The sequence below is a fragment of the Ruegeria sp. Ofav3-42 genome (genome assembly GCF_022347725.1).
Taxonomy (GTDB): domain Bacteria; phylum Pseudomonadota; class Alphaproteobacteria; order Rhodobacterales; family Rhodobacteraceae; genus Ruegeria.
The window spans coordinates 57672-115342 of sequence record NZ_JAKRGB010000015.1 but is presented as its reverse complement, the minus strand read 5'-3'; the positions used below and the strand labels follow the sequence as shown (position 1 = coordinate 115342).

43 protein-coding genes (2 of these 43 cut by a window edge) are annotated in these 57671 nt (G+C 56.6%); 22 read left to right on the top strand and 21 right to left on the bottom strand.

Annotated features, from left to right (window positions below; genetic code table 11):
* The 4 genes from xrtT to MHN28_RS19485 form a co-directional block, all read left to right on the top strand.
* Nucleotides 1-92 carry the 3' portion of an exosortase T gene (xrtT, locus tag MHN28_RS19500; RefSeq protein ID WP_239344245.1) on the top strand. 1357 nt of this gene lie to the left of the window's left edge, so only the last 92 of its 1449 coding nucleotides appear in the window; its start codon lies beyond the left edge, outside the window; it ends in the stop codon at nt 90-92.
* A complete protein-coding gene (locus tag MHN28_RS19495; RefSeq protein ID WP_239344244.1) occupies nt 89-2188 on the top strand; it encodes a VIT and VWA domain-containing protein in 2100 nt (699 codons plus the stop codon). Before xrtT ends, MHN28_RS19495 begins: the two co-directional genes overlap by 4 nt.
* A gap of 162 nt (nt 2189-2350) precedes the next feature.
* Nucleotides 2351-3037 (top strand): response regulator transcription factor, encoded by a 687-nt coding sequence (locus MHN28_RS19490; protein WP_239344243.1) that lies wholly within the window; start codon nt 2351-2353, stop codon nt 3035-3037.
* Nucleotides 3031-4608, top strand: a complete 1578-nt coding sequence (locus MHN28_RS19485; protein WP_239344242.1) for an ATP-binding protein — start codon at nt 3031-3033, stop codon at nt 4606-4608. The genes MHN28_RS19490 and MHN28_RS19485 overlap by 7 nt, the downstream gene beginning before the upstream one ends.
* A gap of 33 nt (nt 4609-4641) precedes the next feature.
* Here MHN28_RS19485 and MHN28_RS19480 read toward each other — a convergent pair whose 3' ends face one another.
* Nucleotides 4642-5616, bottom strand: coding sequence for a DMT family transporter (locus MHN28_RS19480; RefSeq protein ID WP_239344241.1), 975 nt, complete (start codon nt 5614-5616; stop codon nt 4642-4644).
* Between the two features lie 9 nt (nt 5617-5625).
* Nucleotides 5626-6243: a nitroreductase family protein gene (locus MHN28_RS19475; RefSeq protein WP_239344240.1), complete on the bottom strand. Its 618-nt coding sequence runs from the start codon at nt 6241-6243 to the stop codon at nt 5626-5628.
* 161 nt (nt 6244-6404) lie between these two features.
* Between MHN28_RS19475 and MHN28_RS19470 the strand changes: the two genes are divergently transcribed.
* Nucleotides 6405-7283: a LysR family transcriptional regulator gene (locus MHN28_RS19470; protein ID WP_239344239.1), complete on the top strand. Its 879-nt coding sequence runs from the start codon at nt 6405-6407 to the stop codon at nt 7281-7283.
* 125 nt (nt 7284-7408) lie between these two features.
* Here MHN28_RS19470 and MHN28_RS19465 read toward each other — a convergent pair whose 3' ends face one another.
* Nucleotides 7409-8326: a tyrosine-protein phosphatase gene (locus tag MHN28_RS19465; protein ID WP_239344238.1), complete on the bottom strand. Its 918-nt coding sequence runs from the start codon at nt 8324-8326 to the stop codon at nt 7409-7411.
* 99 nt (nt 8327-8425) lie between these two features.
* On the opposite strand from MHN28_RS19465, the gene MHN28_RS19460 reads away from it, so the two are divergent.
* Nucleotides 8426-9316, top strand: a complete 891-nt coding sequence (locus MHN28_RS19460) for a LysR family transcriptional regulator (RefSeq protein ID WP_239344237.1) — start codon at nt 8426-8428, stop codon at nt 9314-9316.
* A 52-nt stretch (nt 9317-9368) separates the two neighbouring features.
* Here the strand turns inward: MHN28_RS19460 and MHN28_RS19455 are convergent, their stop codons facing one another.
* Genes MHN28_RS19455 through cyoA form a run of 5 tightly spaced genes read right to left on the bottom strand, consistent with a single transcriptional unit; the run spans nt 9369 to nt 14204 of the window.
* Complete coding sequence (locus tag MHN28_RS19455; protein WP_239344236.1) at nt 9369-10088, bottom strand: SURF1 family protein; 720 nt, start codon at nt 10086-10088, stop codon at nt 9369-9371.
* Nucleotides 10085-10441: a cytochrome o ubiquinol oxidase subunit IV gene (cyoD, locus tag MHN28_RS19450; protein WP_239344235.1), complete on the bottom strand. Its 357-nt coding sequence runs from the start codon at nt 10439-10441 to the stop codon at nt 10085-10087. Before cyoD ends, MHN28_RS19455 begins: the two co-directional genes overlap by 4 nt.
* Nucleotides 10438-11076 carry a cytochrome o ubiquinol oxidase subunit III gene (gene cyoC, locus MHN28_RS19445; protein ID WP_239344234.1) on the bottom strand — a complete coding sequence of 213 codons (639 nt, stop codon included), beginning with the start codon at nt 11074-11076 and terminating at the stop codon, nt 10438-10440. Before cyoC ends, cyoD begins: the two co-directional genes overlap by 4 nt.
* On the bottom strand, nt 11076-13109 hold the full coding sequence (gene cyoB / locus MHN28_RS19440) for a cytochrome o ubiquinol oxidase subunit I (protein ID WP_239344233.1): 2034 nt from the start codon (nt 13107-13109) through the stop codon (nt 11076-11078). Before cyoB ends, cyoC begins: the two co-directional genes overlap by 1 nt.
* Nucleotides 13110-13142: 33 nt before the next feature.
* On the bottom strand, nt 13143-14204 hold the full coding sequence (gene cyoA / locus MHN28_RS19435; RefSeq protein WP_239344232.1) for a ubiquinol oxidase subunit II: 1062 nt from the start codon (nt 14202-14204) through the stop codon (nt 13143-13145).
* A 199-nt stretch (nt 14205-14403) separates the two neighbouring features.
* Between cyoA and MHN28_RS19430 the strand changes: the two genes are divergently transcribed.
* On the top strand, nt 14404-15675 hold the full coding sequence (locus MHN28_RS19430; RefSeq protein ID WP_239344231.1) for an MFS transporter: 1272 nt from the start codon (nt 14404-14406) through the stop codon (nt 15673-15675).
* A gap of 137 nt (nt 15676-15812) precedes the next feature.
* On the opposite strand, the gene MHN28_RS19425 is transcribed toward MHN28_RS19430, so the two are convergent.
* Nucleotides 15813-18605: a bifunctional aconitate hydratase 2/2-methylisocitrate dehydratase gene (locus MHN28_RS19425; RefSeq protein ID WP_239344230.1), complete on the bottom strand. Its 2793-nt coding sequence runs from the start codon at nt 18603-18605 to the stop codon at nt 15813-15815.
* A gap of 466 nt (nt 18606-19071) precedes the next feature.
* Nucleotides 19072-19269, bottom strand: coding sequence for a hypothetical protein (locus MHN28_RS19420; protein WP_239344229.1), 198 nt, complete (start codon nt 19267-19269; stop codon nt 19072-19074).
* A 242-nt stretch (nt 19270-19511) separates the two neighbouring features.
* Between MHN28_RS19420 and MHN28_RS19415 the strand changes: the two genes are divergently transcribed.
* Nucleotides 19512-20756: a radical SAM protein gene (locus tag MHN28_RS19415; protein WP_239344228.1), complete on the top strand. Its 1245-nt coding sequence runs from the start codon at nt 19512-19514 to the stop codon at nt 20754-20756.
* A gap of 91 nt (nt 20757-20847) precedes the next feature.
* Here MHN28_RS19415 and MHN28_RS19410 read toward each other — a convergent pair whose 3' ends face one another.
* The 3 genes from MHN28_RS19410 to MHN28_RS19400 form a co-directional block, all read right to left on the bottom strand.
* Nucleotides 20848-21213 carry a glycine zipper domain-containing protein gene (locus MHN28_RS19410; protein ID WP_239344227.1) on the bottom strand — a complete coding sequence of 122 codons (366 nt, stop codon included), beginning with the start codon at nt 21211-21213 and terminating at the stop codon, nt 20848-20850.
* 308 nt (nt 21214-21521) lie between these two features.
* A complete protein-coding gene (locus MHN28_RS19405; RefSeq protein WP_239344226.1) occupies nt 21522-23663 on the bottom strand; it encodes a 3-hydroxyacyl-CoA dehydrogenase NAD-binding domain-containing protein in 2142 nt (713 codons plus the stop codon).
* Nucleotides 23664-23678: 15 nt separating this feature from the next.
* Nucleotides 23679-24887 (bottom strand): acetyl-CoA C-acetyltransferase, encoded by a 1209-nt coding sequence (locus MHN28_RS19400; protein ID WP_239344225.1) that lies wholly within the window; start codon nt 24885-24887, stop codon nt 23679-23681.
* 98 nt (nt 24888-24985) lie between these two features.
* On the opposite strand from MHN28_RS19400, the gene MHN28_RS19395 reads away from it, so the two are divergent.
* Nucleotides 24986-25981: an AraC family transcriptional regulator gene (locus MHN28_RS19395; RefSeq protein ID WP_239344224.1), complete on the top strand. Its 996-nt coding sequence runs from the start codon at nt 24986-24988 to the stop codon at nt 25979-25981.
* 9 nt (nt 25982-25990) lie between these two features.
* Here the strand turns inward: MHN28_RS19395 and MHN28_RS19390 are convergent, their stop codons facing one another.
* Together MHN28_RS19390 and MHN28_RS19385 are read right to left on the bottom strand one after the other, a co-directional pair.
* Nucleotides 25991-27148: an acyl-CoA dehydrogenase family protein gene (locus MHN28_RS19390; protein WP_239344223.1), complete on the bottom strand. Its 1158-nt coding sequence runs from the start codon at nt 27146-27148 to the stop codon at nt 25991-25993.
* Entirely contained in the window at nt 27124-27729 is a 606-nt protein-coding gene (locus MHN28_RS19385; RefSeq protein ID WP_239344222.1) for a TetR/AcrR family transcriptional regulator, read from the bottom strand. Before MHN28_RS19385 ends, MHN28_RS19390 begins: the two co-directional genes overlap by 25 nt.
* Before the next feature lie 170 nt (nt 27730-27899).
* Here MHN28_RS19385 and MHN28_RS19380 point away from each other — a divergent pair, with 170 nt between their 5' ends.
* Genes MHN28_RS19380 through MHN28_RS19350 form a run of 7 tightly spaced genes read left to right on the top strand, consistent with a single transcriptional unit; the run spans nt 27900 to nt 37129 of the window.
* Entirely contained in the window at nt 27900-29681 is a 1782-nt protein-coding gene (locus MHN28_RS19380) for an acyclic terpene utilization AtuA family protein (protein ID WP_239344262.1), read from the top strand.
* Nucleotides 29681-31300 (top strand): acyl-CoA carboxylase subunit beta, encoded by a 1620-nt coding sequence (locus tag MHN28_RS19375; protein ID WP_239344221.1) that lies wholly within the window; start codon nt 29681-29683, stop codon nt 31298-31300. The genes MHN28_RS19380 and MHN28_RS19375 overlap by 1 nt, the downstream gene beginning before the upstream one ends.
* 2 nt (nt 31301-31302) lie before the next feature.
* Nucleotides 31303-32097: an enoyl-CoA hydratase/isomerase family protein gene (locus MHN28_RS19370; protein WP_239344220.1), complete on the top strand. Its 795-nt coding sequence runs from the start codon at nt 31303-31305 to the stop codon at nt 32095-32097.
* Between the two features lie 3 nt (nt 32098-32100).
* Nucleotides 32101-34074 carry an acetyl-CoA carboxylase biotin carboxylase subunit gene (locus MHN28_RS19365; RefSeq protein WP_239344219.1) on the top strand — a complete coding sequence of 658 codons (1974 nt, stop codon included), beginning with the start codon at nt 32101-32103 and terminating at the stop codon, nt 34072-34074.
* Nucleotides 34075-35205, top strand: coding sequence for a nitronate monooxygenase (locus tag MHN28_RS19360; RefSeq protein WP_239344218.1), 1131 nt, complete (start codon nt 34075-34077; stop codon nt 35203-35205).
* Nucleotides 35206-35208: 3 nt separating this feature from the next.
* Nucleotides 35209-36012, top strand: coding sequence for a TIGR03084 family metal-binding protein (locus MHN28_RS19355; RefSeq protein WP_239344217.1), 804 nt, complete (start codon nt 35209-35211; stop codon nt 36010-36012).
* Between the two features lie 13 nt (nt 36013-36025).
* The gene (locus tag MHN28_RS19350) at nt 36026-37129 is read left to right on the top strand and encodes an AI-2E family transporter (protein ID WP_239344216.1); all 1104 of its coding nucleotides are present in this window, start codon (nt 36026-36028) and stop codon (nt 37127-37129) included.
* Nucleotides 37130-37178: 49 nt separating this feature from the next.
* Here MHN28_RS19350 and MHN28_RS19345 read toward each other — a convergent pair whose 3' ends face one another.
* A complete protein-coding gene (locus MHN28_RS19345; RefSeq protein WP_239344261.1) occupies nt 37179-38096 on the bottom strand; it encodes a LysR family transcriptional regulator in 918 nt (305 codons plus the stop codon).
* Between the two features lie 114 nt (nt 38097-38210).
* Here MHN28_RS19345 and MHN28_RS19340 point away from each other — a divergent pair, with 114 nt between their 5' ends.
* From MHN28_RS19340 to MHN28_RS19325, 4 genes are all read left to right on the top strand, one after another.
* On the top strand, nt 38211-38987 hold the full coding sequence (locus tag MHN28_RS19340; protein WP_239344215.1) for a CmcJ/NvfI family oxidoreductase: 777 nt from the start codon (nt 38211-38213) through the stop codon (nt 38985-38987).
* 12 nt (nt 38988-38999) lie between these two features.
* Nucleotides 39000-39965: a TIGR03571 family LLM class oxidoreductase gene (locus MHN28_RS19335; protein WP_239344214.1), complete on the top strand. Its 966-nt coding sequence runs from the start codon at nt 39000-39002 to the stop codon at nt 39963-39965.
* Nucleotides 39966-39977: 12 nt separating this feature from the next.
* Nucleotides 39978-40766 carry an SDR family NAD(P)-dependent oxidoreductase gene (locus MHN28_RS19330; RefSeq protein ID WP_239344213.1) on the top strand — a complete coding sequence of 263 codons (789 nt, stop codon included), beginning with the start codon at nt 39978-39980 and terminating at the stop codon, nt 40764-40766.
* A 74-nt stretch (nt 40767-40840) separates the two neighbouring features.
* Nucleotides 40841-41689 carry an enoyl-CoA hydratase/isomerase family protein gene (locus tag MHN28_RS19325; RefSeq protein ID WP_239344212.1) on the top strand — a complete coding sequence of 283 codons (849 nt, stop codon included), beginning with the start codon at nt 40841-40843 and terminating at the stop codon, nt 41687-41689.
* A gap of 189 nt (nt 41690-41878) precedes the next feature.
* Here MHN28_RS19325 and MHN28_RS19320 read toward each other — a convergent pair whose 3' ends face one another.
* Nucleotides 41879-42502 carry a TetR family transcriptional regulator gene (locus tag MHN28_RS19320; protein WP_370645760.1) on the bottom strand — a complete coding sequence of 208 codons (624 nt, stop codon included), beginning with the start codon at nt 42500-42502 and terminating at the stop codon, nt 41879-41881.
* A gap of 202 nt (nt 42503-42704) precedes the next feature.
* Entirely contained in the window at nt 42705-43568 is an 864-nt protein-coding gene (locus tag MHN28_RS19315; RefSeq protein ID WP_239344210.1) for an MBL fold metallo-hydrolase, read from the bottom strand.
* Nucleotides 43569-43699: 131 nt separating this feature from the next.
* On the opposite strand from MHN28_RS19315, the gene MHN28_RS19310 reads away from it, so the two are divergent.
* Nucleotides 43700-44602 carry a LysR family transcriptional regulator gene (locus MHN28_RS19310; protein ID WP_239344209.1) on the top strand — a complete coding sequence of 301 codons (903 nt, stop codon included), beginning with the start codon at nt 43700-43702 and terminating at the stop codon, nt 44600-44602.
* A gap of 383 nt (nt 44603-44985) precedes the next feature.
* A complete protein-coding gene (gene aspT, locus MHN28_RS19305) occupies nt 44986-46695 on the top strand; it encodes an aspartate-alanine antiporter (RefSeq protein WP_255733410.1) in 1710 nt (569 codons plus the stop codon).
* Nucleotides 46696-46834: 139 nt separating this feature from the next.
* Here aspT and MHN28_RS19300 read toward each other — a convergent pair whose 3' ends face one another.
* From MHN28_RS19300 to MHN28_RS19290, 3 genes are all read right to left on the bottom strand, one after another.
* On the bottom strand, nt 46835-48466 hold the full coding sequence (locus MHN28_RS19300) for a bifunctional aspartate transaminase/aspartate 4-decarboxylase (protein WP_239344208.1): 1632 nt from the start codon (nt 48464-48466) through the stop codon (nt 46835-46837).
* A 266-nt stretch (nt 48467-48732) separates the two neighbouring features.
* Nucleotides 48733-49212: an invasion associated locus B family protein gene (locus tag MHN28_RS19295; RefSeq protein ID WP_255733407.1), complete on the bottom strand. Its 480-nt coding sequence runs from the start codon at nt 49210-49212 to the stop codon at nt 48733-48735.
* Between the two features lie 18 nt (nt 49213-49230).
* A protein-coding gene (locus MHN28_RS19290; protein WP_304622135.1) for an autotransporter outer membrane beta-barrel domain-containing protein crosses the window boundary here: on the bottom strand, nt 49231-57671 show its 3' portion. 4762 nt of this gene lie beyond the right edge of the window; the window shows 8441 of its 13203 coding nt (coding positions 4763-13203); its start codon lies off the right edge, out of view; the stop codon is at nt 49231-49233.

Genomic DNA, 57671 nt, shown 5'->3' with positions numbered 1-57671 from the left:
CCTGGACGTTGGATCCCCGGCTCGGCGCAGAACTGGACGCGGCGGCGCTTGCATCACTCGACATTCAATTCATCAAAGGAACGGACATATGATACGACAGATTGCTTCTTTGACATTTATTCTGATGCCCGGATTTTGGGTATCCGATCTATACGCCCAGACCGTGGATGATGTTGCCGGTCGCGTAGTCGGCTCTACCGCGGCGGGCGAGGTCGACATGCCGTTGCTAAAATCGGACCTCAAGGTGGATATTCAGGGGGATATGGCAACGGTTCAGGTCCGTCAGGTATTCGCCAACCCCACAGATTCCCCCATGTCTGCTGAGTACCTTTTCCCGCTAAATCAGAACGCGGCTGTCTTTTCCATGCAGATGCAGGTCGGCGACGAAGTGGTTCGGGCGCAGATTCAACGTAAAGCCGAAGCGGAACAGACGTTCAAAAAAGCCGAGCAAGAGGGCAAGGCGGCTGCCCTGCTGACCCAGCATAGACCCAACATGTTCACACAGAGCGTTGCGAACCTGATGCCGGGTCAGCCCGTTACCGTCACTCTCAGTTATGTGCAGCCGGTTCCAAAGATAGACGGTGCGTACGAGTTGGTTTTACCACTGGTTGTTGGCCCCCGTTACGAGGGGGCTGCCAACAGTGATGAGAACCTGGGCGATCCTGTTTTGGCAGAGTATGTGGTTGACGAAGGCACGCCTGAAGTAACTGTTCCCATTGGTGGCTGGAATGTCTCAAAGCTCCCCGCATATCCGCCTGTTTCCGGCCTGACGATTCCAGAAATTATTGATCCTGCACGGGTATCCCTTGATGTGACCTTGGATGCAGCTGTTCCAATTTCCAAACTGGAGAGCTCGACACATGAATTGGATCTTGCCTGGACTGAGGGCTCGGTCGATGCGTCCTTTTCGAATGGTCGTGTGATCGACAATCGCGACGTAATTCTGCGCTACGAACTTGGGGGCGAGGACACAACGACCGGGGTCCTGTCGCACTACGATACGCGGGGCGGTTTTGTCTCATTGATGATCGAGCCGCCGAAAATGCCCGAAGAGGATGAGATCGCGGCCCGAGAACTGGTGTTTGTGCTGGACACATCCGGCTCTATGAACGGTGAACCTCTGGACGCAAGCAAGCGTTTCATGGAGGCGGCGTTGAAGGGTCTGCGTCCCGTGGACTACTTTCGTGTGATCCGGTTCTCTTCGGCGTCGTCAGAATTCGCAACCGGTGCTATGCCTGCAACACGCGGCAACATCGCAGCGGGCCAGCGTTATGTGCGTAGTTTGCGGGCAGGGGGCGGAACCGAGATCGACAATGCCATCCGCCATGCGTTTGCAACCCGGCAACCCGCCAATACTCTGCGCATCGTCGTTTTCCTGAGTGACGGCTACATTGGCAACGAGGCGCGCGTGCTGAAAACGATCCGCGGCCAGATCGGCGATGCCCGGATCTATGCTTTCGGAGTGGGCACCTCAGTGAACCGCTACCTGCTTGATGCCATGGCAGATGAAGGACGCGGTTATGCCCGCTATGTCGATCCGACGGAACAGGTCTCAGAGGTGGCGGAAACGCTTGCGCGCGACCTGAAGTCTCCTGTGTTGACCGATATCTCCATCGATTGGGGAGGGTTGAATGTCACGGACGTCGTTCCACAGCGGATACCGGATCTGTTCGATGGCGGCTCGGTTCGTGTTTTGGCGCGATACGAAGGCGGCGGGCCGGCCGATGTTCAGATTAAGGGGCTGGTTCAGGGCCGCAAAGCCAATATGCCGCTGTCCCTGAATTTACCCGCGACACCGGACCCAGAGGGTGAGCAGAGCGCAAGCGCTTCGATCCCGCTGACCTGGGCGCGCAGCAAAATCGCTGATCTGGACCGGGCCATTGCCGTTCAGGATGGCGAAGAAGGGCAATTGAAGAAACAAATTGCAGAGCTCGGCATAGGCTTCAATTTGCAGACCCGTTACACCTCGTTTGTGGCGGTTTCGAACGCCATTGTGAACGAAGGCGAAGTCCCTGCCAGAAAGTCTGCCGTTCCATTGCCGCAAGTGGCTGGCGTGAGCGCGCAAGCCTACCCAAACAGTGGCTTCAGCGGGTCTTCCACACCGGAACCCCAAACCCTTTTCGGGATTATCACTCTGCTGGCTTTGGGTGCCCTGCGCCTGTCCCGAACAAAGGGGAAATCGGCATGAGCTTTGTTCCATACAAACTTCGCACGGATGCTTGGTGGCTTGACGGCGAAATCACCTGGCGCGGGCCTCAAGTTCGCAACAGGGCAAATGGCTCACTTGACCGTGCCAACGCCAGTATGATCTGTGATCGGAGCACCTACGCGACGGCGGCGACTGAAGACAATGGCAAACCAAATCCTGATTGCAGATGATGATGCCCGTATTCGGGACGTGGTGCGCTTTGCGCTGGAGGACTCCGGTTTCCAGATTACCGAAGCGGCAACAGGTCTGGAGGCTTTGGACCGGTTTGGCGAAACGCCTGCTGATCTCGTCGTACTGGATATCGGCATGCCGGACATGGATGGGTTGGATGCCTGTCGGGAAATTCGCCAGAAGTCCAACGTGCCGATCCTCTTTCTGACCGCGCGCGATGAAGAGATCGACCGCATTCTGGGCTTTCAACTGGGTGGGGATGACTATGTCACCAAGCCCTTCAGCCCGCGCGAGCTGGTGCTGCGCATCCGCGCCATCCTTGCCCGTTCGGCCTCGCCCGCGCCGGCGGATGATGTAACGGTTGTTCAGGACTTGCGTTTGGACGAAAACGCCCATCGCTGCACCCTTTCTGAGGTCGAACTGCAGCTGACCGGGATCGAGTTTTCGGTTTTGGCGACGCTTGCCAAATCTCCGGACAGGGTGTTTTCCCGGTCTCAGCTGATTGAGCAGGTCTATGGGCAAAACACCTATCTCTCGGGTCGAACGGTGGACAGCCACATTCGAAACATTCGTCAAAAGGCCCGTGCGGCGGGCTACCCGGACCTGATCCAGACTGTCCACGGGATAGGCGTGAAACTGGGTGTTTGTCAGTGCTGAAGGTCACAAGGAAATGGCGGCCTTCTCTTGCACTGGTGATATCGTTGGTCTGTTTCGGGCTCGTGGCCTTGCCGATCATCGGTGTTTTGGGTGCACGCTTGTCCAGCAACCAGTTCGCGCGCGAAACCGAACGCAGCCTGCTGGCCCAGGCCGCCATCTTTGCTGAGGTTTACGCGGCTGCTTTCGCCCAACACCAGCCATTGCCAGAAGTTGGTCAGAGCCTTTCGGAAGCACAGATCGCGCGTCTTGCGCTGGACCATCATCCCATTCCGCCCCGACTTGACTTGTTTCGCGGCTGGATTTCGCCCCCGCGTCCCGATCCGATCGAGACATCTGAAGCGCTCCACCCGCCCTACATAGCGATTTCCCAGTCCCTTTCCCAACTGGCTGCATCGGCCAAGAAGACAACGTTGTCGGGCTATCTCTTCGTGGATCATTCCGGCCAGATCGTTGCCAGCAGTGGATCAATCCGCGGATCGGTGGGTCACGTCCCCGAAGTGGCGCAAGCATTAGAGGGCGAAACGGTCACATTGCTGCGGTTCAGGGATGACCAAACAGACCGGCATCTATTGAATTCTATCAGCCGCGACACGTCTTATCGTGTCTTCGTTGCACATCCCGTCATCGTAAACGACCGGGTTATCGGTGCGGTCTACCTTTCGCGGACACCGATGGACCTGCGCAAGTTTCTGTTTCAAGAGCGTTATACATTGGGGTCGGTCGCCGCTTTTATGGTGTTGTCCGCAGCCCTTGTCGGGTTCCTGATGTGGCGGCTGATCTCCAAACCCATTCGTGATCTCAGCATTCAGAGCCGCGATGTGGCGAGCGGGCTCAAAACTGTGCCTGATCCGGTGCGGCATTACGGCGTGCGTGAATTGGCGGATCTGGGCCATAACGTGGTATCGATGGCCTCGACACTGTCGGATCGGTCGGCCGCGATCGAAACCTATACCAACCATGTCACGCACGAGTTGAAGTCTCCGGTAACGGCGATCCTTGGCGCGGCAGAACTGCTTGCTGATGCAAGCCCTGATGCTTCGGATGTTCGACACCAGAAACTGGTGAGCAACATTCAGGAAGAGGGCTTGCGTATGAATGCGCTGCTGGAACGTTTGCGCGAATTGGCAAGGGCCTCTGTCCAGACCGACCGGACGCGGACACCGCTTGAGGAAATTGTCGCCTGTGCGGCAGCGGAATTCACCGATCTTACGATAAATCTGCATGCTGACGATGGCGTTACCCTTCCTTTGTCCGCAGATCAAAGTCAGATCGTACTGCATCACCTGTTGCAAAACGCGCATCAGCATTCGGCCACGCGAATTGACATCACCTACGACACCGAGTCCCACAGTCTGACGATCAAGGACAACGGGACTGGGATTTCCAGCCGAAATCATGAACGGATTGTTGAGCCGTTCTTTACGACACGTCGGGATGCCGGCGGTACCGGAATGGGATTGGCCATTATAGCTGCGGTGCTGCATCAGGTGGGTGCGCGCATTCGTTCGGAACCTGTCGAACAAGGTGCACTTTTTCGAATAGTATTCGATCAGACCCATGACGCCAGTTAAGACATCAGGGTCGTTTCTCGAAGTGTGACTGGGTTAGTTCGAGGATGCCACTAGGGAAACGTCGCTAGAACGCTTCGTTCGATTTCGGGGCGCAATGTTCCGTTGCAACACAATTGTAGCTACCACTGTTAGGATTGCGCCGGGCCACGTCGCCACGGGCGGCAGGCCTTCTCCAAGCGCGAGGCCGATAAGAAGAACCAGCGCAGGATTCAGGAACGTGTAGGATACAACTTTCGTTGGTCCGATCTGTGTCGTGCTCCATTGAAACGCGAAGAACGTGACGATTGTGGTGAAAACTGCCAGATAAGCGATACCGGCAAATACATTGCCCGGAATGGACGTCCACTGGACGTTGCCCAGGCTGGGGAGCGACAACACGAACAACCAGAACGCGCCAGTGGCCAGAATCCAGAAGGTCATACGTGCCATGGGTTCGCCGCGATGCAGAACCTTTATCAAAGTACTATAGCTGGCCAGCGCAATTGTTCCCGCCAGAAACAAAAGGTCTCCGTTGCCGATCTCAAGCGTAAGCAGTGCCTTTGGATTGCCACGAAAAATGACCCAGATCGCCCCTAATGTGCCGATCGGAAGCGCGATCCGCGCCGAAAAAGTCAACCGCTCGCCGAGCAGGATCGCAGCGAAGACCGCAGTGATAACCGGGCTCAGAGCAAAGATTGCGGCTGTGTTCAGTGGCGTGGTCATCCGAAGCGACGCAAACATGCACCAGAAGAACGTCACCAAAAGGATGCTTAGTATTCCATAGCGTCCGAGATCGCGCAGACTTGGCCGTACAATTCCGTATCGCAAGGCAACGAGCGGGGCGAACAGCGAGGTTGCCAGAGCAAAACGAACGAAGGTCAGCACAACACTGTTGAGATCGTCGGTAATGGCCGCCACGACCGGAAAGGAAGTCGCAACGAGGCAAGTGGCCACCAGCATCAGCCCGTGAACTTGAAACGTGGACCCGGTACCAACGTTTGGGCGCGATGTATTCTGATGCAGGGTCATCGCAGCCTCCTATTCCGCAGCTATTGTGTTGAAACGATCTGGAAACGCGCCTGAGAAGGAAATCTGATCCAGTGGCATCCGGCCACTTGGAGCCTCTCGAACCCGCAACGCGTCCGGCAGGCGGGTAATGTCTGATTGGCGACCGATGGTGATCCCGATCTCCAGCCGAAAGCGATCGGGCAAATTCAACACCTGCGGCGCGGCGCTGAACTCAAGGCCTGCCATTGCATGGGCGGCGTAGCCAAGGGCAGTGGCCTGCAACGCAATCTGCATCCACGCAGCGCCTGCATCGAAACTGTTATAGCCGGACATCGCGTCGGGCCGATCCTGATCGCCGGGCATTACGGTGTCCGAAATCAGAAAAATCAGCGCGGATGCGTCTATTGCCCATTGCTGATTGAACGGATCGAGGAGAGAGCAGAAGTCTGACCAGTGAACGTCGTCGCGACGGGCGTAAAGAAACCGCCACGGCTGAACGTTGTATGCGGAGGGCGCCCAACGTCCTGCCTCCAGAATCGTCAGGAGATCGGACGCTGGCATCGCCGATGCATCATAAGCGCGCGGAGACCAGCGCGACAGAAAAAGCGGTTCAATCGGGTGATCCGGGGTTCTTGCGGTGGGCTGCATTTCGAGCTCTCCAATCCGTAGGTTTCGGTTTTTTTCGGAGCGTGAGCGGCAAAGGGCCGCCACGCTTGTGTCATGGCTTTGAGATACGCTCATGTCTTTGAGTGGAGAATATGGGGATTGGTGAAAAGATAATTCACTGTTAGTAAATAAAGATGAACCAAATGACCGCATTGACCGTTTTCCGTACCGTCGTAGAGCACGGTAGCTTTGCAGCCGCGTCGCGTAAGCTGGGGCTTTCACCGGCTGCGATCAGCAAAAACGTCAGCGAGTTAGAAGCCCATCTGTCCACCCAGCTGATCAATCGCACAACACGCCGCATGAACCTGACCGAAGCAGGTGCGGTTTATTTCGAACGCGTGGTCCGGATTCTTGACGACTTGAAAGACGCCGACGGCTCGATCCAGGCTAATCAAAACAATCCATCAGGGCTGTTACGCGTCAGTGCTCCGATGACCTTGACGCTTGTCGGCCTGTCTGAGGTCATCCCAAGGTTTCTGGACCGCTATCCGGATCTGTCACTGGACCTCAATCTTGACGATCGCAGAGTCAACCTGATCGAAGAAGGGTTCGACATAGCCCTGCGCGGTAGTGACAACCTTGAAGATTCAAACCTGATCGCCCGAAAACTACTCACGATGGAGCATGTACTCTGCGCGTCGCCCTTGTATTTCGAAAGGCATGGGTTTCCACAACAGCCCGGCGATCTGGAGCAACACAATTGCATCCAATTCACCTTGTCTGGGCATGCAAAGAAATGGTCTTTCAGCATAGGAAACCGGACTGTGGCGGTTCCGGTCAGAGGCCGCTATCAGGTTTCCTCTAGCCTGGCAGTTCGTGATGCTTTGCGAGCGGGTTTCGGGCTCAGTCTCATCCCGCGCATGTATGTGGCAGACGATTTGGCTTCGGGGCGGCTTTGTACGGCGCTCGACGACTGGACGCCAAATGAAACGTCCCTTTATGCAGTTTATCCCTCGCGGCGTTATGTCGACTCAAAAGTCCGTGTTTTTCTCGACTTTTTGGTTGAAGAGCTGCGCGGCTAAATCAATTGGTCGCCAAAAGACCTGCCGAGACGCTTGCATGATAAGCGTCCCGGCAGATCGCGGACGAGAGTGGTACTCTGCAATCGGTTTCTTGATTGAGTGTTCAAAAGGCGAGTTTGTAATGCCTAGTTCTGGATCAGCAGGTTTTGCTTGATCGCATCGACCTCGTGATCGCTGATGCCAAGAATATCTCGCCTATAAAATTCAAACGAGCCGTATTTGTCCGTGATGATCTGCAGCGAAGCTTCGATCTGTTCGGGATGCGCTCCAAACGCTGGGCGCAGCGACTGAGGGCCTTGGCCAACAAGTTTTTCGAGTTCTCCGAATGTGTAAACATTCGTTGCAAGGTAGTCCGGCATGACATCTTCTTTCGAATAGCCAAGTGTAAGAAGGGTGACGGCCGCCATAAACCCGGTCCGGTCTTTGCCGCCGGCACAGTGAAAGAGCAGCGGAAAATTGTTGCTGTCGGTCAGCAGATGCAGAAATCGGGACACCTGCGGGTCGAACTTTGTCGCAAAGTCCTGATAGCGGTCGATCCTCGTCTGGCGCAGATCGACACCATGGTCCTCAAGCAGCTGGTTGATTTCTTCGAACTTACCGTCGAACCACATCGGGCGAATTTGCTCAGCAACTTCGAGTGGCATAATCTTTTCGATGTCGGCGGGATCCGAGCCAATCGGCAGGTTGACGTCGAAGTCTACCGAGTCAATGCGCGAATTGGGGTGCGTCTCTAGCTCGTCATGGGATCGGAGGTCAACAATTGTTTCAAGGCCAAGTGCGTTCAGCTCGGCAACCGCAGCCTCGGACAGGTCATAGAGTTGATCCGAACGAAACAAGATGCCGGGCTTGATCCCGCCATCCGGCGTTGTCAGTTGTCTGAAATTTTCCAGACCTTCAATAGGATGCGAAACCGGCAGCTCATCACATTGGCTGGGCAGCTCAATAGCAAGAGACGTGTCGCACGCCGCCGACTGGGCGGTCACAGCACTTGAAGCTATAGGACTCACTACGAAAGCGAGCACTAGAGGGGAAAAGGCTTTCATTCGGGCACTCCGGGATGTGCGGGTTGACTGGACGCCCTTTAATCAGAGGAACAGGTGGTATAGAAAGTTAATCTCTATCAGTTTTTCAGATGGTGTTTTGTGCCGGATATCGATCAGTTGAAAACGTTCGTGGCAGCCGTCGAATGCGGTTCCTTTTCAGCGGCCGCGCGGAAATTGGGTAAGGCGCAGTCAGCGATCAGCACCACGATATCGAACCTGGAAATCGACCTAGATGTGATCCTCTTTGATCGCAGTGCATACCGGCCTGTCCCGACCGAGCAAGCGAAAGCTCTCTTGAAACATGCCAGAACGGTCCTTGAGAGTGAGGCTGCGTTTCGCGCACAGGCCGAAGCATTCAGCGGCTCCGTTGAACCCAGTTTCGCACTGATTGTTGAGGAAGGGCTGCTTGTCGAACGGGTTTGCAAGCTGTTCGTCGATCTGTCCGAGACGTTCTCGGGGCTTGAGCTGACTATCGAACAAACGTCGAAGAAAGCCGCATTGAAGGCGTTGAAGACCGGCGAGGCGGGCGCCGCGTTTGTGGTGCAGGCCGAGGCCTCGGATCCGCACTATCACTGCCGAGGAATTGGGTTTCAAAGGTGTGTGCCTGTTTGCAATTCGACACATCCATTGGCAAATCAGGCTTCACTCAGCCGGATGGATTTGACGCACCATCGTCAAATCGTTGGGCCGAATGACCGTCATTTCAGTCCGAACATCTGGATCTCCGCCAATTCTGCGGCAAGGAAAACACTGGTCCTGAACGGCATGGGATGGGCAGAGTTGCCGGTGGATACCGTTCAAAGTGAGGTGCTGGGGGGTGAGCTTGCGGTGCTGAACTACGAATTTGCGCAAAACTCGATCCTTTATCCTGTCGATTTTCTAACCAGCAATGCGTCCGTCGAAGGTCTGGTGATGAGATGGATGGTCGAGCAGATCAGCGCATGGGATCAGCGGGCGTGGATTGGTGATCGCCGGGTGGGTGCAAGGTAGCCTACTGACGCTGGGCATCTGTTTCGAATGTGACGTCAGGACGCGAACGGAGTCAGGGTACGTCAGGATTTTTGTGCCGGGCGCTGCGTATGACATATACAAGCGCGCCGGCGAACAATGCGGCCATCGCGTACCAGGTCAATGCATAGTACAGGTGCGAGTTGCTAAAGCGGATCACCGTCAGGCCGCCACGCGGCCAGGCTCCTGGAGCGCCTTGATGGTCTGCATCCACGAAAAAGGGCAGGGTGCTGCCGAGGTTCCGGGCACGCGACATCTCGCGGGTGTCTCGTGACACCCAGCGATCAATCGCCGGATCATTGCTCTCGAGCAGCGTTCCGCCTTCGACAGTCGGACGCAGCAATCCGATCACGGGGGGTGCTGGTGTGGCCCAATGTTCTGATGTGCTGAAATCTGGCGGCACATAGCCCCGGTTGACCCAGAGAATGCCCTGATCCGTGTGCAGGGGCATCATGACCCAATAGCCGGGTCCGATTTCCGTGACGGTTTTGACCAGAACAACCGAGGCTTGTTGATACTCAGCTTCCACCGACACGCGCAAATAGGCATGCTCCTCCGCGTCAAAGCTGTCTGGCAGACCAACCGGGTCCTGAAACGCTCGTGCATCAACGGCGGCAATCAGATCCTGCTTCCATGCCAGCCGCCTGATCTGCCAATTGCCCAACAGAAGAAACACGACAATCATCATCACCGACAGCGCCAGCAACAGGGCCGTAACCCATCCGGGCCGCCGGACGGTGGGTTGATCGCTCATGGCAGGTTGCGAACCCGCTCAATCTGTTCGTGGGCGGGCATCATGTTGGCATCCAGGTTGAACATGACCCAGATCGATCCGGCCAGCACAATGACCAGCAGCAGAACGGTCAGACCAAGCGACATTGCCTGCCAGCCTTCTTCGGCCTTCAGCGTTACGTGCAGGAAATAGTGGATGTGAACCAACATTTGCGCCGCACCCATCGTGAAGATGATCGCAACAGCCCAACCCGCACTGTCCATCACGTCACCCAGAACGATCCAGAATGGGATCAGCGTGAGTACGACGGAAAGCAGGAAGCCGATGACATAGGATTTGAAGGTGCCGCCGGCCCCTTTCGCATGATCGCTCATAGCAGGACCCCCGTCAGGTAGACCAAGGAAAAGACACCGATCCAGATCAGATCGAGGAAGTGCCAGAAGAGGGACAGGCACATGACCCTTCGCCTGTTCTCGGGTGTCAGACCGTGCAGCCCGAGCTGCGAGAGAAGGACGATCAACCAGATGCTGCCGCCCAGAACGTGCAAACCGTGCGTGCCGACCAGAATAAAGAACGACGACAGGAACGCACTGGCCATCGGTGTCGCGCCGATGTGCCAGAGGTGGGTGAATTCCAGAAGTTCCAGGTAAAGGAACCCGGCTCCGAACAGGCCGGTGACGATCAGCCAGAGCACCGTACCGCGCAGGTCATCCATCTCCATCCGCAGAACAGCGAACCCGTAGGTGATCGAAGAAAAAAGCAGCGCAAAGGTCGCCACCAAAATCATCTCGATATCGAACAGGTCGACGGGGGCTGGACCGGCCGCATAGTTGCGACCGAGAACGGCGTAGGTTGCGAAGAGGATGCCAAAGATCAGGCAGTCGCTCATCAGGTAGATCCAGAACCCCAGCATGGTTCCGTTCTCGTGATGCTCTTCGTGATCGTCCCCGTGGTGCGGGTCTTCGATGACGAAGAACTCTTTTGGCTGATCCGTACTTGTATCCGTCATTATTCCGCAGCCCCCGCCAGCAGTTGCGTCCGCTGATCCTCGATATCCTTCACTTCATCAGCCGGGACGTAATAGTCGCGGTCGTAGTTGAACGTATGGCCGATACCATAGACCAGCGTCGCGGCGAAACTGACAGCAGCCAGCCACCAGATGTGCCAGATCAGAGCAAAGCCCATAACGGTCATGAACCCGGCCATCACAACGCCCGTCGCTGTATATCGTGGCATGTGGATCGGTACGAAGCCCTCAGTGGGGCGCACGAACCCTTCGCGTTTCATCTGGGTGAATGCATCCAGTTCATGGACTCGCGGCGTGAAGGCGAAGTTGTAGTAAGGCGGCGGCGAAGAGGTTGACCATTCCAGTGTGCGCCCGTTCCATGGATCGCCGGTCACATCGCGCAAGGCATCGCGATTACGGATCGAGACGTAAATCTGCACCAGGAATGCCGCGATACCTGCAGCGACGAACAATGCGCCGACCAGAGCGATAACGAAGTAGACGGAGTAGAAGGTAGTCTCAAACTGGCTGATACGACGGGTAACGCCCATCAGACCCAAAACATAAAGTGGCATAAAGGCCAGATAGAACCCGATCAGCCAACACCAGAAACTGACATTGCCCCAGAACGGCTCCAGCTTGAAGCCGAACGCCTTGGGCCACCAGTAGATGATACCTGCAAAGATACCGAACACCACGCCGCCGATGATCACATTGTGGAAATGTGCGATCAGGAACAGCGAGTTGTGCAGCACGTAGTCCGCCGGCGGCACCGCCAGCAGAACGCCGGTCATTCCGCCGATCACGAAGGTCAGCATGAAGCCCATGACCCACAGCATCGGAGTCTCGAACCGGATGCGGCCTTTGTACATGGTGAACAGCCAGTTGAAGATCTTGGCCCCGGTTGGGATTGAGATGATCATCGTCGTGATACCAAAGAAGGCGTTTACGTTGGCACCGGCCCCCATGGTGAAGAAATGGTGCAGCCAGACGATATAGCTGAGCACCATGATAACGCAGGTCGCGTAAACCATCGAGGTATAGCCAAACAGCCGCTTGCCAGTGAAAGTCGGCACGATTTCCGAGAAGATGCCAAAGATCGGCAGGATCAGAATGTAAACTTCGGGGTGACCCCAAATCCAGATGAGGTTCACATACATCATCGGATTGCCGCCCAGATCATTGGTGAAGAAATGGGTGCCCAGATAGCGGTCCGCTGTCAGCAGTGCCAATGTGGCCGCCAATACAGGGAAAGTCACAACAATCAGGATGTTGGTGCATAGGGTTGTCCAGACGAACACCGGCATTTTCATCAGCGTCATGCCTGGCGCGCGCATCTTGATAATTGTCACCACAAGGTTGATGCCCGACAGAGTCGTCCCGATTCCGGCAATGTTCAGCGACCAGAGGTAATAGTCCATGCCGACGCTCGGACTGTATTCAAGACCCGAGAAGGGCGCGTAAGCCAGCCAGCCCGCAGTCGAGAATTCGCCCACAAACAGCGACAGCATAATCAGCACCGCGCCCGAGATGGTCAGCCACAGGCTGAGGTTGTTGAGGAACGGAAACGCCACATCCCGCGCGCCGATCTGCAGCGGCATGACGTAGTTCATGAAACCGGTGACAAAAGGCATCGCCACGAAAAAGATCATGATCACACCGTGGGCAGTAAAAATCTGATCATAGTGGTGTGCGTTCAGATAGCCTTCGCCCCCGCTGGCCGCGATGGCCTGATGCCCCCGCATCAGCAGCGCGTCTGCAAAACCCCGCAGCAGCATAATCAGACCCAGAACCATGTACATGATCCCGATCTTCTTATGGTCGATACTGGTGAACCATTCCTTCCAGAGATAGCCCCAAAGGCGATAGTAGGTCAGCGCCCCGACAACGGCCAGGCCGCCAAGCACAACAACGATGAACGTGACCAGCACGATCGGTTCATAGAAGGGAAACACACCCCAAGACAGTTTGCCCCAGAATGGATCAACACCCGAAACATGGGCGATACCGTCAGCGGCTTCGTGAGATAGCGACATAGCGTTATCTTTCCAGTTCTTATTCGTTTCAGGTCAGTTCGCGGGCGCCGGAGGAACCAGCGTCATCGCAGTGATAATTTCGTCTTCATGGATACGCATTTCGGGACGGATCATCGCCATCAGCGCTCCGGGGTCATCGGCCGAGCAGATTCCACGGAACATCTCGCGGTTCCAAAGCCCCTCTAGGCCGCCACCGCCCAATGCATCGACCATCATCATGTCGTTGAGGCAAAGCGAGTCGTCCTCAATACACAGGTTGACGATCTTGTCCCAAAGTCCGGTTTCAACTGAGTTGTAGTAAGTCACGGGGTGGGAAATGCTGGGTTGGTTCAGGCTGGCAAGCGTCTCACGATCCAATTCCGAGCCCTGCGCGCGTACTTGTTCCACCCACGCATCAAAGTCCGCCTGATCCTTGCCGTGGAACTTGAAACGCATCTGCGAGAACCCTTCGCCGCTGTAATTTGCGGAGAAACCGTTATAGATACCGGGTTCGTTGATCACGGCGTTCAGCTCGGTCTGCATGCCGGACATGGCATAAATCTGCCCAGCCAGAGCGGGCACGAAAAACGAGTTCATCACGGTGGTCGAGGTGATTTCGAACTTGATCGGCCGATCCACGATTGCCACAACTTCGTTGACGGTGGCGATGCCCTCTTCCGGGTAGATGAACAGCCATTTCCAATCCATTGCCGAGACCTGAATCACCATGGGATCGACATTGGGATCGATCTCTTGCCCATCAGAAACACGTCGCAACGGCTCGAACGGGTCCAGTCTGTGAGTGGCGACATATGTCAGGCCCGCAAGGCAGATGATAATCGCCAGAGGAACAGACCAGATGATAATCTCAAGGCTGGTGGAATGGTCCCAGTCAGGTTCGTAAGTCGCATCCTTGTTTGACTCGCGATATTTCCAGGCAAAGAACACGGTCAGTGCCATAACCGGAATAATCACGATCAGCATCAGGACTGTCGAATACAAAATCAGGTCTGCCTGTTGGGCGGCGACATCGCCGGACGGATCGAGGACAACCATGTCGCACCCTGCCAGTGCGATTAGCGGCAACAATGCTGCCGCAGAAAATGCGCGCTTCATTTTTTTGCGTCTCTTGGATCGGTTCTGGACTGAAGAGTTGCTAAGCTGGCGAGACATTTCATGGGCCTCTGCTTGCGTGGCCCCTTGTGCTGTTTTCTGTCTCGTGGTGCAATGCGACAAATGATGACCCACAGAATTACCTTTGGCTCGAAGCTCCGGGAACGTTGGGTAACCCGAACAATCGAGACAGGAGTATATCATGACCAGCGTTGATAACACACCGCGTTACACAGCCACGATTGACGAAGTGATCACAACCGTCGTTATGGCGCGAGTTACTGATTTTTTTGGATTTTTCGTCTACGCTATTGCATCTGCCCTGGTTTTCCCCAAGTTGTTTTTTCCGATGCTTGATCCGTTGTCAGGAACTTTGGCGTCGTTTGGCATCTTCTCACTGGCGTTTTTGGCGCGACCTGTCGCCAGTCTTGCCGGGCGAACTTTGCAGTACAAAATCGGCCGCGTTGGCAAGGTCACGCTGGCACTATTTCTGTTGGGAACGTCGACCGTGGCGATCGGATTATTGCCCGGCTACGAAAAAATCGGATGGCTGGCACCGGTGTTTTTGGCGGTTCTGCGCATCCTGCAGGGTCTGGGACTGGGTGGGGCCTGGGACGGATTGACGCTGCAGCTGCAAAACGCAGCGCCCGAGCATCGCAAGGGTATTTATGCGATGGTTCCTCAATTGGGCGGCCCAATCGGATTCGTCGTCGCCGCGTCGATCTTTTTCGTACTCAAGGGCTTTCTGACGGACGAAGAGTTCCTCAAGTGGGGTTGGCGCTTTGCGTTCTTTGCCGTTATGGCGGTCAATGTCGTGTCTCTCTACGCCCGGGTACGTTTGCTTAATTCCGATCTGGGCGTGGACCCGGAGGTCACCAAATCCGCGCCCCTCAAAGAACTGGTTCAAAATGAGGGTCGAACGATCCTCCTTTGCGCGTTCTTGCCGCTGGCGAGCTATGCACTGTTCCACATGGTCACCGTCTTCCCGCTTGCGTTTGCGGCCATTTACGAAAGATACGAAATCCCCGAAGTTCTGACCGTACAGCTTATTGGCGGAACTTTGGCCATCCTGACAGTTATCGCGTCGGGCGTGCTGGCTGATCGTTACAATCGCCGGACTGTTATTCGGATCAGCTCAATCCTGATCGTTATTCTGAGCCTGATGATCGGAACACTGGCCCATTACCCCTACGCCTTCATTATCTCAGGGTTCATGGTGCTGGGCCTTGCATATGGACAGGCAAGCGCAATCGTTCCCAAGCGCTTTCCGGCGCAGTATCGCTATTCTGGCTCAGCGATGGCGACGAATCTGTCGTGGATTTTTGGAGCCGCCTTTGCACCGCTCGTCGGTATTGGGCTTACCGCTGCGTTTGGTCTTTGGGCGGCGGGTCTGTATTTGCTTTCCGGTGCCGTAGTCACGTTTGCAGCCTTGCACCTGCTGAACAAAGACGACACGCCGAAATTCGAGAATTAACGAAACCATCAGGGATTAAGGGTCAAAAAAACGGGCCAGGTTCGTTCGGATGTCTCATGACCGGACCCGGCGGCACCCAACCTCAGATGTATCGTGTGAAACGAGCGCGGCAAACAACTGCCGCGCTCGTATAGGTTCTAGAAGTGGACCGAGCGGCTCGTGCCGGGAACTTCCATCGGCGGTGCGAACTTGGTCAGGTCAATGCCTTCCACGGCCACCTTGTACTCTTCCATCGTAGGCGTACGACCCAGGATCGCCGACAGGACCACAACCGGGGTTGAGCCCAGCAGGGATTCACCCTTCTTCGTCGCGCTGTCAGCAACAACCCGGCCTTGGAACAGGCGGGTAGACGTGGCCAGAACAGTATCGCCTTTGGCGGCTTTTTCCTGGTTACCCATGCAGAGGTTACAACCCGGACGTTCAAGATAGAGGATGTTCTCGTACTCGGTCCGAGCGTTTTGCTTGGGGAAGAGGTCATCGAACTCAAATCCCGAGTACTTCTGCAGAATGGCCCAGTCGCCTTCTTCTTTGAGCTCATCAACGATATTGTATGTCGGCGCGGCGACGACAAGCGGGGCCTTGAACTCGACCTTGCCATATTCCTCTTCGAGGTTGCGCAACATCTGGGCCACGATCTTGATGTCGCCTTTGTGCACCATGCACGAGCCGACAAAGCCCAGGTCCACTTTCTTCTCGGCACCGTAGTAAGAGATCGGGCGGATCGTGTCATGAGTGTACCGCTTGGAGACATCGGCGTTGTTGACGTCCGGGTCGGCAATCATGGGTTCGACGATCTGGTCCAGATCCACGACAACTTCGGCGAAGTATTCGGCGTTATCATCAGGACGCAGAGCCGGTTTTTCACCCGAGCGAATTTCGGCAATACGCTTGTCGGCAATGTCGATCAGGCCTTTCAGCATCTGAACTTCGTTATCCATTCCTTTGTCGATCATGATCTGGATGCGCGATTTGGCGATTTCCAGCGATTCAATCAAAGTGTCGTCGTTGGAGATACAGATCGAGGCCTTGGCCTTCATCTCGGCCGTCCAGTCGGTGAAGGTAAAGGCCTGGTCCGCCAGCAGCGTGCCGATATGCACTTCGATGATCCGGCCCTGGAACACGTTGTCGCCGTGCTGCGCCAGCATCTGTGCTTGCGTCGCGTGCACCACGTCACGGAAATCCATGTGCGGTGCCATTTCGCCCTTGAAGGTCACTTTGACGGATTCCGGGATTGGCATTGTCGCCTCACCCGTGGCCAGTGCCAGCGCAACCGTGCCCGAGTCCGCGCCAAAGGCCACGCCCTTGGACATACGTGTGTGGCTGTCGCCGCCGATGATGATAGCCCAGTCGTCCACGGTGATGTCATTAAGCACCTTGTGAATGACGTCCGTCATCGAGTGATACACGCCTTTGGGATCACGCGCGGTGATCAGGCCGAACTTGTGCATGAACGCCATAAGGCGGGGAGTATTGGCCTGCGCCTTGAGATCCCAGACCGAAGCGGTGTGACAGCCGGACTGATACGCGCCATCGACGCTGGGCGACAGAACGGTAGCTGCCATGGCCTCAAGCTCTTGGCTGGTCATCAGACCGGTGGTGTCCTGCGACCCCACGATGTTCACCTTGACCCGAGCGTCGGAACCCGCATGCAGAGTTTTGCCCGGAGTCGAGCCGCGCGCATTGGCGTTGAAAATCTTTTCGACAGCCGTCAGGCCCTGATCTTCATGGCTGATTTCTTTCGATGGGGCGAAGGCCGATTTGAGTTCGACGCCCAGTGTTTCACACGCGAATGTCTGCAGCTTCTTACCAAAGACGATGGCGTAGGAACCACCGGCCTTCATAAATTCCATCTTCTGCGGCGTGAAAGAGCCTGCCATGTCGACCAGTTCTTCACTGCCGTCGGCGCTGTAGAGTTTTTTCTCTTTCGTGTTGATGGTCAGCACGGTGCCGGTTTCGACCGAATAGCGCTGTTCGAGGATCGGGTTGCCATCGTTGTTGAGGATCGGGTTGCCGTCCTCGTCCACTTTCTTGATCCAGTTTTTCAGGTCAACACCGATCCCGCCCGTAACGCCTACTGTGGTTAGGAAAATCGGCGAAATGCCGTTTGTGCCGGCGACAACAGGTGCAAAATTGACGAACGGTACATAGGGACTTGCTTGCTTACCGGTCCAAAGCGCCACGTTGTTGACACCCGACATCCGCGACGAGCCAACACCCATGGTGCCTTTTTCTGCGATCAACATCACTCGCTTGTCGGGGTGCTGTATCTTGAGCGCTTCGATCTCTTTCTGCGCCGCCTCAGAGATCATGCACTTACCGTGCAGTTCACGATCCGAACGCGAGTGCGCCTGATTGCCCGGCGACAGAAGGTCAGTTGAGATATCGCCTTCGGCCGCGATATAGGTGACGACCTTGATTTCTTCGTCCAGATCAGGAAGCTTGGTGAAAAACTCGGCGTTGGAATAGCTTTCAAGGATTTCGGCGGCGACTTTGTTGCCCGCATTGTAAGCTTTTTTCAGGCGCTCGGTATCGGCCTCATACAGAAATACCTGGGTTTTCAGGACTTCACCTGCCTGAACCGCAGTATCCTGATCTTCCCCCAATGCGACATCCAGCAGCACTTCTACCGATGGGCCGCCCTTCATATGCGAAAGCAGTTCGAACGCAAAGGTTGGAGTGATTTCTTCAACGACGACGTCACCGACAATGATGGCCTTCAGGAACTGGGCCTTTTCACCAGCAGCGCTGGTTGTGCCGGGCAGTGTGTTGTAAATGAGGTAGTGCAGCGAATCCGCACGATGCGGATGATCAGCATCCTTGATTTGTTCGATGATTTCCTTGACTAGCGCACCATCATCGATGGGTTTGGGGCTAAGGCCTTGTTCTTTGCGCGTTTCAATTTCATCCAAGTAATCTGAATACTGGCTCATGGCTGTTTCCGCTTTGTCTGAGTCTTCTGATGTAGGCAAGCGTCGGGCATCAGGCTCGATCGCGATTTGTATACACCGGTATACATTCTTGAAAGCGGATTCAAGACGCCACACATCGAAATTTCCCGATTTCACGGGTTATGCGCCATTCACCTCCGTCTTGCATGCCATGTGGATACAGTCTGGGCGACCCTTAGTCACAGCCCCCCAGAAGCAGGCCGTGGATCTGGTTAGGGGAGTGGTTGGCACACATCGGTCCAACAAACGTCTTGGGCAAGGGCGCTTTAGTATGACCCGAATAGGTCGGCGTTTGTTCGTTAGCTTACCCGGAAACACTGCCTGTTTCAGCTAACCATTGATGTCACGAGCCGCGCCAAGCTGAACTGCCGCCAAATCGCGGGACTGAAATGGCGCATTTTAGTCCCGCGTCGAAAGCCAAACAAAACGCGGTGGCCCGCAATCAATGTCAGTAGAGCAGCGAATATGAAGTGGGAGACGTCGCCAGAATTGCCAACGCGATCACAAGCCACACCAGCACGCAAATCCAGTATGTACCCGGGTTTTCCGCGCGTGTGACCCTTTCCCACAAGTAGGTGGTGCCGAATACCAGATCCCTGATGGCCCACAACAGCAAGCCGAGCCCGATGAAAAACCAAATGTCCATTATGTCCTCAATTGGTGAGTCGTTCGATGATAATTTGTCATAAATGATAAGGCGCTAAGTTGACATAGCCTGATAAGATTAAACTCTGGCCGGTACACGTACGAAAAATTTTCGATGGCCTCATTGAAACACGCTGCCTCAGTATTTACTGTCATAAATGACAATCAAGACTCTTGCCGGATGAACACTGTTTGGCACCATGTTTCCAACGGCAAGATGCCATCCACTCTGAGGAGCAGCACATGAAACTCTGTCTAATCAAAGCATCGGCCGAAAGTGATTTCAAAGCCTATAAATCCGTTAGGGGCGGTCCGCCCCAGAGCATTTTCTCGGCAGCGGCGGCCACGCCGGATTGGGTGGACGTTCAGCTATTCGATGAAGTACTCAAAAATTGCGACCCACGGCGTATCCATGCCGATGTCGCGGTTATCTTTTTCTCGACCCCGGATGCAAATCGCGGGTACGAGATTGCCCGGGTCTTGGGGGCCAAGGGCGTCCAGGTGGCCATCGGAGGATTGCACGCGACGTTTTTGCCGGAAGAGGCCAAGGACTATGCCGACGCAGTGATAACCGGAGAGTGCGAAAACATTTGGCAAGAGTTTCTGGCGGACGCTGATCGGGGACAGCTTAAACCGAGGTATACCGGCACGCCTGCAGATTTGAGTAAACTCAACCCGTATCCGACACACCTGATCAAAGCCAAGGATTACGGCTGGGAGTGGTCGGTGCTGGTAAGCAGGGGGTGCAAACATCATTGCAGTTTCTGCCTGATCCCCGGGATGTTGGGAAAAACCCGGTACCGTCCGATTCCTGACATCGTGGCCGAGCTTGAAGCGATGGAAACGGACTGGGTCGAACTGCACGCCGACCACCTGACCGAAGACCGCGACTATGCGCTTGAACTGTTCCGGGCCATTGAACCCTTGGGCATCAATTGGGTTGGCGAGACGACGATCCGCATCGCAGACGATGAGGAATTGCTGGACGCAGCAGCCCGGTCAGGTTGCAAGTACCTGTTGATCGGGATCGAAACTGTCGACAAGGCGGCGTTGAAACGGGCCGGCAAGGGCTTCATCAAACCTGAGAACCTGAAAGATCAGATTGCACGTATCCACGAGAGAGGGATCATCGTCGACAGTGCTGCAATCCTTGGGTTCGATGAGCACAGCCCAGATATTTTTGCAAGGACGGCCGACCTCTACCATGAGATCGGGGTAGACAGCACCGCTGCAGCCATAGCTATTCCGTTCCCCGGTTCCCGGATGTTCAAGCAACTTGAGGCCGAGGGACGGCTGTTGTCGGACAATTGGAGTGATTACGACGGGTCGCACGCAGTGTTCCAGCCGAAACAGATGACCCCTGAGCAATTGGAACGCGGTGCGGATGAGTTCAACCGCAAGTTCTTTTCCGTTGGGCGCTGCATGTCCCGAACCATGCGCCAGATTGGTCATTTCGGGCTTTCGACCGCGATGCGGATCCAGTCCTGAAGCGGCCCTGCGCTTGCATTGAACATTCCAAGTAAAAAGGGAGCGGCGCGCATTTTCCCAAATCACTCGCCGCTCCTGTATATTTCTGCCGTCAGCCGATGACCTTGTGCCCGCGGCCCAACATGCAGTTGACCAAGACCTGACGACGGGCTTCCTCGTCTTCATAGTACCCTTCCGCTGCGCCCAGAACGCCCCCGATGGCCGCGCCGGTGAAACCGCCCTCGGTCGCGTGTCCCGCCGAACTGGTCAGGTTGCCGATCAGAGCACCAGAAACTGCTCCCGCGCCGATACTTCCCGCTTGCTTGCCTGGGTTGAAATTCGCAGCCAGTGCCCGGCACTCGGTTTCATCCTGGGCAAAGTTCGCATTACGGCTGCCGTCGACGGCGAGCGGCTTGTTGAATGAATAACCGCCGCATGCCGACAGGCCCAACATGCAAACCAAAGCCATTTTTTTCATTTTCGGGTCTCCGTTTTCCTTCGGGTGCCGGATCTAGGCACCCAACGTCTAATCGCGTCGCGAGAACAGGGAGGTATGAGGTCAAGCTTTTATTGTCAATGAAGACAATTTAGGTGACGTTAAGTCAACCGATCGGAATTCGAGATGGTATTTCACTCAGAGTTCTTCGCGCTTGAACGAAGAAAAACTCAGGTATCCGAAGATCGGGAGATCGAATCTTCTGAAAGGAAAGGCGTTTCTTCAAGATCCGTGGCCCAAGGCCAAGTGGCAAGAGCACAGACGTGCTCTTGCCGTTACATGATCCGGCTTTAGCGGAACGCAATTTGGTCCGCCGCGTGGTTCTTGAGGATTTCAGGTGGTGCAAAGCGGTCGCCATACAACTTGGCCAGTTCGTCACAGCGGGAAACAAAACTGTCCAGGCCGTATGTGTTGACGAACTGGATGTAACCGCCGGTGTGTACAGGGGCACCGATACCCAGGATTGAGCCCACGTTGCCGTCTGCGACCGAGCGAAGAACGCCCTCTTCAAGACAGCGCAGAGTTTCCAGAATGGCGCGGAACATGATGCGGTCCTGAATGTCCTGATCGGGCAGGTCAGACCCTTCCTTGCGCCAGGCAGCCAGACCGGACCAGATGGCCTTTCCATCGGCGGTGTACTCATAAAAGCCTTTGCCCGTTGCCCGGCCAAGGCGGTCATGCTCGGTGATCAGATCGTGTACCAACTTGCGGGCTTCGGGTGTCGCCTCATCCGCAGGGTCCTGCAGTCCCATCTGCACCTGAGTGTTGTATATGTCATCGACGAGTTTCAGTTGCACTTCATCCAATAATGACAGCATCCCCGTCGGCATCCCCGTCAAACGTGACAGGTTGTCGACGCGCAGCGGGTCCTGACCTTCAGCCACGAGTTGCGCGGCTTCCAGCATCTTTGTTCCTATTGTGCGAGAGGTGTAAAACCCGGTTTTGTCGCCAACGATGATTGGCGTCTTCTTGATCTGACGGGCGAAGTCAAAAGCCCGCGCCAGGGTCTCGTCCGAGGTTTCATCGCCTGCGATGATCTCCAGCAGAGGCATCTTGTCGACCGGCGAGAAGAAGTGCAGGCCGACAAAGTTTGCGGGCTTTGCAGACTTCTCCGCCAGTCGGGTAATAGGCAGGGTCGAGGTGTTCGAGCCCCAAAAACCGCCTTCCGCCAGCAATTCCTCGTGCTCAGACAGAACCGCGTTCTTGACGTCGATCTTTTCAAAGACCGCCTCGATAATCAGGTCGCAGCCTTTGATGTCTTCGGCTTTGTTGGTTGGGGTGATCAATGCCAGTACGGCGTCGCGTTGCTCGGTCGTCATGCGGCCCTTTTCGACACGCTTGGTTAACAGCTTTTCGGTGTAGGCTTTACCGCGTTCCGCAGCCGTCAGCGTCGTGTCCTTGAGAACAACCGGAATACCCGCCATAGCTGCAGAATAGGTGATGCCCTGACCCATCATGCCAGCGCCCAGAATACCCAAGCGTTGGACTTTCGAGCGCGGGATATCTTTGGGGCGAGATGCACCACCATTAACCTTGTTCATGCCAAAGAACAGCGTTTCGATCATGTTTTTAGTGGGTGCCAATGGCGTCAGAGACGCAAAGCGGCGGCTCTCATAGCGCTGCGCAGTGTCAAAATCGATGCGTCCTGCGGCCTCGGTCATGATGTCCAGAATGCGTGTAGGCGCGGGCATCAGCCCCTTGGTCTTTTTGAACAGCATCGCCGTTGCGCCCGCGATGCGCGGCGCGTTTTTGGGCGAATTCGAAGGCCCGCCGGGGATCTTGTAGCCTTTCGTGTCCCAGGGCTGCACCGCGGCGGTTTCGTTCCCCTGAACTGACAAAATGTATTCCCGCGCGCGTTCCAACAGTTGGTCAGGGGCCACCACCTCGTGGACCAGTCCGGTGGCCAATGCCTTGGAGGGTGAGACCTGACGGCCTTCCAGAAGGAAGGGCATAGCGGCCTCAAGACCCAACAGCCAAGTCAGGCGCACTGTGCCGCCGCCTCCGGGCAACAGGCCCAGTGTCACCTCGGGCAGACCAATCTTTGTTTTGGGGTTTTCAGAAGCGATGCGGTAATTGCAGGCCAGACAGATTTCATACCCCCCGCCAAGCGCCGCGCCGTTTATGGCGGCGACAATGGGAACCGGCAACTTCTCCAGTCGCCGCATGACAGCTTTGGTGCCCTCGACACTTTCAAACAGGGCCTCGACACCGTCAGGCGTGATGGATTTCAGCATGTTCAGGTCGCCGCCGGCAAAGAATGTCTCTTTCGCTGACGTCCAGATGACCCCTTTTAGATCCTCTTCGGCCTCGATCCTGTCTACGGCTTCAAGGAACTGGGGCAAAAAGGCGTCGTTCATCGCATTCACCGGACCGTCCATGTCCATGGTGACGGACACGATTCCATTAGCGTCTTTTTCATATGCAAATGCCATAGGTCTGGTCCTTCCTTACACGCGCTCGATCAGCGTCGAGATGCCCATGCCGCCGCCGATACACAGCGACAGCATGGCGCGCTTTGCGTTGCGTCGTTCCAGTTCGTCCAGCATGGTCGAAACCAGCATCGCGCCGGTCGCACCCAGCGGGTGCCCCATGGCGATTGAGCCGCCGTTCACATTGGTGATCTCGTGGTCGATGCCCAGATCCTTCATGTAGCGCATAGCGACTGAGGCGAAGGCTTCGTTGATTTCCCAGAGGTCGACGTCGTTCACGGTCAGGCCGGCCTTCTCCAGGCATTTCTTGGCGGCCGGTCCGGGACCGGCCAGCATGATGACAGGATCGGTCGAGACCATCGTCGCTTGTACGATGCGCCCGCGAGGTGTCAGGCCCAGATCCTTGCCCGCCTGTTCCGATCCGATCAGAACGGCGGCGGATCCGTCCACGATCCCCGAAGAGTTGCCGGGCGTGTGCACGTGGTTAATGCGCGCCACCTCCAGGTATTTCGACAAGGCCATGTCGTCAAAGCCATAGCTGCCCATAGCTGCGAAGGACGGGTTCAACGCGCCCAGCTTTTGCATGTCGGTGTCGGGCTTGATGAAGTCGTCGCGTTTCAGAATGGTCAGGCCACCTTCGTCGCGGACCGGCACCACGGACTTGTCGAACCAGCCGCTGTCGCGGGCGTGAGCAGCGCGACGCTGGCTTTCCATTGCGAAGGCGTCCACATCTTCGCGGGTGTATCCGTCGATCGTGGCGATCAGATCGGCGCCGATGCCCTGCGGCACCGCTCGTTGATCCATGATCATGTCAGGGTCCAGATACATGGCACCGCCGGATGATCCCATCGGCACCCGGCTCATGGACTCGACGCCCCCTGCGACCATCAGATCCTCTTGCCCGGCGACGATCTTGGCAGCGGCGGTGTTGACCGCCTCAAGCCCCGATCCGCAGAACCGATCCAATTGTACGCCGGACACTGCCTCATCCCAATGCGCCGCCTGCACAGCGCCTTTCGCGATATCACTGCCCTGATCGCCAACCGGGGAAACACATCCCAACACCACATCGCCTACGCGTGCGGTATCCAGATCGTGGCGGCTTTGCATCTCGCGCAAAAGCCCGGCCGCCAGTTGAACAGGTTTGACTTCGTGCAGCGTTCCGTTGGCCTTTCCCCGAGAGCGCGGGGTACGGATGGCATCGTAGATATAGGCGGCGTTCGCCATTTGGATCCTCCAAAGTCGGTTTGAGGCGCAGGGTGACAGGGCGGCTGATGCGCAACAATGATCTGGTGAAACAAAAAAATAGACATTATCTGACACTCATGGCGGTTCTCATCCCGGCGGTCTTTGCCGTCAATCTTCTGCAGGGCGTGACACGGCGCGGAGGCGATCCCGCGTCCATGCTTCGGCACGCCGGGTTGGAGAGCGCCACCCGCCCAATGTCTCATCCGGACTTCGTCAAACTGGTTCGAACAGTGACCCTGACGTTGGACGATGAACTGGGCGGTTTACAGGAGCGACCCCAACGGATTGGAAGCACCGCCATACTAGCCGCCCATGCCAGCCATGCCGAAACCTTGGGGGACGCATATCGCCGAACGGTTCAGTTCATGGATGTTGCAGACAATTCCTTTCGCTACCGGTTCAGAGAAGAGGGCGAGAGCGTCATATTCGAAATGGAGCGGATCCCCGGGCGTGTAGTGCTCAACGAACTTGCGGTTGAGATGATCATGGTGCTGGTCAATCGTATGCTCAGCTGGCTGGCCGGAAACAAAGGGGCCGTTAACAGGGCCTGGTTCGATTATCCCAGCCCGGCCCATGCGCCGATCTATCGGGCGATGTTCATGCAGGCACCGATCCGGTTCGAGCAGTCCAGCAGTGGTCTGGCAATCCCGCTTAGCCTGATGAAATTGCCGCTTGTACGCACGGAAGAGCAGGCCATGGCCTATGCCCGTCGCACTCCGCTGGACGCCTTTCTGCCGATGGATGGAACCACCGGCCTCGCGCTTGAGGCTGCTCTGACCATCGACACTGTCCTGACGCGGGAAGGGCGGCTCGCGGATATGGACGAAGTCGGTCGCAGCCTGAACATGCCCAGCCACAGGTTGCGACGCAGCCTGAAGCGGGAGGGAGTTGATTACTCGGACTTGCGCAAACAAGTTCGGCGGGATCTGGCCGTGCGTTTGCTGACCACAACCGATCTGTCCATCGAGGATATTGCGGCCCGGTCCGGGTTCAGCGAGGCCAGTTCCTTCATTCGCGCATTCAGAGGGTGGACCGGTCTGACACCCCGCGCGTACCGTGCTTCGGATCTGTAAGGCCTGACGCTATTGGCCCGTCAGGCCCATCTGGCGCACGGCCAGATCGCGCATGATCTCTTCAGAGCCACCGCCAATCGCCATGATTTTGATCTCGCGCCAAACCCGCTCAACGGGGTTGCCCAGCATATAAGCCGCACCGCCAAAAACCTGCATCGCCTCAGAGGCGACAAACTCCAGCGACTTGGTGGCTTGCACCTTGGCCTTGGCAAGCTCTGCCACTGGCATCAAACCCTGTTCGATCGCCCAGCAGATCCGTTCGATGTAAGCCTCGTTCATATCTATCCGCGCGGACATTTCCGCAAATTTGTGGCCGATAACCTGGTGCTCAATCAGCCGTTTTCCAAAGGTCTCGCGTTCGCGCGCCCACTCAAGCGCGCTGTCGTAACACAGTTTCATCATGCCCAGAGAGGCAGAGGTCAGCCCCAGCCGTTCAAAATTGAAATTGTTCATGATCGCGATAAAGCCTTTGTTTTCAGGCCCAAGCAGCGCGCTCGCATCAAGTTCGCACTCGTCAAAATGCAATGTCGCCTGCTGCGAACTATGCCAGCCCATTTTGCCGCCCAGCGGAGTTCGGCTGAACCCGGGCGCGTCGTAAGGAACCAGAAACAGCGAGATCCCGGTCAGCCCGGGGCCGCCAGTGCGGGCTCCGATCACAAACCATTCGGCATCCATTCCTCCGGTGATATAGGTTTTTTCACCGTTCAGAATCCACTTCCCGCCCTTGAACTCGGCTCGGGTCTTGATGTTGGCAACATCCGACCCCGCTCCGGGCTCGGTGATGCCCAAGGTCGACATCATCCGCCCAGCAATGATTTCAGGCAGAACCGTTTTCTTGAATTCCTCAGAGGCAAATTTTGCGATCGGGCTGATTGAGATTGTGCGCCCACCAACGGCTGCGCCGATCCCGGACGCGCCACATCCGAATAGAATTTCGCTGTAATCATGGCGCATGAACGCGTTGTCAAAGCCAAGGCCGCCGTATTCTTCATCGATTCCAAAACCAAAGACTCCGAGCTCGGCGATTGCGGCATGCAACTCCCATGGAACCCCGCGATCAGCTTCCCATTGTTCGATGTGTGGCTTGATTTCGGAATCGACAAAGCGCCCGAAGTCGCGCCTAAAAGTTTCCCGTTCCGGGGTCATGAAAGGGGAGGGCATTGACATTCGACTTCCTCAATCTCGGCGTTTTCGTGGGGAAGAACCTGAAGCTGGCTTTCCATCATGCGGGCAAAGCGATCCATCATCTGCGTGAGGTATTCGGGCGAAGAAACGAATTTCTCGTGCAATAGCAGGCCGCGTAAGAAGTTTCGGGTGATGCTCCAAAGCAGTTCGGTGTCTTCGCGGTCACCTGTAACGCTGACATAGCGGCCGGAGATCAGGCTCAGGTTGGATTTGTCCCATTCCCGCAAGCTCTGTTCGAGCAGCTCAAATAATTCCGCATCGGTTCGGCACGCGACAAGGATCTCTACGATGGCGCGCCCACCCGAGGAGTTTACGATGCTGGTCCATGAGGACATGATCAGTTCATAGACCCGAGGTGTCGTGGTATCTTGCCATATCGGGTTCTGCGCGTTGCCCAGAAGGCGCATCGCGGTCGCGGCGACCAATGCCTGCTTGGTGGGGAAATGATGCGTGATGGCCCCGCGTGAGATGTTTGCCTTAGCCTGAACCTTAGCGAACGTTGTCTCTGCATAGCCAAGCTGATCCAAACAAGCGACCGCGGCGTTGCAGATTCTGGCCTGCATGTCCCGTGATCGCCGGTCTTGTACCGATGGCTTTTTTGTTGCTGTGTCCGTCATGTTCCGTGGCGTCGTAGTGGCAGATCACTGTTGACCGATGTGATCGGCAAATCATAAAAACAGAACAGTCGGTCTGTAAAGTACGGATAGCCGACAGGGAGGAGAGACGTAGCGTGATGCAATCTCTGCGGATCGGAGGAGCAAGCGGGTTTTGGGGGGACGCCCCTCATGCCACAAAGCAATTGTTGCGGGACCCGGGGTTGGATGTTCTGGTCTATGACTACCTGGCGGAAATAACCATGTCGATCATGGCGCGCGCGCGTCTGAAAGATCCTCAAACGGGCTATGCGGTGGACTTCGTTTCGGAAGTCATGGCGCGGAACCTGCCTTTGATTGCTGAGCAAGGCGTAAAAGTCCTGTCGAATGCGGGTGGGGTCAATCCAACAGCGTGCGCCGAAGCCTTGCGGGCAAAAATCGCAGAACTCGGTCTGGACCTGAAGGTGGCGGTTGTTGAAGGCGACGATTTGTTGCCGCGCGTGGCCGAGTTCGCCGACCGAACCGAGATGTTTTCCGGTGCGCCGATGCCTGCAGCAGAAAAAATTGTGTCCGTAAATGCCTATATCGGCACCGGTCCTATTGTAGCCGCGCTGCAGGCAGGGGCCGACATTGTCATCACTGGACGGTGCGTCGACAGCGCGCTGACATTGGCCGCCTGCATGCATCACTTCGGGTGGGAGCATGCTGACTATGATCTGCTAGCGGCTGGGTCGTTGGCGGGCCATTTGTTGGAATGCGGCCCTCAGGCGACCGGTGGTAATTTCACGGACTGGGAGCTGGCGGGCGACATTGCTCGGATCGGGTATCCGATTGCCGAAATCAACGCAGATGGCTCAATGGTCTTAACCAAACCTGAAGGCACGACTGGCTGCGTGTCACCTGCGTCGGTCTGCGAGCAAATGCTGTACGAGATCGGCGATCCGCAGGCTTATGTATTGCCGGATGTAATCTGCGATTTTTCACAGGCCGCAATAGAACAAGCCGCACCAGACTGCGTGCACGTAGCGGGCGCTAAAGGTCGTGCACCAACCGGGCAACTTAAGGTGTCAGCCACATGGGCGGACGGGTATCGTGCAGGTATGACGTTTCTGATGAATGGGCGTGATGCCCGACAAAAGGCAGAAGTCTTTGCCCAAGCAGCACTGGATCGCGCCCGCAATGTCCTGCGCCAAACGGGGGCTCCGGACTATCGCGACGTCTCCTTTGAGGCGTTCGGGGGACGACCTGGCGACAGTGATTATGAAGAGATATCCTTTAAGGCAGCCGTAAAGCACGACGACGCCCGCGCGGTTGGATTGTTCCTGCGCGAAATGACCGGAGCCGCATTGGCTGCGCCACCGGGGCTTCACATCTTCACAGGGGGAGGGCGCCCAAAGCCTTCGCCGGTAGTTGCCCTGTTTTCATTTTTGGTGCCAAACGACACGCTCACCTATAGATTAACGGTGGGAGGGGAAGAGGTTGCTTACGATCCTCCAAATGTGACCCCGCAGGAAACAGTGGGTGCCCAGCGTGACGTTCCCGACCCGACCGTTGAAGATGCGGCCGACTGGGTGCCCCGCCCCCTCGAGGATTTAGCTTGGGCGCGATCCGGTGACAAAGGTGACAAGGCGAATGTCGGTGTTATTGCGCGGCACGCGACCTACATGCCCTTTATCTGGTCAGCGTTGACGAATGACAAAGTGGCCGACGTTTTCTCTGATTACTTGTCTGGGGGCGTTGAGCGGTTCTACCTGCCCGGTACGCACTCCATGAACATCATTCTGCACAACGTTCTGGGCGGAGGCGGCATCGCCTCTCTGCGCAATGACGCACAAGGCAAAAGCTTTGCCCAGATCCTTTTGGCCACGCCAATCAGAATCCCGGCGCGGCTTATCGCAAATTTCGAGCAAGGAGATATCTGATGGGTTTCGTCAGTCAGGTCGTCCGCGATTCTGAAACCTATGCCAAGAACCGGGCCGATATGCTGGCGCTCATCGATGAGATGCGCGCACTTGAGGCCAGACCCGCAGCACTCTCCGAGCAACGTCGCGAACGGATGGAAGCCCGTGGACAAATCACGCCGCGAGATCGCCTTGCGCATCTTCTGGACCCGGGCATGCCGTTTTTGCAACTGCACGGATTAGCGGGTTTTTGCGTTGATACCGACGATCCTCAGAAGTCAGTTCCGGGCGCGTCGCTAATCATCGGGATTGGTTTTGTCTCGGGCGTACGCTGCATGATCATCGTCGATGACGCGGGGATCAAGGCCGGCGCATTGGTAGAGATGTCCGGCGCGGCATTCTTGAGTGCGCAGGACATGGCTTTGAAACAGAACCTGCCATTCGTGCATCTGGTCGAAAGCGCTGGCGCAAATCTGATGGAGTACAAGGTCGAATTCTGGGCCAATGGCGGCAAACTGTTCCGCAATCTGGCCCGACACTCGGCGGCCGGCCTGCCCAATGTCGCTGTGTTGCACGGGCCTTCGACGGCAGGTGGGGCGTATATGCCGGGGCTCGCCGATTACGTGGTGGGTGTTAAGCAAAACGGGATGGCGGCCCTGGCCGGTGCTGCTCTGGTCCATGCGGCCACGGGCGAAAAGGCCAATGATCGCGATCTTGGCGGGTCCGAGATGCACGCGACAACATCCGGACTGGTCGAGTATCTTGCCGAGGACGATGCGCATGGCATTGAAATGGCACGGGGTGTGATGGCGCGGCTGGATTGGAACAAATCCCTGCCCAACCGCCGCAGCAAAGAGGTGCAACCGCCGAAATTCGATCCCGAAGAGATCGCGGGTGTCGTTCCGATTGACTACCGAATTCCCTACGATGTTCGGGAAGTTGTGGCCCGTATTGTGGATGGTTCGGATTTCGAAGATTTCAAGCCGGGATACGGCCCGGCTACCGTTTGCTTACAAGCGGCGATCAACGGGATCGCCGTGGGCATCCTTGGAAACAACGGTCCTCTGGATCCGGCTGGTGCCAACAAGGCGTCCCAATTTATCCAGCTTTGTGGTCAGGCAGACACTCCGCTGATCTTTTTAAACAATATCACCGGATTCATGGTCGGGACCCAATATGAACAGGGCGGCATGATCAAGCACGGTGCCAAGATGATTCAGGCCGTGACCTCGGTCGATGTGCCCAAGATCACGCTCTATATCGGCGCCAGTTTCGGGGCGGGCAACTATGGGATGTGCGGCTATGCCTATGACCCGGATTTCCTGTTTGCATGGCCGAACGCCGCGACCGGTGTGATGGGCGGCGAGCAGGCGGCGGGAACGATGGAAATGGTTGCCCGAGCCGGTTTCCAGCGTAAAGGGATTGAGCCTGACGAGGGTAAGTTGGCAGCGCAAAAGGCCGCAATCACAGCGCATTTTAACAAGCAAGAAAGCGCGTTCTATACCTCGGGCCGGTGCATCGACCACGGCGTCATCGATCCGCGTGATACGCGGCGTGTGCTGGGCTTCTGTCTGGAAACCTGCCTTGAAGGGCGGGCGCGGTCAGTCAAACCCAGCTCGTACGGCGTCCACAGGTTCTGATCATGCTGCCACACTCACCTCATCTCGATCTGGAGTTTAACGACAGGTGGCTGACGGTCTGGTTCAATGATCCCCGGCGGCGAAACCCTTTGACCACCGAACGGGTAGATGCATTGCTAGAGCTTTGTGCTGCCCTGCAAATTGCGCCTGTTCAGGGCGTAACGTTTCGCGGGCGTGGGGGAGTTTTTTGCGCCGGCGGTGATTTGAAATCCTTCAGGGCCAGTTTTCAGAGTGACCTTTCGCGCGACCGCATCATCCAACTGAGCCTGCGGGCGGCCGATCTGTTTGACGCGGTGGCCGCGCTCCCGCAATTCACAGTTATGGCCGTGGAACGTGCTGCAATGGCAGGCGGGTTTGGGTTGGCTTGTACAGGCGATTTGGTCATCGCCGCTGATGACACACGTTTTAGCCTGTCTGAAGCACGTATTGGCCTTACTCCTGCTCAGATCGCACCCTTCGTGGTCGCCCGGATTGGGATGCCTGCCGCTCGGCGATTGATGTTGACTGGCGCCACGATTGACGCCCGCGAGGCTGAGAAATTGGGGTTGGTGGATCAGATCGTAGCCAATGAAAACATGGGCAAAGCGCTGATCGAAACTCAGGACATGGTTCAGGCAGCGGCTCCACAAGCCATGGCTGCGATCAAAAGACAATTGGTCGGGATGCCATTCCAAACACGAGAACAACAGCGGCATATGGCGGCTGTGAGTTTTGCGGAACGAATGCTCTCGGAAGAGGCGCAAGAGGGGATATCAGCCTTCTTTGAAAAACGAATACCCAAATGGGCGGGGGGTTGAGCAATGGCATTCAACACACTTCTGGTCGCCAATCGCGGAGAAATCGCCGCGCGCATCCTTCGTACGGCCCAAGCGCTGGGGCTTCGGACGGTGGCCGTTTACACGACCGCGGACGCCGGTGCGCTGCATGTAGCGCTGGCGGATGAGGCGGTCTGGATCGGTGAAGGACCGGTTGGCGACAGCTATCTGAACGGTGACAGGATCATTGCCGCTGCTCAGAAAACCGGGGCAGGGGCGATCCATCCGGGATATGGGTTCCTGTCCGAAAATGCGGAATTTGCCAAAAAAGTTGAGGCTGCGGGTCTGACCTTTATCGGGCCTGATGCCCAGGCGATCCGGTTGATGGGCGATAAAGCTGATGCCAAGCGTCTGATGGTCGGTGCGGGTGTACCATGCGTTCCGGGGTACGAGGGAGACGATCAGTCCGAAACTGCATTGACTGAGGCTGCGGCCAAGATTGGCTTTCCCATCATGGTCAAGGCGGCGGCGGGCGGCGGCGGGCGCGGTATGCGTCTGGTGCAGGACGCTGGCGCTCTGCTCGAGGCAATCGCGCAGGCTCGATCCGAGGCAGAGAACGCGTTTGGCTCTGGTGCGCTGATCCTTGAAAAAGCGATCACCGAGGCCCGCCATGTCGAATTACAGGTCTTTGCAGACAACCGTGGCAATGTGATCCATCTGGGTGAGAGGGATTGCTCGGTTCAACGGAGGCATCAGAAAGTTATCGAAGAGGCGCCGTGCCCTGAAATGACGTCTGAACTGCGCGCGAAGATGGGTGCCGTTGCAATCGACGCCGCCCGCGCCGTTAACTATCGCGGGGCAGGAACAGTAGAGTTTCTGTTGGAACCGTCGGGGGCATTCTACTTCCTTGAAATGAACACCCGTCTTCAGGTCGAACATCCGGTAACCGAAATGATCACGGGCCTTGACCTTGTCGCATTGCAGATTGCTGTCGCGCAGGGCGAAGCGCTGCCAATCACCCAAGAGGACATAGCGCAAAACGGCCATGCCATCGAGGTGCGCCTTTATGCCGAAGACCCGTCGAACGGATACTTGCCCGCGACCGGCCCCGTTGATGTCTGGAGACCAGCGGCCAGCCCCGGAGTGCGCGTGGATGCGGGTGTTCAGCCCGGGCAGGAGGTGTCTCCGTTCTACGACCCCATGCTCGCCAAGATCATTGCGCATGGTCCAACCCGCGAAATCGCAAGGGCACGGCTGATCAAAGCGGTGAACGAAACCGTAGTGCTGGGCACGGTGACCAACTCGGTGTTTCTGACTGATGTGTTGGGGCAAGATGCTTTTGTCCGGGGCGATGCAACTATCACTTTTCTCGACCAGGCATACCCCGAGGGGTTCCCCGCATATCAGGTCACGGGCCGTGACGTTGCTTTAGCGCTAGCTTTGATGCTCGACGCCGATCAAGCGCGCGCCAAGGCATCGGCTGGGTATGTGTCGTCCGACCAACTCGGCTGGTCCAGCGCCGCCCTTTTACCGTCCAGCGCAACGCTGACCTATGGCGAGACGGAGATACAAGCGCGTGCCCTCGCGCGACCTGATGGGTGGACCGTTTGGATTGAGGACGACACATTCGATATCACGTTCTCCAGCAACGCCAATGGGAACGTTCGGGCCTGCATCAACAATCAGACCGTGGATGCGGTAGCACATTTGACACGCGATGTTGCTCAGATCGCCGTCGGTGCTGAACGATTGACGTTCCGCCGTCTGCGTCCCGGCGCACAGGATGAAGAAACTGCCGCCAGCGGTCGCATTATCGCCCCAATGCCTGGCCTTCTGATCGAAGTGGCGGCCGAACCCGGCCATAACGTTGCCAAGGGCGACCGTCTGGCGGTACTCGAAGCGATGAAGATGCAGCATCAGATAACGGCAACCGTAAACGGTGTGATCACCGCTGTTCATGTCAAGGAAGGGCAGCAACTGATCTCGGGCGACGTTATGATCGAGATTGAGGAGACGTAGATGAATTCGGATCTGTGCCGCCAGCTTGGCATCGAGTTTCCCTTGTTTGCATTCAGCCACTGCCGGGATGTCGTAGCGGCGGTGTCCCGCGCAGGCGGCATGGGCGTCTTCGGAGCAGTCATGACGCCGCCGGATAAACTGCGGGCCGAACTGGATTGGATCGATACCCATTGTGACGGGAAACCATACGGCGTGGACTTGATCGTCCCAACATCTATCCAGAAACAGGTTGGCCCTGCCCCCAGTGGGCAGGACCTGCTTGCCGCCCTTCCTGAAACGCACACACAGTTTGCCAACAACTTGCTGGACGAGCATGGCGTTAACGCCGACGGGTTGGACGACACGCGTCTCGACATGATGCACTTTTCCGACAACATGAACGAAGCCGGTGCCGAAACCGTGCTGGACATCGTGTTTTCCTATCCAATCAAGCTGATCGCAAACGCATTGGGCACGCCTCCGCCCATCATGATGGAGCGTGCTCGCGCCGCTGGTGTTCCCGCCGCGGCCCTGGTCGGTTCGAAGAAACATGCAGCATTGCAGGTGGCTGCAGGTGTGGACATCCTTGTGGCGGCTGGCGGTGAAGCTGGTGGTCATTGCGGAGAGGTGTCGACAATGGTTCTGGTGCCAGAGGTCGTTTCGGTGGCGAAGGGTACACCGGTTTTGGCTGCGGGCGGCATCGTAAACGGCGCGCAAATGGCGGCGGGTATGGCGATGGGGGCTGCAGGGGCCTGGTGCGGCTCGGTCTGGCTGACCACGGCCGAGGGCGAGCCGCCGCAACAGATCAAGGACAAGATGCTGGCGGCGGCATCGTCGGACACTGTCCGCAGCCGTTCGCGCACCGGCAAACATTCCCGACAGCTTAAGTCCGCGTGGACCGACGCGTGGGAGGCCAATGGGCCAGACCCGCTGGCGATGCCCTATCAATCGCTGGTGTCCGAACCGGCACTGCGCAAGGTCGAAAAGCTGGCGCAGTCCGGGCATGAAGGGGCTGAGAAACTCTCGACATATTGGGTCGGGCAGGGGGTTGGTCTGATGAACCAGGCAAGCTCGGCCACGGCTGTGGTTCAGGAATTCAAGCAAGACTATCTGGCCGCTATCGAACGGCTGAACGCAACGTTGGAGGGCTAAGCGGTGCAACAGGCAACGGATTTTCTGGAAGAAAGCGACGCTTTGCATGCCGTACTGGCGAATGTCACAGGCGACCAATGGGAAACCGTGACCCAGTTCAAAAGGTGGACGCTGAACGACGTGCTTGTTCATCTGCACTACTGGAACCAGATGGCGGATCTGTCACTTCAGGACCCCGACGCGTTTACCGCTCGGATCGCCGCCTTGTTCGCCAAGGCCAAGTCCGAAGGGCTGCGGTCTGCGGAAAACACGGCGATTTCGCTGAGGGGGGGCGAGCTACGCGACGCGTGGCGGGGACTTTATACGGATATTGGCACCCGTTGGGTCGATCTTGATCCAAAGCATCGCGTGAAATGGGCCGGGCCGGATATGTCCGTGCGCTCGTCAATCACAGCTCGCCAGATGGAGACTTGGGCACATGGGCAAGAGGTCTTCGACATATTAGGCCTAGAGCGTGTCGAACAGGACCGGGTCAAAAACATCGTTGTTCTGGGCGTGAACACCTTTGGTTGGGCTTATCAGGTTAATGATAAACCAGTGCCCGAGGCCATGCCGCGACTGGAGTTGACTGCTCCGTCAGGGGTTTCGTGGGAATTCGGCGACCCGGGCGAGAACAGTATCACGGGCTCTGCCGTGGAATTTGCACAGGTCTCGGCCCAGACGCGCAACATTGCGGACACATCACTAAAGGTGGAAGGACCGATTGCCAGAGAGTGGATGTCAATCGCGCAGTGTTTTGCTGGCGGTTGCGAAAAACCCCCTGCACCGGGCAGCCGCTACCGGACAGAAGGTACTGCGGAAGACTGATTAACAGTTGAATATGAAGAATGATCCCGGCAGAAAAGAGGTCACAGAACGGACCGAAAACGAAGACATGCTTCAGTTTAATGTAACAAAACTGGCGTCCGGCCTGATCGTCGCGGTCGTCATCGGCTGGTTGTTGGTGCTTGGCAAAAGTATCCTTTTGCCCGTGCTTTTGGGCATAATCGGGATCTATATTCTGGACTCGACTGCCTCGACAATCGGGCGGGTGCCGGGATTGCGAGGGATGCCGCGCCGAGCCCGGCGTTTGCTTGCACTCCTTTTGATTTTTCTGCTCTTGGTTCTGATGGGCGTGCTTATCGAGTCAAATGCACAAGCCGTTGCTGCAAATATCCCTCGCTATCAAACCAATCTGAATGCGCTGATCGAGTCCGTGATGAACATGTTGGGCGTCAAAAAGCTGCCGGACTGGTCGTCAATCGAACAAACGCTTTCCGGTAAGTTTGATGTCCTTGGCTTTTTGCAAGGAACTCTTTCGACCGTGCAGGGGTTTGGCACGGTCCTGATGATGACGATCCTATACATTGTGTTCATCCTCACCGACTTAAACGGTATGCCAGCGAAGCTACAAAAGGCGTTGGGTGATGCCGAATCTGCTGATCGCTCGTTGCAAATCGTCGCGCAGATCAATCAGAAAATCGGCAGCTATCTGAGTGCAAAGACGTTGATCAATGTCATTTTGGCGGCGATCTCATTCGCGATCATGCTGCTTTTGGGGATCGAGTTTGCACTGTTTTGGGCCATATTGATCGGCCTTTTGAACTACATTCCCTATTTGGGCTCTATCATGGGTGTTCTGTTCCCCGTCATGCTGAGCCTCGTACAATTCAGCGGTCTCTGGCACGCGGGGGTGGCCTTTATCGCGCTGATGGCGGCGCAGCTTTTTGTCGGCAATTACCTCGAACCCCGGCTGGTTGGAAACTCGGTCAATCTAAGTGGGTTCATGGTGTTGTTCTCGCTGACGATCTGGACAGCCATGTGGGGTCTGGCCGGTACGATCCTCGCAATACCTCTGACGGCCGTCGTGATGATCATATTGTCACAAATTCAATCCACTCGGCCGCTGGCCATTCTAATGTCGGAAAACGGCGAGCTTGATTGATCGCGGGCGTGAAGAAACTGAAACGGCGCATCCGTTTCCAACAACGTGATCAGCCTATGATCTGGGTCAGCCAAGGTGGGACTCTTCCGATCTCGGCGAGTAAGAAGTCCATGAACACTCGTACCTTGGGTGAAAGCACGTTGGACTTGGGGTAGATGAGCCATAGAACATTGTCATCGGCACCTTCGTAATCTGGCAGGACTCGGATAAGTCGTCCCGAAGCCAATTCTTCATGCACACTCCACAGCGCATTTAGCGATATACCCAGACCGGCCAAAGTCGCGTGTTTTTGACTTAGCCCATCGTCCAGGATCAGCTGGCTCTGCGCTGCGCCGGGATCGAAAGTCACAGATTCCCCTTTAGCACTTTTGAGCGGCCGCGGACCAAGATGGCGAAAAGCGATGAGCTTGTGACGGTTCAGTTCTGCAGGCGTTTCGGGAATGCCATTTGCATCAAGGTAGGCGGGCGCGGCACACAAGAGCCGCGTGTCATCCGCCAACTTGCGCCCCTTGAGGCTGGTATCCAGCAACGGAGCGTTGCGCAGTGCCAGATCGTAGCTGCCTTCGATCAGATCGACCTGCACATCGGACAGGCGGAGATCCAGCGTAAGATCCGGGTGTTGGTTCAGGAATTCCGGAAGGATAGGCGTGATGTAGAGCTGCGCAAAGGTGCTGGGGGCCGCAAACCGCAAGGTTCCCGTGATGTTGGTCTTTCCCTTGCCAAGCGCTGCCATGGCTGCGTCCTCCTGGGCAAGAATCTCGCGCGCGAAGGGCAGAAAGTCTTCGCCTTCGACAGACAGGGACACTTTACGTGTGGTGCGGCGCAAAAGTTCCGCGCCTATGCTGTGCTCCAGCTTTGCCAGCTTTGCGCTGGATACGGCTGGTCCCATCCCCAACTGCCGCCCGGCCGCGCTGATATTCAGTAGCTCTGCGGCCAGAACAAACAGTCGTAACCCGTCAGTGTCCATGCTCATTATCTGTATTTCCCGAATTTTGAATACTGAATTGAACTGTTTATTCGCAAATCCCTATAAGACATATCTTTGATCAACAAAAGATACAGACCGCAGGAGATTGCTGAAATGGCACGCACCGCCACAGTCAATTACCACGTCCACAAGAACGAACGGCAAGCATTCCATCTTGATGCAGGCGGCATCGCTGGAAATCTGATTTCGCCCGATCTTGAACCCACGCAGGTTGCGCTAAAGGACACGCGTTCAGTGTCCGACGTGGTGTGTTTTAAGCAGGACGCCGTAGAGTTCGCTAACGCACCAAGCGCGGTACAGGATTTTGCGGGTGATGAATGGCACGCTGCCTATGACCGTGAGTTGATGCAGCTTTTTACAAGCAGGGTGGGTGCGCAAGAAGTCCTGATCTTTGATCACACGGTGCGCGTGGACGATCCGGACGCAATTCGTAAACCAGCGCGCAACGTGCACAGCGACTATAGCGAAGATGGGGCAAAGCAGCGCCTGATCGATCTGCTGGGGGTCGAAAAAGCGGCTGAATGGAGCAAGGGGCACTACGCATTTATCAATGTCTGGCGACCCATCGCTCAACCGATCAACAGCGCACCCCTTGGCTTTGTACGGCCGTCGAGCATTGATCCTGCTGACTGGATCTTGCTTGACCTGATCTATCCGGATCGCGTGGGGCAAATCATGGGGCTTGTGGGCAACCCAAGCCATGAATGGCTCTACCGGTCCAAGATGACGCCGGATGAGGTGGCGTTCTTCAACATCTACGACAATCAAGGGCTGCCGTCGATCGCGCATAGCGCACTGGATATGGTCGAAGACCCGGAGGTCACAACCATCCGCAAGAGCATCGAAAGCCGCACTTTGGTGCGGTACTGAAGGAGTAAGACGATGTTGGACAAGACTGAGAGCAGCGCCTTTGCTCACATCAACACAGCTTACAATAGGGTGTTCCGTCCCGGTCGATTGAGTGTTGGTCTGGTGTTGCCGCTTGAGGCCTATGCTGTCGGGGCTGAACCGACGATGCGCAACCATATCGAAATGGCACAATTGGCCGAGCAACTGGGTTTTTCGTCGCTTTGGCTGCGAGACGTGCCCTTTAATGTCCCGAGTTTTGGTGATGCCGGTCAGATGTTTGATCCTTTCGTTTACCTCGGCACGCTGGGGACAGTGACGGATCGGATCGCGCTTGGCACGGCCAGCATCATTTTGCCTTTGCGCCACCCAGCCCATGTCGCAAAAGCGGCGGCCACTGCCGATGCCTTGTCCGGCGGGCGTACGATTTTCGGCGTGGCCTCCGGCGACCGGCCCGAGGAATATCCGGCGATGGCCCAAACCTATCCGGATCGTGGTGCGCGTTTTCGCGATTGCTTTGACTACATTCGGGCGGTTGGCTCGCCTTACCCCCGCCACGAAAGCGCACAGGGTCAATTGAACGGGCAAATCGATTTGTTGCCCAAGCCTGCCGGAAAACGCCTGCCATTGCTGATTACAGGCAACAGTCAGCAATCCCCAGATTGGGTGGCCCAGAACGGAGACGGGTGGATCATGTATCCGCGCGACGCCGCGTCGCAAGGTCGGGTGATAGCGGACTACCGTGCGCGGCTGAGTGCGACGGGGCAGGCCAACAAGCCGGTGTTGCAGTCGTTGTATATCGATCTTCTTGATGAACCGACCGCGTCCGCGCGCCCCATACATCTTGGCTTTCAGCCCGGCGGGGACTTCCTGCGCCGCTACCTAAAAGAGATCGAGGCGCTGGGCGTCAACCACGTAGCTCTCAATCTGCGATTCAATCACGCGCCTGTTGGCGAAACGCTAAAACGGCTTGCGGACAATCTGCTGCCTGACTTTGTCTAAAGGACGGATCACATGACCAAGACTATTCTCATCACTGGCTCCACCGACGGGATTGGCCTGCTCACCGCCCGGAAACTTGCCGCTGACGGACACCGCGTTCTGATCCATGGTCGCAGCGCGGCCAAGGTGGGCCCCGCCCAGGCACAGATCGGCGGTTCGGTCGAGGGGTACATCGCGGACTTGTCCGACTTGAAAGCCGTAAAGGGTTTGGCTGATGCGATCCTCAATAAGCACGACAGGCTGGACGTGCTGATCAACAATGCGGGCGTGTTGAAAGCCCCCCAGACCGTGCTGGATAACGGGATGGACATTCGTTTTGTCGTCAACACGCTTGCGCCATTTCTGCTGACAGAGCTGCTGTTACCGATCATGCCCAAAGACGGTCGCGTGGTGAACTTGTCTTCGGCCGCGCAAGCGCCGGTGAAACTGGATGCCTTGAATGGAAAATCGCGTCTGGCGGATATGGACGCCTATGCGCAAAGCAAGCTCGCCATCACCATCTGGACCCGCGAATGGGCTATGGAATTGCGAAATGGGCCTGCGATGATCGCTGTCAATCCTGGTTCGCTGCTGGCATCGAAGATGGTGAAGGAAGGATTTGGCGTCGCTGGCAATGACCTGAGCATCGGTGCCGATATCCTGATCGACGCTGCCCTTGGTTCGCGCTTTGCGGACGCATCCGGTGCTTACTTTGACAATGACAGCGGCGCCTTTGCAAACCCGCACGGCGCCGCGTTGGACGCTGCGCATGCGGCAGAAGTCATGGATGCGATCAAAGCCTTTGTGCGGCAGCACAGCTAACGGCGTCTACCCAATCGAACCGTTTTAACCCGCCCCCTCATCCGTGATGCAGGGGACCAAGAAAGGACTGCCTGATGAAATACGAAAATTTCCAAACATTCGACGTAAAAGTCGAAAACGCCATTGCAACGGTGATCTTCAACTTTGGCTCGGTAAATGTGCAGGGCCAGCAGATGTTGGCCGATCTCAACAGTCTTGCCATGCGGCTGGAGCGTGACCGCGACACAAAGGTGGTGATCTTCCAATCTGCCAATCCCGAGATTTGGGTTTGTCACTACGACACAAAATTGCTCAAGGACATGTCGGTCGAGGCTGTGTCACGCGAAGACGCTCAGTTGCTCGATCTGCAATCGGTCTGCGAACGTATCAGCAAGGTGCCACAGGCAACTATTGCCAAACTGGAAGGCTTTGCGCGGGGTGGCGGGCACGAACTGGCGCTGGCCTTGGATATGCGCTTTGCGGCGCGCGGCAAGTACAAATTCATGCAGATGGAAGTGGGCATGGGGATCCTTCCCTGCGGCGGCGGAGCTTCACGCATGGCGCGTCAAACCGGCCTCGGTCGTGCGCTGGAGATCATTCTGAGCGCGCAGGATTATGACGCCGATGATGCGGAACGATTTGGTACAATCAACAAGGCGCTCGAACCGGATGAAATCGGCCCATATGTCAATGCGCTTGCAGAACGCATCGCACAATTCCCGGCGGAGTCGATTAACGCATGCAAACAAATGGTTTACGAGTCCATCGACAAACCCATCGACGAGGCGCTCAAGGCCGAGGCTTATTGGCTTTACCAGGCCACAAGTAAAACCCCGGCCATCAAGCGTTTCACGATAGCAGACGAACATGGGTTACAGCATGACATCCAAAACCAGCGCAACTGGAATGAGCTGGTGATGAAGGTTCAGGAGATTCAAGAGTAAAAGTTGCGAGCAAGCACAGGGGTTGGTCACCGCCGCAGGGGGCCAGCCTCCATATCAAGCCTCATACTGGTCAGGGAGCCTTCAGTTCAAATGCTGGTTCTGTGTGTGGTTGCTCGATAATCTGAGCTTCAGGCAATGTCTGGCGGTGTGCCGGCTTCAGGCGGCAAGCCCTTGAAGAAGTGCTCATTACTACGGTCCCGACAAAGGAACACGTTTTTTGGCAAACTGTCTTTGGGCAGTCATTCCATTGGCGAGACAGCCGAGAAGCGCGCAGAAATCGTCTTCGAAACTACTGGCGTTCTCTGCCAGCCCAGCCTCTTTCGCAGCGCTTTGGACGACAGGACGATCCTGTTTCATTGGCCACAGCCCCGCAAGAACCACATATGCGCTGCGGATGAATTGGACGGCCACGGGCTTTTCCTTAACGACACCCGGTTTGAGCAGGGCATCGGCCCAGTCGCCAAGAACGCACACAAACTCATATTTGATCGTTACAAGCCGGTCATGCGCGATGTTCCGTTCCAGAATACGGGCAAAATCGCTGGACAATGCACAGAACAGCGGCTGTTTTGAGATCACCTTGGCAAAGCAATTTGCGGCCTGCGGAAGATCGGCACACCCCGCCAGTTCCTTTTTTAAGGCATTTGTCATTTTATCTACTTCCAGGATCGGCAGATACGCCGGAGTTTCCTCTTTGCTTTTGAAGTATCGGTACATTGCCGACTTAACGACACCGGCTTCCTTCGCCAGGTCCGTCATGATCGTGGCATCCAAAACCAGGGTCTTCACAACCTGCCGGGCGGCTTCAAGAATCTGGGTCCGCCTCAGCTCTTTCTGTTTCGAGTTTCGGGCGCGGGTGAAACTGCTGGGTAAGCTGTTTTGAAAATGTGGCGAAAACTAACTTAAATCCGGGGCGTTTTCGCGGTTGTCTGGGATATATGGAGTGCCGGGTGAAAATCCGGCACTCCTACTACTCCCGTTGTTCAACAGGCGTCCCCTGCCGAGAACTTCGTTTTTAGGGCCAGGAGCGTTCGCCCGTGATAACCTGCGCGCTGAGTTCCAGATCACCAACGTTTTTGAAGTCGGGATAGGCTTCCTGCATCGCAGTAATCAGTTCGGCCGAGTTTTCCGCCTTTTCCGCAGCGGCCTCGAATGCCGCAACATATTCCTTGGTGAAATCGATGATGCTGGCATCCTCGGCACTTTCACCAGCGACGTGACCGGGGATGATGCGCTCGGGGTTGAGAGCGGTGATCTGATCCAGCGTCATACGCCAGCTGTCGCGACTTTCGGGTGTCTGGTTATCCGCAAGCCAGACATGAACGTTTTCGTAGAGAACCACGCCGCCAAGAACGGTTTTTTCGGACGGGGCCCAAAGGAATGTGTGCGCAGGATCGTGACCATCCAGGCCGATCACTTGAATGGTTTCACCATCCACAGTCAGGCTGTCTCCCTCCAACACGTCCGGCACGATCAGCTCCGAGGGCGCATTGGCCTCCAGAATAGGTCCCCAGAAGCCGAATTTGAGCTGGATCGTTTTCTCGATTCCTTTCACCGTTTCGGGCGTCGCGAGTATTTTGACATCCGGATAGGCCGCGCGGATCGTGTCCAGCCCGAAATAGAAATCGGGGTCTTTGTGGCTGATGAAAACGGTCGTGAGTGGTTTGCCGGTGGCCTGGATCATCTTCACCAGTTGTTCGGCATCATCCTTTTCGAACTGAGCGTCTACCAACAGCACCTCATTCGGCCCCTCGATCACATTCGAAGAAACCGGAAACAGGCTGCCCTCGTTGGGGGTGAAATGGGTGATGTTCAGGTCCGCAGCCAATGCAGCTGTTGAAAGCAACATGGCGGCGGTCGTGGTCAGGATTGATTTCATCTTCATCTCCTTTGTCAGGCGGCAACCTTCCACTGATGTCGCGGTTACCTGGTGAGCCACAAATAAGGAGTCGAAGATGTCATCTAAATACGTATTATGAATACATAGCGTCAACTAAAAGATGACAATAGATGGAAAAATCAAATTTGAACCGTTTGGAGTACTTTGTCGCCATAGCCGAGGCGGGAACCATTACGGCCGCAGCAGATCGCATGCGTGTGAGCAAGGCAGTTGTCAGCAAGCAATTGCAGCTACTGGAAGAAGAGTTGGGGGCAACTCTGGTTGTTCGGAATTCGCGCCATCTGAACCTGACCGAAATCGGCCATTCGTTCTACTCGGCAGCACAGGCGTCCGTGGCCCAGGCAGAGGAGGCTTATGCTATGGTGCGTCGTGGCAGCGCGGAACCTTCCGGGACATTGCGCATCACGGCACCTCTTGATTTGGGCTCTGAGTATGTCGCTCCGGTGGTGGCGAGTTTTCGGAGAGCTTACCCGGCAGTCAAAATAGATCTGATGCTGAGTGATACGCGCATGGACCCGGTCGAAGCCCGATTTGACATAGCGTACCGGGTTGGGTGGCTGGCCGATTCAGCAAATATCGCGCGTAAAATAGCCGGGTTTCGGCAAATCGTGGTCGCCTCTGTCAGGTTGGCAGAGGAGATGGGAGAGTCAAAATCGCCGAGTGACTTGGAGAAGTTTCCGTTTATAGAGCATCAGGCTTTGTCCAATCCGCTCCGCTGGCGCTTTTCGGCGGCATCTGGCGAAACAGCAGATATAGAGATGACACGTGCCTTGTCCGCCGATGTGACGCCAGCCATCAAAGCCATGACGCTTGAGGGCGCCGGTATCTCGATCCTGCCAGATTTCTACGTTCGCAAAGAACTTGCGGACAAATCACTGATCCAGCTTCTGCCAGATTGGTCACTTCCGTCCGGAGGGATCTATTCGGTCTACCCCCCAACTCAGTACAGATCGACCGCCACACAGCGGTTCGCGCAGCTTTTTCACGACTACATGCGGAAAGAACTGGCGTAAAAGGCATCTGTGGGTCGGTCCCGCTCTTCAGTTCTGCGCGACAGAGCAGCTATCCTTGGTTACATGGCTGGCGGTTAGTGCTCCTTCTGTAGATGACGAAGAATCTCTATTTAAAACTTCCGAGCGAGCAGAGATCAACTACCGAGGGTTTATGTGGAACTTTCCTTGACCAGTTTTCGGCTCGACCATCCACAAAAGGTGTCAGTAGTCTGGCATTAAGATCAAAGATTAGTCCCAAAGAAAGCAATAGATTGACCGAAACCATTGTCGGTGTTTACCTGTTTTCGACCCGGCGCAATAATTTAGATGGGTGAATATCAGCAACGATCTGATCTGCCCCGTCGGTTGAAGATAGTATCGAGCCTACGATTGAGGTTGTATCTATGGAAGTACTTGCGGACCAGCTTCGTTCGTTTCCTATTATGGCGCTTTTTTTGTGTCTGGGCCTTGGATACGGCGTGGGCAAATTCAAAATTGGCAAATTTGAACTGGGCGGGATAGCGGGAACTCTGATCGTTGCAGTTCTTGTGGGCCAGATAGGCGGAATAAACCTAAGTGCCGATGTTCAGAATGTATTCTTTTCACTGTTTATTTTTATGGTTGGCTACAATGGCGGACCGCAGTTTTTTGCGGCGTTGAACCGTACCGCTCTGACAAAGCTTTTTGCGGCGTTTATGATGACGCTCTGGGGGCTTTTCTTCGTCGTTGTCGTTGCCACATGGGCGGGGCTGGACAAAGGGTTGGCAGCGGGTTTGGCAGCCGGCGGATTGACACAGTCCGCAATCATTGGAACCGCCGGCAATGCAATCGATCTTCTTGGGCTCGCGACAGAAGAGGCAGAAAAGCTCAAGACGAATATCGCCGTAGGGTATTCCGTGACTTACATCTTCGGGTCGATCGGACCAATTTTGGCGGTTAGTGTTATTCCTATTGTGATGCGCTGGGACTTGCGGCAAGAGGCGATCAAACTCGCGCAAAAGCTGAGCGGAGGTGATCACACGCTGGACGAAGGCGAGTTTATTCCCATGAGCCGTTTCGAAGCGCGCGCCTATCACATTCAGGACGGGGCCAAAATCGTGGGCCAGTCTATGAAGGAAATCGAAGTCGGCTTTGACAGCGATGTATTGGTTGAGCGGATTTTACGCGACGGAGCGCCCTTTGATCCCAAGCCCGATACAACGCTTGAAGCAGGCGACGTGATCGTGGTTTCAGGTCTCATCACCGCTTTGACCCGGTTTGAAGAGGCTGCAGGCGCTGAGGTCGGAGAATATCCACCTGAACTCATCATCGTGGAAGAACGGCGGAATGTCGTTATTACCAATCATAAGCTGGCTGGTAAAACTCTGGCAGAGTTGCGCGCTGCGCTTACCCCGGATCAAAGACGCGGGTTTCACATAACCAAGATCACCCGCATGGGTCACGACGTTCCCGTGCTACGCGACACCGAAATTCACGCAGGGGACGAAGTCAGCATAGTTGGGCACAAAAAGGACCTTGATCGCGTCGCGAAAGCTGCCGGTTACGTTCCGCCCTCGGCGTCTGTGACGAATTTCATTGCATTGGGCATCGGAGTCGCCGTTGGCTACCTGATCGGTGAGATCAGCTTTTTAATCGCCGGAACGAAGGTGGCTCTTGGGTCAGGCCTTGGTTGTCTAGTTACGGGCCTGATCATCGGTTATCTGCGTATACGACGTCCAAAGATTGGTGGTATCAACCGGGGCGCGGCGAACTTCTTGCAAAGCTTCGGCTTGGCAGTTTTTGTTGGCGTGGTAGGACTTAATGCCGGTCAGCCTGCACTACAGGCAATTCAGGAATACGGGATCACTCTGTTGCTTTTGGGCGTGGTGGTGACACTGATGCCGATGATCGTTCAGTTTCCGATCAATTATTTCGTACTGCGTATTCGCAACCCGATCGAAGCTTGCGCGGTTGTGACGGGATCTCGGTCCGGCAATCCGGGATTTGCGACATTGCTGGAAAAGGCAGGCAATTCGACGCCGACACCGGCATTTACAATGACCTATGCCGTCGCGAATATTTTCCTGACTTTGTGGGGGCCGCTGGTAGTCGCCTTTGTACCGTTAAGTTTCTAAATCCGTACAAGACAAGAACCAAAAAGGCTTAGTCATCGGACACTTCCGCACCTGTCTGGCCGTCCAAAATATCGGCCAGAAGGCGCCCGTTAACCATTCCGACTAAACTCATGCAAGCTTACTGTTTAAGCGCGCTGTCCTAACCGTGTATCGGCATACCTTTTGAGGCGCGGTAGGCTTGCACGTAACCGATAGCAACCGACCGCACTGCTCGTCCGATTTGTCTGTATGCGCTGTCATCCAGGTTCGCAAAGGATACTCGTGCCGACCAGTTGGGCGCGTCGAACCCCGAGCCGTTCAGCAAAACAATCCCGTGATCCTGAGCCAGCTTGAATGAGATGTCGAGCGGGTGGACGTTTTCCTTGATCCATTCCACCACCTCTTGGCCGACGTATTTTCTAAGCCAGAACTCAAAATCGATGATCCCGTAGTACTTGTCGAAATACGGATTGTCGGGAACCTCAATACCCAATCCTTCGACCAGTTCGGTAAAGCGATGATCCAGAATACTGCGGCAGAACGCTTGATAGGCCTTGTCCTCATCCATCATCTCAACCAACGAAAACAAGGTCATCATGACTTGCTGCGGCAATGAGAGGCCGGCAGTGTGGTTGAGCGCAACATCCCTGCTGTCAGCCACAATTCTGTCGATGAATTTCATTTCTGCCGGATTTGGCGACAGGGTCTCATATCGAGCTTCGACCAAGGCCTTGGTTTCAGCAGGTGCTTCGGCAATCATTTTGTCGAAGATATTGTTCTGGGCGATCACGATCGTTCCCAATCTCCATCCGGTGCATCCGAAGTATTTGGAGTAGGAATAAACCCCGATCGTGTTTTCTGGCAGGTGGCCCATCACAGACTCGAAATTCGGGACGAAAGTTCCGTAGACATCATCCGTGAGGATAATCAGATCCGGCCGGCGTGTTTTGACAAAATCGACCAGCCTTTTAAGCGCTTCCGGACTGATGGCGACCGCCGACGGGTTGCCAGGATTTACCAGAAACAGGGCTTTGACTTTTGGCTCCGCAAGGGTTTCCAGATCTTCGTCCGTCAGTTGAAAGTGTTCTTCTTCTTTGGAAGAGACATCCACGACGTTCAGGGAATAGTCTTCGAGCACCGGCATCTCGAGATAAGGGGTGAAGATCGGCGTGCCCAATGCAATTGTGTCTCCGGCATTTAGCAGCCTTTGGTTTTTTAGTGACTTGAAGATATAACACATTGCCGCTGTCCCGCCCTCGACGGGAAATAGGTCAAACTTTGCTTTTGGTCGATTCCCTGCGCACATCGCCCACATCAGGTATTCGTGGACAATCGTTTCATTATGGACGAGGCAGCGATCCGGCATCGGATAATGATCGCCGACAATACCGTCAGTAAGTTCAAGCACAAAGGCATCTGGGTCGAATTTGAATTTCTGTATGGCGAAATCTACAGCAGCGATGAGCGTTTCAGCCCCGGGGGGCGTGGTTTGTTCTTCAGAAGCTGCGCAATACGCCTTCAGCCGGTCATAACACCCCGGACCCTGTGGCATGCCCGCCAAACCCACCTGAGCTTCATATCGGTCACGTTGCGCCTCGGTCATTGCGAACTGGCCAAGTAGGAAGAACGCCTCTCGCGCTTTTGTGGCAATCCAGTTTGGATTACCCCGTCCGGCGTTCAGATAAGGCAACGTCGTGGCGCGCGACTCTTTCTTTGCCAGTTTAATAAGCTCATCTTTGATTTGAAACGGACTAAGGTTTTCGAACTTGTGTAAATTCAGAGTCTCTGACATCGAATGCCACCCATGATTGTAAACATTGGAATAAAGCAATTTGATAGTAAGAACGGATCGGCGCGTCTGTAAACCGAAAGTCTTGTGCGGCAATCGCAAGACTATGGCGCGGGCTTGAGGCTTAAGCCCGCACTGTGCCCACCAATTGATTTAGTGGCGCGTTCACTCGGTTTCGAGCAGCGAGGCTTTAGGCAGAAGTTGCAATTCTAATGCCGGGCATTTGGCAGCCTGCGGGAGTGGTCAGGATTTATGCTATGGTCAGCGCCTTACGGCAGAAGATCCGAAACCTGAGTAAACCCGGTAAGGTCAAAGCCAAAGGTAATGGGTTCCTCGTTCGTGTTTCTGGCCTCAATCGTCAACTGCTTGCCGGCGCGCATTGATGCTATCCATTCCGATGACACCGCAGAACGGGCAAAACAGCCTTGCGCTTCGCAGGTCAGGAACTCCAGTTTGGCCACCTCGGACGTATCGACCTTTGCGGTTAACCCATCGCTGAAAAGCAAACCAAAGGGCAGGGTAAGAACTGCTTCGGTTTCGTCATTGCCCGCCGATTTCACAAACGCGATCGAGGCCAGTCTCTGATTGTTTTCACTTAAAACAATGCTCTGTGTCATTTCACAGACAAGTTCCGTGCCTGTTCCCAGATTGCTGCAATTGATCGACCAGGGGGGCGTTGCATTCTCTTGTGCGAGGACGGGTTGTATCAATCCAAACGACAACGCCGCGGCGCATTTCCAGATTCTCATGCTGCTGTACCTCATTGATTAGAATTTGATCCCGATCCCCAGGCTGACTTGCAGGCTTTCGGTGGAATCCCCGAACATGTGATCGAGATTGAGATTTACGAAACTGCTGTCATCCATAGCGTAGATGCCCAATTCCGCAGACACCAGACCTTGCTTGTTGCCAATATAACTGGTGTTGGAAAACCCGCCGTCGGCAGAACTTGCACCCGAAAATCCTGCGCTGACCGAAACCGTGTCATGAGACGAGATTATGGCACCTGCACGGAGACTTGCGCGCAGTTTCTGCGTGGACGTGAGATACTGTTCCGTCCCGATTTCAAGCGACGGTGTCATCGAATAGATCATGTCGCTGCTGTCCTGAAGCGACACCCCGGACAAGGTTGCCTGACTGTTGCCTTCTGTTGCCAGGCGAGTTGCATCCAACGCAAGTTCCGGCTTCAGGTAAGATTTGCCGCCAGCAAACCTGTAATCGTAGGCAAGGCTGAGGCGCAGGTTTTGGTGGTTCATCTTGTGCTTGATCGAGCTGACACCGATTGTGTCGACAACCGTTCCGTTGGGCAGGGTTCCACTGATCCCGCCCGAACGAACGGTATCATAATCGGACCACCCACCAGAGAGCATCGCGGCGAGTTCCCAAGAGTCGATATACTTGGTGAGCGACGCTCCGAGGCTATAGCGATCACCTGTGGCGTTGTACTGTGTCCCGTTGCGAAGACTGATCTGATCATAGCCCAGAGCAAATCCGGCGTAGAGGTCATCCCCGACCGGCAGGCGGAAGCCTGCGGACAGGTTGGTATTGTTGATGTCCAACTCGTCATAAATTCCGGTCTGCTCGCGGTCAAAGAAGGACCTTCCGCCCGCGAACCAGACGCAGCGACGCGGATCGTCTCCTGATTGGTATTCAGTGTAACGTTCGCAATTGTGCAGAGTGAGGGCAAAAACACGTGTGCCGTAATACGCATCCACCGCATCTGCAGCGTAGTCTGCAGTTGTGAAGCTGTTGATTGCGTTAATGACTTCGGCCTCTGTCTGCATGTTGCCGATCAACGCGAACAACTCACCTTGCGCAGCCGATCCTTGTCCGTTCAGAACCCGGTTGATGTAATCCCCGATCGCAGCCTGGTTCGCGTTCATGCCCGGTGTCGAGTAGTCCGGTGTAATCACGAGGTCTATCGAACTGCCATCTGAAGTCGAGCCGTTCAGGCCAATCGAGTAATCCAGAACAACCGTGTCCTGAATGGTCGTTCCGGCATCCGAAGCGGTTCCTTCAGGATTGATAATGACCAGGGGCAGGGCGCGTTGAAGCGTATTGAGCTGGGGTGTCAGAGTCCCGCCCATCGTGGCGTCCCCTGAGACATTGATCAGGTCGCTACGGCCGCCCGATGCTCCCGAGGTCAGGAAGTACACGTCGAAAACAGATGTTGCCGTCGCACCAAATGCAAGACTTCCAGTGACGTTCGTGACCTGACTGACATTCTCACTGAATGTGAAGTTCGTTGACTGAACTGTTGGGGACAAACTTCCGTTAAGGCTCCAATTGCTCCCCAAAACCAGGTTGCCATTCACCTGCATTTGTCCGGCGGCACCCAGATTGACGGTATCCAGTGCGTAGAATGTTGCACCTTCCTCGATCGTCAGTCCGTTCGTACCCGCACCAAGGTTCAGGTTCCCAAGCGCTTGGCCCGCAAGCGAGACCTGATCGTTGCCTTCGCTGGCATTCAACAGCTGATCGTTTCTCGAAAGCAGGACAGAGTTCTCAGACAAAGTCAGAACATTGTTGGTGCCACCGTCCAAGATGATCGAAGCCACCGAGTCCGCCTGACCGGTGCCGCCCATGACGACGCCGTCCAATCCAAGTGCCATTGTGTCGGCCCCGTCGCGCCCTTTCGATTGTGCGAAGACTGCGATACCTCCTTCACCAACCGAAAGGACGTTTCCATCCAGAGTCAGATCAATGGCACCACCCGAGCCGACGCCACCTGCCGAACCGCGGAAAATCGAGTCGACGATGCCACCACCGCCACCCAGAGATTGAGCAATGACGCCAATCGAATTTTCTCCGGTCGACATGATGTTGCCGTTCTGAGCGAACTTGATATCGCCGCCGTCGCCACCATTGGCTGCAGACAGATTCACTGAAACCTGGCTGGGGTCAACGTCGGTGGAAACAAGGCCGCCTCCACCACCGATGCTTTGCAGAACAAACCCGTGCGAGCCTTTCCCGGTGGTGGTGACATCACCAGTATTGGCGGTGTCGATGCTTCCACCGTCACCGGTGGAGTCATCCTGCGCGCCAAGCGTTACGTCGACGCGCCCCAAACCAGAGACAACAGCTTCACCACCACCAGCACCGATGCTTTGGACGCTTTGACCAAAGGCGTAATCACCACTGGTGAAAATGTTGCCGTTCAGGGACAGATTGATATCACCGCCATTGTTTCGGAAGCTGGGATCGGCACCAAGAATGATTGACGCGCTCTGGTCGGTACTTGCGCCGCCGTTACTTTCGCTGTTCAGAACCAGCTTACCGCCGCCGCCGCCAATGGACTGTGTCGTACCTGCAGACGAGAATGCGCCATCGGTGCCCACATCGCCTGTCCGATCACCATCCACGTTACCTCCGCTCGCGTCGTTCGTATTTATCGCACCCAGACGCGCGGTGATGTCTATACCGTCGCCGTCCTGAATATTCACTGTGGTCGCGGACTTACCGCCGCCGCCACCGACGCTCTGCAGCATCAGGGCCGTCGACATTTTGCTTGTTGTGGCGATGTTGCCGTTGTGCGACTGCGTAACCTGATTGCCGGCCATGCCTGACACGTCATCGCCCCCCAGTGCGATATCGCTGCGGACCACAGTGCCGGTTGCGCCAGCCGTCGTTCCGGTGAAATCGACAGAAGTGTTCACATTGCCACCGCCTCCGTTCACGGACTGGCCAAACACGGCTTCGCTGCCTGTACCGGTGACCAGAATGTCTCCGGTCGAATTGACAGTTACGGTGCCCACTGTGCCGGTCGACCCTTCGCGCGCGCCCAACGCCTGCGAGATCGTGTAGTCCAGCGCCGAAACCAGCGGGGAGGACACCGAATACCCGGCATTGCCGCCGCCGCCGCCGACGGATTGCGCATAGATGCCAAATCCGTTTTCAGCGTTCACGACAATGGAGCCGGTGTGGTTGACCGTAACATCGCCGCCATCGGCGCCATCCCCTCCGGATCCGCCAATGGCGATCTTCGAGTAGGACTTGCCGGTCATGGTGTTCTTGATGTCATTGACATCCATAGCGACGGCCAATCCGCCGTTACCTCCGCCACCGCCAACGGACTGTGCCATGATGCCATATGCACCCGCACCATCGATGCGGATGTCGCCGCTGTTCGTGACGACCACGTTGCCTGCAACATTGCCGGTGCCGCCTGAGCCGCCGATGTTCAGCTGCGCAGTCGGAGAGCTGCTGTCGCCCGTCTTCAGGCGCAGCGTCCCGGTGATCGAGCTGCCTCCGTTACCACCACCGCCACCGATGGATTGCGCAAAGATACCGTGAGCACCTTCACCTGTTGTCACGATCGTCCCGGTATTGGTTGCTGACACAATGCCGCCAGTTCCGCCCGTGCCACCCGATCCACCGAGGCCAAATTGCAAGGCCCGCCGCGTGCTGGCCTCGGCCCCGCCATAACGCCCGTCGACCGAGATCGTTGAGCCACCATTGCCTCCGCCGCCACCGATGGACTGCGCAAAGATGCCATGGCTTTCCTTTCCGGTCGTGCGAATGGCGGCATTTGCTTCGTTGACGACGGTCACCGCGCTGCCGGACCCGCCGGTGCCACCAGAGCCGCCGATCAGAATGGCGTTTGTCGTAGCTCCGTCCGAGGACCGGCCCAGGATGATATTGCGCACCTGTTGCGCATCTCCGCCTCCGCCACCGACAGACTGCGCGTAGATGCCAATGGACTTGTCGCCTGCCGTCTGGATTACGTTGCGGTTGGTGACGGAAACAGCTGCAGACATTGCTCCGGTCCCACCATTGCCACCGATGGACAGCGTCGCCGTGTTACCGATGTCTTTGCGCAGGCTGATAATCCGGTTTTCGACCAGACCACCCATACCGCCGCCGCCACCGACTGACTGTGCGTAAATTCCATGAGACATCGTGCCCTCAGTCGTGATGATACCGTCGCTGACGACAGTCACCGTGTCCGACGTCATTCCGTCGCCACCTGTGCCACCAATGTTGACCGATATGGTTGTGCCAACCGTCGAAGGGCTGACCACAGCCTTGATCGTATCGAGGTTCGACTGGCCCGCCTGCACCATACCGCCGGTGCCACCCGCGCCACCGATGGATTGCGCCATCAAACCAACCGACCGGTCCCCCGAGGTCGCAACCCGTGCTGTGTTGGAAACGTCGACTTTGCCGCCTACACCACCGGTGCCACCAGTGCCGCCAATGGAAAGCGCGACGGACGTGCCCTTACCGGCAGAGTTGCTGGCCTTGCCGCCATTGCCACCTCCGCCGCCAACGGACTGGGCAAACACGGCGTGGGCATCCGAACCTTCCGTGGCTACAGTTCCCGCGACCACAGCCGTAACGTCGCCCGATGCGCCTCCGATGCCGCCTTCAAGCCCAACGGACAGGCTGGCCTTGTTGCCTTTGCTGTCGCCAGTCTTCGGCGTGCCTATACTGATAGAAGTCGACGATGAATTTCCGCCGCCGTTGCCGATGGACTGAGCGAAGAAGCCGTAAGAGCGGTCGCCTGAAGTGCGAATGATGCCGTTCGAACTCGCATAGACATTGCCACCGCTTCCGCCGGTGCCACCTGTCCGACCGATCTGAATGTTCACGTTGCCGCCATCTACTGAAGTCGAGGCAGAGTTGTAGCCCGCGTTACCGCCGCCGCCGCCAACAGACTGGGCGAACAGACCATGAGAGTCAGCGCCGCTGGTAGTGATATCCCCAGTGTTGCGAACATCAACCGAGCCACCAATGCCGCCTTCGCCGGTTCCGCCGCCAATGGCCAGGCCAAAGCCTTTGTTGGTTGCATCCGAAGCAAGTTCATAGGTCATGCCAAGGTTCAGGGCAGCGTTACCGCCGCCGCCACCGATGGACTGACCGAATATCCCGTGGCTGCTGTCTTGCAGGGTGATGACATCGCCGTAGTGATCGACATCTACAGTACCGCCGTCGCCTGCGGTTCCGGCATCACCGCCGATGGCGATTACAGCCGAAACACCAGTTTTACTACCGGATGAGTCTGCGGGATTCACTTTGCCTTCCAACTCATCCAGAACCGCGTTGTAATTCGCGATCACAGAGTCATCGACGCCCGTGTTGGTCGGCGTTTTGCGGTCGGTTGAATCGCCGGTGCCGCCGTTGCTTTTGCTGCCGGTGGTTTTGCTGATGCCTACCACCGCATTGATCCCGGCATCACCGCCGCCGCCGCCGATGCTTGAGGCCTCGATACCGTGCGACCCGACGCCGTCAGTCTGGATGGTGCCGGCTGCCGCGCCCGAGGTACCGCGTGCCACGGTTACGTCGCCGGCATCACCGCCGCCGCCGCCAAAGCCGCCAATGCCCATAGCGATAGGCGAGCTGTCCTTGGTGCCGACAAAGGTTGCGTTGATCCCACCAGTGCCGCCTCCGCCGCCAATGCTTTGCGCAAAGACACCGCGGGCATGGTAGCCATTTGTCGAAATACCACCGGTTTGCGTGACCGATACATCACCCGCATCCGCGCCAGTGCCACCGTGACCGCCCAGTCCGCCAACGATACTCAGATCGGTCTTACCGTCTGAATTGTTGGAATCGCCATAGTTCAACTGTCCGGTCACGTTCAACGCACCGTTGCCGCCACCGCCCGCGATAGACTGCGCCAGAACGCCGTGTTTCCAGTTGCCTGCGACCGAAACGCTGCCGGTATGGTCCACGGTCACATTGCCCGAAACGTTGCCGTCGCCACCAAAACCGCCGACACCAAAGGTCACGGAGGGAATCTTGCCGTCTTTGCTGAGCGCAATACCCCCAGAAACGTTCAGGCCGCCGTTACCACCGCCGCCGCCAATGGATTGCGCCATAAGACCAGCCGAGCCATCGGTATCCTGCTTTTCTTCGTTGAAGACACCCATATCTATGAACAAACGCTCCAGCCCGAAGGTCGAAGCCAGTTCTTCGGTCTCGTCGACGATTGTGTCCCCGAGGAAATCGCGCAGCTTGTCTTCAAATGTTGTGTCGTCCGGGATCGAGATGTCGTCAGGATTGGTCGTCACCGTGATATCGGCCTGCGATGTAACCTTCACTTCACCTGCCTTGCCGCCATCCCCTGCAAATCCGCCAACGCCAACAATCAGCGAACTGTCCGAGACGATCCCTCCGGACACGTTCATCCCGCCATTGCCGCCGCCGCCGCCAAGGGATTGGGCCAGCAATCCGGATTGACCGGTGCCATGCGCCCTGATCGTGCTTCCGGCGCCGATATCTACTTCGACGTTTCCGGCATCACCGCCGCCGCCGCCAAAACCGCCAACGCCAACGACGACCGCATAGGACTTACTGCTGTCTGTCTGGCCCGCGCCGGGTTTTCCGCTAATCGCCAGACCGCCCGACACGTTGGTACCACCGTTACCACCGCCGCCGCCTAGGGACTGCGCGATGATGCCGCTGGCACCTTTGCTTTCATCAACTGCGAAAGAGCCATCTGTTTGCTGGACCATCGGAACCGCCTGAACGCTTCCGGTGTAGTCCAGATCGACCGAGCTTGCGTCACCGCCCGATCCACCGAACCCGCCGACGCCGGCGGCGACTGAGAAAATCGTATCGGATCCGGATGGTTTTGTAAGAGACAAAGTGCCCGAGATGTTCACACCGCCAGTTCCACCGCCGCCGCCAAGGCTTTGAGCGAACAAGCCGTGGGATCCGTCACCTGCGGTTACCACATCGCTTTCTACGTCCAGTGAGACCGTACCGGCATCACCGCCGCCGCCGCCAAAGCCGCCAAGGCCCAGACCAACCGCAGCACCGGACTTGCCAGTCAGGCTGACCGCGCCGGATACGTTGAGGCCGCCGTTGCCGCCTCCGCCACCAACGGACTGAGCCATGACGCCGATGCTGTCCGAACCCGTCGTAACAATCGAAGTTGTGCCGCTAGTGCCAGTGCTGGACCGGAGCGTGCTTGTTACATTGCCGCCATTGCCAGCCCCGCCGCCGAAGCCGCCAACACCCAGGCTGATTGAGCCCCCGTTTTGCTGACTGATCCCCAGCGATGCCGAGATGTTTGTGCCGCCATTGCCGCCGCCGCCGCCAAGGCTCTGCGTCAGGATACCTGTACTGCGGTCGCCTTCGGTTCTTACGCCGCCTGTGATCGTCGATTGGACCAGCGTACCGGCATTTGCGCCGCCGCCGCCAAACCCGCCGACGCCAATTCCCACGGCTGCGTTCGTTGTTCGAGACAGGGACAGGGCGGCCGAGATGTTTGTGCCACCATTGCCGCCGCCGCCGCCAAGGCTCTGCGTCAGCATGCCGACCGAGTCGTCGCCCGTTGTCGTGACGTTCCCGGTGACTTGTTGCGTAACACTGGCCGCAGCGCCACCATCGCCGCCAAATCCACCAACACCGATGCCAAGGCCGCCCGAGAAATTGCTGGCGACGGAAATTGCGCCAGAAATGTTGGTAGCACCATTGCCGCCGCCGCCGCCGAGGCTTTGTGCAACAATGCCGGCAGAGCGCGTACCGGTGGTGCTGACATTGCCCGCGTAGGTGTTGTCGACCACGCCGCTTGTGCCACCGCTGCCGCCGAACCCGCCGACACCGATACCAGCTGCGCCAGATCCGGTGCGGGCAATGCTAACCGCGCCCGAGATGTTGAGACCGCCATTGCCGCCACCGCCGCCAACGGATTGAACCAGAACGCCGGTTGCATTCTCGCCAGCCGTCGTAACATCTCCGGTAACCGAACCCGTGGCCGAGCTGGCATTGCCGCCATCCCCACCAGAGCCACCTATGCCGACCCCGACTGCTCCGCCGCCGGTGCCCGACAGGTTCACGGCTGCCGAGACATTCAGCCCGCCATTGCCGCCGCCGCCTGCAGCAGATTGCACCAGAACACCGCCAGAGTTGTCTCCAGCCGTTGTGACGTTGCCAACCACCGTACCTTTGGCCGTATCTGAATTACCGCCGCTGCCGCCGCTGCCGCCAAGTCCAACAGATGCGCCGCCGCTGCCGGTGCCAGCCACCGTGACGGTGGCCGAGACATTCATGCCGCCGTTTCCGCCACCGCCACCAAGGCTTTGAACGATGACGCCGCCGGAGTCACCGCCCTGAGTCGAAACGTTCCCGGTCAAAGTCGCTTCGGCAGTTCCGCCATCGCCGCCTGTACCCGATGCGCCGCCAAGGCCAACCGATGCGCCGCCCGATCCGGTTCCTGCAGCCGCAACGGCGACTGAGATGTTCATACCGCCATTGCCGC

Excerpts from the sequence above, each read along its gene's own strand:
- MHN28_RS19495 (WP_239344244.1), top strand. The coding sequence starts at position 89 with ATGATACGACAGATTGCTTCTTTGACATTTATTCTGATGCCCGGATTT.
- MHN28_RS19490 (WP_239344243.1), top strand. The coding sequence starts at position 2,351 with ATGGCAAACCAAATCCTGATTGCAGATGATGATGCCCGTATTCGGGAC.
- MHN28_RS19480 (WP_239344241.1), bottom strand. The coding sequence starts at position 5,616 with ATGACCCTGCATCAGAATACATCGCGCCCAAACGTTGGTACCGGGTCC.
- MHN28_RS19475 (WP_239344240.1), bottom strand. The coding sequence starts at position 6,243 with ATGCAGCCCACCGCAAGAACCCCGGATCACCCGATTGAACCGCTTTTT.
- MHN28_RS19470 (WP_239344239.1), top strand. The coding sequence starts at position 6,405 with ATGACCGCATTGACCGTTTTCCGTACCGTCGTAGAGCACGGTAGCTTT.
- MHN28_RS19465 (WP_239344238.1), bottom strand. The coding sequence starts at position 8,326 with ATGAAAGCCTTTTCCCCTCTAGTGCTCGCTTTCGTAGTGAGTCCTATA.
- MHN28_RS19455 (WP_239344236.1), bottom strand. The coding sequence starts at position 10,088 with ATGAGCGATCAACCCACCGTCCGGCGGCCCGGATGGGTTACGGCCCTG.
- cyoD (WP_239344235.1), bottom strand. The coding sequence starts at position 10,441 with ATGAGCGATCATGCGAAAGGGGCCGGCGGCACCTTCAAATCCTATGTC.
- cyoC (WP_239344234.1), bottom strand. The coding sequence starts at position 11,076 with ATGACGGATACAAGTACGGATCAGCCAAAAGAGTTCTTCGTCATCGAA.
- cyoB (WP_239344233.1), bottom strand. The coding sequence starts at position 13,109 with ATGTCGCTATCTCACGAAGCCGCTGACGGTATCGCCCATGTTTCGGGT.
- cyoA (WP_239344232.1), bottom strand. The coding sequence starts at position 14,204 with ATGAAGCGCGCATTTTCTGCGGCAGCATTGTTGCCGCTAATCGCACTG.
- MHN28_RS19430 (WP_239344231.1), top strand. The coding sequence starts at position 14,404 with ATGACCAGCGTTGATAACACACCGCGTTACACAGCCACGATTGACGAA.
- MHN28_RS19425 (WP_239344230.1), bottom strand. The coding sequence starts at position 18,605 with ATGAGCCAGTATTCAGATTACTTGGATGAAATTGAAACGCGCAAAGAA.
- MHN28_RS19420 (WP_239344229.1), bottom strand. The coding sequence starts at position 19,269 with ATGGACATTTGGTTTTTCATCGGGCTCGGCTTGCTGTTGTGGGCCATC.
- MHN28_RS19415 (WP_239344228.1), top strand. The coding sequence starts at position 19,512 with ATGAAACTCTGTCTAATCAAAGCATCGGCCGAAAGTGATTTCAAAGCC.
- MHN28_RS19410 (WP_239344227.1), bottom strand. The coding sequence starts at position 21,213 with ATGAAAAAAATGGCTTTGGTTTGCATGTTGGGCCTGTCGGCATGCGGC.
- MHN28_RS19405 (WP_239344226.1), bottom strand. The coding sequence starts at position 23,663 with ATGGCATTTGCATATGAAAAAGACGCTAATGGAATCGTGTCCGTCACC.
- MHN28_RS19400 (WP_239344225.1), bottom strand. The coding sequence starts at position 24,887 with ATGGCGAACGCCGCCTATATCTACGATGCCATCCGTACCCCGCGCTCT.
- MHN28_RS19395 (WP_239344224.1), top strand. The coding sequence starts at position 24,986 with ATGGCGGTTCTCATCCCGGCGGTCTTTGCCGTCAATCTTCTGCAGGGC.
- MHN28_RS19390 (WP_239344223.1), bottom strand. The coding sequence starts at position 27,148 with ATGTCAATGCCCTCCCCTTTCATGACCCCGGAACGGGAAACTTTTAGG.
- MHN28_RS19385 (WP_239344222.1), bottom strand. The coding sequence starts at position 27,729 with ATGCAGGCCAGAATCTGCAACGCCGCGGTCGCTTGTTTGGATCAGCTT.
- MHN28_RS19380 (WP_239344262.1), top strand. The coding sequence starts at position 27,900 with ATGCAATCTCTGCGGATCGGAGGAGCAAGCGGGTTTTGGGGGGACGCC.
- MHN28_RS19375 (WP_239344221.1), top strand. The coding sequence starts at position 29,681 with ATGGGTTTCGTCAGTCAGGTCGTCCGCGATTCTGAAACCTATGCCAAG.
- MHN28_RS19370 (WP_239344220.1), top strand. The coding sequence starts at position 31,303 with ATGCTGCCACACTCACCTCATCTCGATCTGGAGTTTAACGACAGGTGG.
- MHN28_RS19365 (WP_239344219.1), top strand. The coding sequence starts at position 32,101 with ATGGCATTCAACACACTTCTGGTCGCCAATCGCGGAGAAATCGCCGCG.
- MHN28_RS19360 (WP_239344218.1), top strand. The coding sequence starts at position 34,075 with ATGAATTCGGATCTGTGCCGCCAGCTTGGCATCGAGTTTCCCTTGTTT.
- MHN28_RS19350 (WP_239344216.1), top strand. The coding sequence starts at position 36,026 with ATGAAGAATGATCCCGGCAGAAAAGAGGTCACAGAACGGACCGAAAAC.
- MHN28_RS19345 (WP_239344261.1), bottom strand. The coding sequence starts at position 38,096 with ATGGACACTGACGGGTTACGACTGTTTGTTCTGGCCGCAGAGCTACTG.
- MHN28_RS19340 (WP_239344215.1), top strand. The coding sequence starts at position 38,211 with ATGGCACGCACCGCCACAGTCAATTACCACGTCCACAAGAACGAACGG.
- MHN28_RS19335 (WP_239344214.1), top strand. The coding sequence starts at position 39,000 with ATGTTGGACAAGACTGAGAGCAGCGCCTTTGCTCACATCAACACAGCT.
- MHN28_RS19330 (WP_239344213.1), top strand. The coding sequence starts at position 39,978 with ATGACCAAGACTATTCTCATCACTGGCTCCACCGACGGGATTGGCCTG.
- MHN28_RS19325 (WP_239344212.1), top strand. The coding sequence starts at position 40,841 with ATGAAATACGAAAATTTCCAAACATTCGACGTAAAAGTCGAAAACGCC.
- MHN28_RS19315 (WP_239344210.1), bottom strand. The coding sequence starts at position 43,568 with ATGAAATCAATCCTGACCACGACCGCCGCCATGTTGCTTTCAACAGCT.
- MHN28_RS19310 (WP_239344209.1), top strand. The coding sequence starts at position 43,700 with ATGGAAAAATCAAATTTGAACCGTTTGGAGTACTTTGTCGCCATAGCC.
- aspT (WP_255733410.1), top strand. The coding sequence starts at position 44,986 with ATGGAAGTACTTGCGGACCAGCTTCGTTCGTTTCCTATTATGGCGCTT.
- MHN28_RS19300 (WP_239344208.1), bottom strand. The coding sequence starts at position 48,466 with ATGTCAGAGACTCTGAATTTACACAAGTTCGAAAACCTTAGTCCGTTT.
- MHN28_RS19295 (WP_255733407.1), bottom strand. The coding sequence starts at position 49,212 with ATGAGAATCTGGAAATGCGCCGCGGCGTTGTCGTTTGGATTGATACAA.